The organism is Parviterribacter kavangonensis (assembly GCF_056863335.1).
In genome coordinates this window covers 1-55,979 of record NZ_JBXPJA010000001.1, presented here as the reverse complement: position 1 = coordinate 55,979, position 55,979 = coordinate 1, and the positions used below count along the sequence as shown (strand labels likewise).

Annotated in this window: 53 protein-coding genes (1 of these 53 running past the window's edge); 13 read left to right on the top strand and 40 right to left on the bottom strand. The window is 73.7% G+C overall.

Annotated elements, in window-relative coordinates:
• The 3 genes in view from AC1UE4_RS00265 to AC1UE4_RS00255 are tightly spaced (at most 49 nt apart) and all read right to left on the bottom strand, a layout consistent with a single transcriptional unit that may run on beyond the window.
• Positions 1-784, bottom strand: the 5' portion of a protein-coding gene (locus tag AC1UE4_RS00265) for a transcriptional repressor (protein ID WP_482915212.1). Its footprint begins 212 nt before the window's first position; the window shows 784 of its 996 coding nt (coding positions 1-784); the start codon lies at positions 782-784; its stop codon lies off the left edge, out of view.
• Between the two features lie 49 nt (positions 785-833).
• On the bottom strand, positions 834-1,325 hold the full coding sequence (locus AC1UE4_RS00260) for a PAS domain-containing protein (protein ID WP_482915211.1): 492 nt from the start codon (positions 1,323-1,325) through the stop codon (positions 834-836).
• A complete protein-coding gene (locus AC1UE4_RS00255) occupies positions 1,322-2,233 on the bottom strand; it encodes a MerR family transcriptional regulator (RefSeq protein ID WP_482915210.1) in 912 nt (303 codons plus the stop codon). The genes AC1UE4_RS00260 and AC1UE4_RS00255 overlap by 4 nt, the downstream gene beginning before the upstream one ends.
• A gap of 342 nt (positions 2,234-2,575) precedes the next feature.
• On the opposite strand from AC1UE4_RS00255, the gene AC1UE4_RS00250 reads away from it, so the two are divergent.
• Positions 2,576-3,850: an HD-GYP domain-containing protein gene (locus tag AC1UE4_RS00250; RefSeq protein WP_482915209.1), complete on the top strand. Its 1,275-nt coding sequence runs from the start codon at positions 2,576-2,578 to the stop codon at positions 3,848-3,850.
• A gap of 320 nt (positions 3,851-4,170) precedes the next feature.
• Here the strand turns inward: AC1UE4_RS00250 and AC1UE4_RS00245 are convergent, their stop codons facing one another.
• The 18 genes from AC1UE4_RS00245 to AC1UE4_RS00160 form a co-directional block, all read right to left on the bottom strand.
• Positions 4,171-5,421 (bottom strand): transglycosylase SLT domain-containing protein, encoded by a 1,251-nt coding sequence (locus AC1UE4_RS00245; protein WP_482915208.1) that lies wholly within the window; start codon positions 5,419-5,421, stop codon positions 4,171-4,173.
• Positions 5,422-5,514: 93 nt separating this feature from the next.
• Complete coding sequence (locus tag AC1UE4_RS00240) at positions 5,515-7,239, bottom strand: CocE/NonD family hydrolase (RefSeq protein ID WP_482915207.1); 1,725 nt, start codon at positions 7,237-7,239, stop codon at positions 5,515-5,517.
• Positions 7,239-8,180, bottom strand: coding sequence for an alpha/beta fold hydrolase (locus AC1UE4_RS00235; RefSeq protein ID WP_482915206.1), 942 nt, complete (start codon positions 8,178-8,180; stop codon positions 7,239-7,241). The genes AC1UE4_RS00240 and AC1UE4_RS00235 overlap by 1 nt, the downstream gene beginning before the upstream one ends.
• Positions 8,177-8,710 carry a GNAT family N-acetyltransferase gene (locus AC1UE4_RS00230; RefSeq protein WP_482915205.1) on the bottom strand — a complete coding sequence of 178 codons (534 nt, stop codon included), beginning with the start codon at positions 8,708-8,710 and terminating at the stop codon, positions 8,177-8,179. Before AC1UE4_RS00230 ends, AC1UE4_RS00235 begins: the two co-directional genes overlap by 4 nt.
• A 3-nt stretch (positions 8,711-8,713) precedes the next feature.
• A complete protein-coding gene (locus AC1UE4_RS00225; protein ID WP_482915204.1) occupies positions 8,714-9,781 on the bottom strand; it encodes an alpha/beta fold hydrolase in 1,068 nt (355 codons plus the stop codon).
• The gene (locus AC1UE4_RS00220; RefSeq protein WP_482915203.1) at positions 9,778-10,065 is read right to left on the bottom strand and encodes a hypothetical protein; all 288 of its coding nucleotides are present in this window, start codon (positions 10,063-10,065) and stop codon (positions 9,778-9,780) included. The genes AC1UE4_RS00225 and AC1UE4_RS00220 overlap by 4 nt, the downstream gene beginning before the upstream one ends.
• Positions 10,065-11,771, bottom strand: coding sequence for an AMP-binding protein (locus AC1UE4_RS00215; protein ID WP_482915202.1), 1,707 nt, complete (start codon positions 11,769-11,771; stop codon positions 10,065-10,067). The genes AC1UE4_RS00220 and AC1UE4_RS00215 overlap by 1 nt, the downstream gene beginning before the upstream one ends.
• A gap of 118 nt (positions 11,772-11,889) precedes the next feature.
• Positions 11,890-12,528 carry a hypothetical protein gene (locus tag AC1UE4_RS00210; RefSeq protein WP_482915201.1) on the bottom strand — a complete coding sequence of 213 codons (639 nt, stop codon included), beginning with the start codon at positions 12,526-12,528 and terminating at the stop codon, positions 11,890-11,892.
• A gap of 37 nt (positions 12,529-12,565) precedes the next feature.
• On the bottom strand, positions 12,566-12,985 hold the full coding sequence (locus AC1UE4_RS00205; RefSeq protein ID WP_482915200.1) for a hypothetical protein: 420 nt from the start codon (positions 12,983-12,985) through the stop codon (positions 12,566-12,568).
• A gap of 104 nt (positions 12,986-13,089) precedes the next feature.
• Entirely contained in the window at positions 13,090-13,455 is a 366-nt protein-coding gene (locus AC1UE4_RS00200; RefSeq protein ID WP_482915199.1) for a TadE family type IV pilus minor pilin, read from the bottom strand.
• A 60-nt stretch (positions 13,456-13,515) separates the two neighbouring features.
• The gene (locus tag AC1UE4_RS00195) at positions 13,516-13,875 is read right to left on the bottom strand and encodes a hypothetical protein (RefSeq protein WP_482915198.1); all 360 of its coding nucleotides are present in this window, start codon (positions 13,873-13,875) and stop codon (positions 13,516-13,518) included.
• Positions 13,876-13,944: 69 nt separating this feature from the next.
• Complete coding sequence (locus AC1UE4_RS00190) at positions 13,945-14,772, bottom strand: response regulator transcription factor (protein ID WP_482915197.1); 828 nt, start codon at positions 14,770-14,772, stop codon at positions 13,945-13,947.
• Between the two features lie 90 nt (positions 14,773-14,862).
• On the bottom strand, positions 14,863-15,543 hold the full coding sequence (gene phoU / locus AC1UE4_RS00185; RefSeq protein WP_482915196.1) for a phosphate signaling complex protein PhoU: 681 nt from the start codon (positions 15,541-15,543) through the stop codon (positions 14,863-14,865).
• Positions 15,544-15,572: 29 nt separating this feature from the next.
• Positions 15,573-16,403: a phosphate ABC transporter ATP-binding protein PstB gene (gene pstB / locus AC1UE4_RS00180; RefSeq protein WP_482915195.1), complete on the bottom strand. Its 831-nt coding sequence runs from the start codon at positions 16,401-16,403 to the stop codon at positions 15,573-15,575.
• Between the two features lie 32 nt (positions 16,404-16,435).
• The gene (gene pstA / locus AC1UE4_RS00175) at positions 16,436-17,353 is read right to left on the bottom strand and encodes a phosphate ABC transporter permease PstA (RefSeq protein WP_482915194.1); all 918 of its coding nucleotides are present in this window, start codon (positions 17,351-17,353) and stop codon (positions 16,436-16,438) included.
• Entirely contained in the window at positions 17,350-18,285 is a 936-nt protein-coding gene (gene pstC, locus AC1UE4_RS00170) for a phosphate ABC transporter permease subunit PstC (protein ID WP_482915193.1), read from the bottom strand. Before pstC (AC1UE4_RS00170) ends, pstA begins: the two co-directional genes overlap by 4 nt.
• Before the next feature lie 7 nt (positions 18,286-18,292).
• Positions 18,293-19,273, bottom strand: a complete 981-nt coding sequence (locus AC1UE4_RS00165) for a PstS family phosphate ABC transporter substrate-binding protein (RefSeq protein ID WP_482915192.1) — start codon at positions 19,271-19,273, stop codon at positions 18,293-18,295.
• 26 nt (positions 19,274-19,299) lie between these two features.
• On the bottom strand, positions 19,300-19,668 hold the full coding sequence (locus AC1UE4_RS00160) for a winged helix-turn-helix domain-containing protein (RefSeq protein ID WP_482915191.1): 369 nt from the start codon (positions 19,666-19,668) through the stop codon (positions 19,300-19,302).
• Between the two features lie 112 nt (positions 19,669-19,780).
• Here AC1UE4_RS00160 and AC1UE4_RS00155 point away from each other — a divergent pair, with 112 nt between their 5' ends.
• The gene (locus AC1UE4_RS00155) at positions 19,781-20,407 is read left to right on the top strand and encodes a DUF47 domain-containing protein (RefSeq protein ID WP_482915190.1); all 627 of its coding nucleotides are present in this window, start codon (positions 19,781-19,783) and stop codon (positions 20,405-20,407) included.
• Here the strand turns inward: AC1UE4_RS00155 and AC1UE4_RS00150 are convergent.
• From AC1UE4_RS00150 to AC1UE4_RS00120, 7 genes are read right to left on the bottom strand one after another with little or no spacing between them, the layout of a single operon-like run.
• Positions 20,391-20,801, bottom strand: coding sequence for a hypothetical protein (locus AC1UE4_RS00150; RefSeq protein WP_482915189.1), 411 nt, complete (start codon positions 20,799-20,801; stop codon positions 20,391-20,393). The genes AC1UE4_RS00155 and AC1UE4_RS00150 overlap by 17 nt on opposite strands.
• Positions 20,798-21,469: a hypothetical protein gene (locus tag AC1UE4_RS00145; RefSeq protein WP_482915188.1), complete on the bottom strand. Its 672-nt coding sequence runs from the start codon at positions 21,467-21,469 to the stop codon at positions 20,798-20,800. Before AC1UE4_RS00145 ends, AC1UE4_RS00150 begins: the two co-directional genes overlap by 4 nt.
• Positions 21,470-21,481: 12 nt before the next feature.
• The gene (locus AC1UE4_RS00140; protein WP_482915187.1) at positions 21,482-22,213 is read right to left on the bottom strand and encodes a hypothetical protein; all 732 of its coding nucleotides are present in this window, start codon (positions 22,211-22,213) and stop codon (positions 21,482-21,484) included.
• A complete protein-coding gene (locus AC1UE4_RS00135; protein ID WP_482915186.1) occupies positions 22,210-23,130 on the bottom strand; it encodes a phosphate ABC transporter ATP-binding protein in 921 nt (306 codons plus the stop codon). Before AC1UE4_RS00135 ends, AC1UE4_RS00140 begins: the two co-directional genes overlap by 4 nt.
• A complete protein-coding gene (locus AC1UE4_RS00130) occupies positions 23,127-24,143 on the bottom strand; it encodes a PstA family ABC transporter permease (RefSeq protein WP_482915185.1) in 1,017 nt (338 codons plus the stop codon). The genes AC1UE4_RS00135 and AC1UE4_RS00130 overlap by 4 nt, the downstream gene beginning before the upstream one ends.
• Positions 24,140-25,123: a phosphate ABC transporter permease subunit PstC gene (pstC, locus tag AC1UE4_RS00125; protein WP_482915184.1), complete on the bottom strand. Its 984-nt coding sequence runs from the start codon at positions 25,121-25,123 to the stop codon at positions 24,140-24,142. The genes AC1UE4_RS00130 and pstC (AC1UE4_RS00125) overlap by 4 nt, the downstream gene beginning before the upstream one ends.
• Positions 25,124-25,945: a phosphate ABC transporter substrate-binding protein gene (locus AC1UE4_RS00120; RefSeq protein WP_482915183.1), complete on the bottom strand. Its 822-nt coding sequence runs from the start codon at positions 25,943-25,945 to the stop codon at positions 25,124-25,126.
• A gap of 167 nt (positions 25,946-26,112) precedes the next feature.
• Between AC1UE4_RS00120 and AC1UE4_RS00115 the strand changes: the two genes are divergently transcribed.
• The 3 genes from AC1UE4_RS00115 (at position 26,113) to AC1UE4_RS00105 (ending at position 30,169) form a co-directional block, all read left to right on the top strand.
• Positions 26,113-27,264, top strand: a complete 1,152-nt coding sequence (locus AC1UE4_RS00115) for an alkaline phosphatase family protein (protein ID WP_482915182.1) — start codon at positions 26,113-26,115, stop codon at positions 27,262-27,264.
• Between the two features lie 92 nt (positions 27,265-27,356).
• Positions 27,357-27,974, top strand: a complete 618-nt coding sequence (locus AC1UE4_RS00110; RefSeq protein WP_482915181.1) for a hypothetical protein — start codon at positions 27,357-27,359, stop codon at positions 27,972-27,974.
• A 107-nt stretch (positions 27,975-28,081) separates the two neighbouring features.
• On the top strand, positions 28,082-30,169 hold the full coding sequence (locus tag AC1UE4_RS00105; protein WP_482915180.1) for a lytic murein transglycosylase: 2,088 nt from the start codon (positions 28,082-28,084) through the stop codon (positions 30,167-30,169).
• Positions 30,170-30,172: 3 nt separating this feature from the next.
• Here the strand turns inward: AC1UE4_RS00105 and AC1UE4_RS00100 are convergent, their stop codons facing one another.
• Positions 30,173-30,670 (bottom strand): arsinothricin resistance N-acetyltransferase ArsN1 family A, encoded by a 498-nt coding sequence (locus tag AC1UE4_RS00100; protein WP_482915179.1) that lies wholly within the window; start codon positions 30,668-30,670, stop codon positions 30,173-30,175.
• Positions 30,671-30,743: 73 nt separating this feature from the next.
• Here AC1UE4_RS00100 and AC1UE4_RS00095 point away from each other — a divergent pair, with 73 nt between their 5' ends.
• Positions 30,744-33,242 (top strand): lytic murein transglycosylase, encoded by a 2,499-nt coding sequence (locus tag AC1UE4_RS00095; protein WP_482915178.1) that lies wholly within the window; start codon positions 30,744-30,746, stop codon positions 33,240-33,242.
• Positions 33,243-33,290: 48 nt separating this feature from the next.
• Positions 33,291-34,409, top strand: a complete 1,119-nt coding sequence (locus AC1UE4_RS00090) for an AI-2E family transporter (protein ID WP_482915177.1) — start codon at positions 33,291-33,293, stop codon at positions 34,407-34,409.
• Here AC1UE4_RS00090 and AC1UE4_RS00085 read toward each other — a convergent pair.
• Together AC1UE4_RS00085 and AC1UE4_RS00080 are read right to left on the bottom strand one after the other, a co-directional pair.
• Positions 34,375-36,168, bottom strand: a complete 1,794-nt coding sequence (locus AC1UE4_RS00085) for a potassium/proton antiporter (protein WP_482915176.1) — start codon at positions 36,166-36,168, stop codon at positions 34,375-34,377. The genes AC1UE4_RS00090 and AC1UE4_RS00085 overlap by 35 nt on opposite strands.
• Positions 36,169-36,196: 28 nt before the next feature.
• On the bottom strand, positions 36,197-37,090 hold the full coding sequence (locus tag AC1UE4_RS00080; RefSeq protein WP_482915175.1) for a metal ABC transporter substrate-binding protein: 894 nt from the start codon (positions 37,088-37,090) through the stop codon (positions 36,197-36,199).
• A 116-nt stretch (positions 37,091-37,206) separates the two neighbouring features.
• Here AC1UE4_RS00080 and AC1UE4_RS00075 point away from each other — a divergent pair, with 116 nt between their 5' ends.
• Complete coding sequence (locus AC1UE4_RS00075; RefSeq protein ID WP_482915174.1) at positions 37,207-37,770, top strand: HD domain-containing protein; 564 nt, start codon at positions 37,207-37,209, stop codon at positions 37,768-37,770.
• A 151-nt stretch (positions 37,771-37,921) separates the two neighbouring features.
• Entirely contained in the window at positions 37,922-40,360 is a 2,439-nt protein-coding gene (locus AC1UE4_RS00070; RefSeq protein WP_482915173.1) for a lytic murein transglycosylase, read from the top strand.
• Here the strand turns inward: AC1UE4_RS00070 and AC1UE4_RS00065 are convergent.
• Complete coding sequence (locus tag AC1UE4_RS00065; RefSeq protein WP_482915172.1) at positions 40,357-41,793, bottom strand: aminotransferase class I/II-fold pyridoxal phosphate-dependent enzyme; 1,437 nt, start codon at positions 41,791-41,793, stop codon at positions 40,357-40,359. The two genes, AC1UE4_RS00070 and AC1UE4_RS00065, sit on opposite strands and share 4 nt — an antisense overlap.
• A 120-nt stretch (positions 41,794-41,913) precedes the next feature.
• On the opposite strand from AC1UE4_RS00065, the gene AC1UE4_RS00060 reads away from it, so the two are divergent.
• Positions 41,914-42,312 carry a CBS domain-containing protein gene (locus AC1UE4_RS00060; RefSeq protein ID WP_482918184.1) on the top strand — a complete coding sequence of 133 codons (399 nt, stop codon included), beginning with the start codon at positions 41,914-41,916 and terminating at the stop codon, positions 42,310-42,312.
• A gap of 27 nt (positions 42,313-42,339) precedes the next feature.
• Here AC1UE4_RS00060 and AC1UE4_RS00055 read toward each other — a convergent pair whose 3' ends face one another.
• Together AC1UE4_RS00055 and AC1UE4_RS00050 are read right to left on the bottom strand one after the other, a co-directional pair.
• Positions 42,340-43,002, bottom strand: coding sequence for a response regulator transcription factor (locus tag AC1UE4_RS00055; protein WP_482915171.1), 663 nt, complete (start codon positions 43,000-43,002; stop codon positions 42,340-42,342).
• Positions 42,999-44,102 carry a sensor histidine kinase gene (locus AC1UE4_RS00050; protein ID WP_482915170.1) on the bottom strand — a complete coding sequence of 368 codons (1,104 nt, stop codon included), beginning with the start codon at positions 44,100-44,102 and terminating at the stop codon, positions 42,999-43,001. Before AC1UE4_RS00050 ends, AC1UE4_RS00055 begins: the two co-directional genes overlap by 4 nt.
• Before the next feature lie 125 nt (positions 44,103-44,227).
• On the opposite strand from AC1UE4_RS00050, the gene AC1UE4_RS00045 reads away from it, so the two are divergent.
• Positions 44,228-44,767: a hypothetical protein gene (locus AC1UE4_RS00045; RefSeq protein WP_482915169.1), complete on the top strand. Its 540-nt coding sequence runs from the start codon at positions 44,228-44,230 to the stop codon at positions 44,765-44,767.
• On the opposite strand, the gene AC1UE4_RS00040 is transcribed toward AC1UE4_RS00045, so the two are convergent.
• Positions 44,749-46,314 (bottom strand): acetate--CoA ligase, encoded by a 1,566-nt coding sequence (locus AC1UE4_RS00040; RefSeq protein ID WP_482915168.1) that lies wholly within the window; start codon positions 46,312-46,314, stop codon positions 44,749-44,751. The genes AC1UE4_RS00045 and AC1UE4_RS00040 overlap by 19 nt on opposite strands.
• Positions 46,315-46,453: 139 nt before the next feature.
• Here AC1UE4_RS00040 and AC1UE4_RS00035 point away from each other — a divergent pair, with 139 nt between their 5' ends.
• Positions 46,454-46,939 carry an RNA polymerase sigma factor gene (locus AC1UE4_RS00035; protein WP_482915167.1) on the top strand — a complete coding sequence of 162 codons (486 nt, stop codon included), beginning with the start codon at positions 46,454-46,456 and terminating at the stop codon, positions 46,937-46,939.
• Here AC1UE4_RS00035 and AC1UE4_RS00030 read toward each other — a convergent pair.
• The 5 genes from AC1UE4_RS00030 to AC1UE4_RS00010 all read right to left on the bottom strand — a co-directional run bounded on the left by AC1UE4_RS00030 (position 46,897) and on the right by AC1UE4_RS00010 (position 54,618).
• Positions 46,897-47,838 (bottom strand): hypothetical protein, encoded by a 942-nt coding sequence (locus tag AC1UE4_RS00030; protein WP_482915166.1) that lies wholly within the window; start codon positions 47,836-47,838, stop codon positions 46,897-46,899. The two genes, AC1UE4_RS00035 and AC1UE4_RS00030, sit on opposite strands and share 43 nt — an antisense overlap.
• 74 nt (positions 47,839-47,912) lie before the next feature.
• Positions 47,913-49,406: a S8 family peptidase gene (locus AC1UE4_RS00025; protein ID WP_482915165.1), complete on the bottom strand. Its 1,494-nt coding sequence runs from the start codon at positions 49,404-49,406 to the stop codon at positions 47,913-47,915.
• A gap of 49 nt (positions 49,407-49,455) precedes the next feature.
• Positions 49,456-50,115: a hypothetical protein gene (locus AC1UE4_RS00020; protein ID WP_482915164.1), complete on the bottom strand. Its 660-nt coding sequence runs from the start codon at positions 50,113-50,115 to the stop codon at positions 49,456-49,458.
• A gap of 11 nt (positions 50,116-50,126) precedes the next feature.
• Positions 50,127-51,338 carry a glycosyltransferase family 4 protein gene (locus AC1UE4_RS00015; protein ID WP_482915163.1) on the bottom strand — a complete coding sequence of 404 codons (1,212 nt, stop codon included), beginning with the start codon at positions 51,336-51,338 and terminating at the stop codon, positions 50,127-50,129.
• A 13-nt stretch (positions 51,339-51,351) separates the two neighbouring features.
• A complete protein-coding gene (locus tag AC1UE4_RS00010) occupies positions 51,352-54,618 on the bottom strand; it encodes an ATP-binding protein (RefSeq protein ID WP_482915162.1) in 3,267 nt (1,088 codons plus the stop codon).
• A 106-nt stretch (positions 54,619-54,724) separates the two neighbouring features.
• Between AC1UE4_RS00010 and AC1UE4_RS00005 the strand changes: the two genes are divergently transcribed.
• Complete coding sequence (locus AC1UE4_RS00005) at positions 54,725-55,801, top strand: methyltransferase (RefSeq protein ID WP_482915161.1); 1,077 nt, start codon at positions 54,725-54,727, stop codon at positions 55,799-55,801.
• Positions 55,802-55,979 lie beyond the last annotated feature (178 nt).

Here is a 55,979-nt window from a genome sequence, read left to right as displayed (position 1 = left end):
GCGTCGCCTCGAGGCAGAGCCGCCCGGTGTCGCCCACGCGCCCCCAGTCGACGAGGCCCTCGAGCGGCGCTCGCTGGCCGCCCAGGTAGCCGCGGATCGCTGCCGTCAGCGTCTCCGCGGCGTCGCGGCCCGCGCGGCCGCCGCGGCGCGAGCGGGCGCGCTGCTCGAGGCTCGCGAAGTCGGCGTGGCCGGGGAACGCGACGCGCACGATCCCTTCCGTGGACGCACCGACGACGATCGGGCCGACGTCGCTGTCGAAGCGCACGCAGCTGAGCGCATCAAGCATCGACGCGTCCAGCTGCTCGTCGTCCGTCATCGCCTTCGCGCCGGCGGCGAGGCCGCGCCCGTAGTCGCGGCATTCCGCGCACACGCCCTCGGCGACGACCGCGACCGACTCGACCGCGAAGCCGCGCTTCCGCAGCGCGGCGGCGTCGAGCGCCGGCAGGTCCACGTCGAACAGGCGCAGGCACAGACGGCAGCGGAAGTGGTCGTGCGGGGCGGCGTTCGTCTCGTAGCGGATCGGGTCGTGATCGCCGACGGATCCGAGCAGGCCCGCCTCCGCGAGGTCGGCGAGCGTCGCGTACACGGTGCCGCGGCCGAGGCCCGCGATGCGCGCCGACGCGCGCGCGTGGATCTCCTCGGCCGAGAGGTGCTCGGCGGCGCCGCCGTCGAAGGCGGCGAGGATCGCGCGCCGCTGCGGCGTCGCGCGCAGCCCCTCGCGGCGGAGGTCGGCGACGAAGTCGCGCTCGGGCGGCCCGTCCGCCCCCGGCTGCGGTGAGGTCACGCCGACCCGCTCACGGTTGCGCGGGATCGTACCCCCGCGCGTGCGGCGACTACAGGGCGCCGACGACCAGCAGCGCGGCGGGGCCCGGCTCGCACGGGCCGATGCGGGCGCGGTAGCGGACGCCGAACGAGGCGGCGGGCCGCACGACCGCGGTGGCGGGCTCGTCGGCGACGCGGCGCGCGATGCGCGCGAGCTCTCCCGCGAGGCGGGCGCGTGCGCCGGGCGCGGCGTCGGCGGCGACGAGGAGCGCGTCGACCGGCTGCCCGACGATGCGGGTCTCCTCGACCTCGAAGAGGCGCTCGGCGGCGGCGGACAGCGCGCGGACCGTGAGCGCCGGGTCGATCACCGCGAACGCCTCGTCCGCGGCCGGCGCGAACGCCGCATCCGCGGTGAGCAGCAGGCCGAGACCGCAGCTCGGGCAGACGCGGCTCTCCCTCGGGTCCTCGGCGGGCCGCTTGCCGCAGTAGCCGCAGAAGACGACCGTCTGCGCGGGCGCCTCGCGCGGGACGGCGCGGATGTCGCGTGCGCGCTCCCCGCTCATCCCGCCGCCTTCCCGGAGCGGCTGTGACGCGGCGGCCCCGTGCCGGGCACCTCGCGCAGCGGCGTCGTGCGCGCCCGGCGGCGCTCGGTGTCGAGCACCTCCGCGAGCTGCTCCTCCGCCGCGACGGGCGACGGGTCGAGCATGCGCGCCCGCGCGTTCGGGCCGACGGCGTGGACGTCGCGGTGGAAGAGCGCGAGCGGCACCGACCCCGCCGCCGTCCGCGCCCGGTACGCCCAGCGCGCGAGCGTCTCGTCGTCGACGGCGCCGCCGGCGATGACGATCGCGTCGGGCTCGATCGTCCTGACCGCCTCGGCGATCCCGGCGGGATGCGTCACCGGCAGCGTCACGACGTGAGCACCGCCGCGGAGGCAGAAGAGCTCGAACGCGCGCACGTACGGCGTCGTGGTCTCGAGGTCGCCGCCGGTGGCGTCGCCGACGATCACGGTCAGCCCGCGCTGCGGAGACGACGCGAGCCGGCGTGCACGGCGCAGCCAGTCGCACACCCAGACGGCGGCGAACGCGGCGCGCGCGCTGTCGCCGCCGTCGCGGCGATGGATCTCGCGCAGCGACGGCAGCAGCACGTCCTCGACCGAGCGCTCGACCGACCGCAGCCCGAGCGACGCCTCCATGGCGCGGTCCGCCCGATCCGCATCGAGCGCGCCGAGCGCGCGCAGCAGCGCGTCGACGTCGCTGCTGAGCGCCTCGCGCGCGACGCTGACCGCCGAGGAGATCGAGAGCCCGTCTTGCAAGGCCTCTCGCAGCGCGACGATCTCGGCGTACGTGTACTGGCGGTGGTTGCCCCGCGAGCGCTGCGGGCGCGGGTAGCCGAACCGGCGCTCCCACACCCGAAGCGTGTTCGCCGTGACGTTCAGCATCGCCGCGGCCTCGCTCGTCTTCAACGTCCTCATCGCGGGCGCGTGATTACCGCAGGATCGGCGGCTTCGAAGCGTCTGCGGACGAACATCCGATCAACTTCGTGAACAGAAGCTGCACTGAAGTTGATCGTCTCCGTCCGGCGCGGGATGAAGGATCGCGTTTCGTCGCCCCGTTCGAGAGGAGCCATCGTCATGCGCCGTCTGAAGCTCGCCGTCCTGCCCATCCTCGTTGCCGCCGTGGAGTTCCTCGGCCCGTCGACCGCACAGGGGTACTTCCGCTTCAAGTAGGCGCCGCTCGGTACTTCGACATCCGCGCCGGCGGGGGTATGCTCGGCCGGCGGGATGTCAGAGACGAGTCCTCCCCGGTCGTCCGTCGTGGCCGCCGTGGCGGCGCTCGGCCTCGCGCTGGCCGGGTTCGCCGGCGGCGTCGATGACCGCGTCCTCTCCCCGCTGACCGCGGCGCTCGCGTGCGCCGCCGTCGTCGCGAACCTCATGGCCGTCCGGTACGACGGCTCGATGTGGGTGTCCGCGTCGTTCACCTGCTCCATGATCGCCGTTGCGGCGCTGGGCCCGGCGGCCGCTTTCGCGGTGGCGGCGCTGGGGGAGCTGGGCGCGTGGCTGTTCGAGCGCATCCGGCTGTACGCGCTGGCCGGGAACGTGCTCGCCGCGGGCGTCCCGAACCTGGTGGCGGGCGCGATGTTCGCCGTCGTCGCCCCGGTGCCGTTGCACGCGGTCACCGTGTCGCTGGTGCTGGCGCCGATCGCGGCGCTCGCGCTGGTGCTGAGCTTCGCGATCGCGCGGACGTTGAGCGCGCCGTCGCTGGGCGAAGGGCTGCGGGCGAGCCTGCACCCGCCGAGCCCGCTCGCGCCCGCGCTGCTGTGGGCGGTGATCGCGGCGGCCGGCGTCGCCGACCTGTACGTGCGGATGCCCGCGGCCGGCGCGGCGGGGCTCGCGCTCGTGATCGTCGGCATCACGTACATGCTGCAGCTCGTGGCCGCCTCACGCCAGCGGCGCGTCGAGCAGCAGGGGCTCGCCGGGGACCTGCTGCGGTCGCTGCAGGCGCGGGACGCCGAGAGCGCGCGGCACGCCGCCGCGGTCGCGACGTTCGCGGGGCGCATCGCCGCGGCGATGTCGCTGTCGGCGGACGCTCAGCGCGCGGCGCACACCGCGGGGCTCGTGCACGACCTCGGGCGGCTGAGCCTGTCGGACGTCGCCCTTGGCGCGTCGGGGGACCTGAACGACAGCGAGTGGGCGGCGATCCAGCGCCACCCCGAGGCGGGCGCGGCGATGCTGCGGACGCTCGGGTTCGACGACGACGTCGTGCGGGCCGTGGCGGCGCATCACGAGCGCGTCGACGGGCGCGGCTACCCGCTCGGGCTCGACGACGCGGCGATCCCGGTGCTCGCGAAGATCGTCGCGGTCGCGGAGGTCTACGACACGATCACGTCCGGCTCGTCGTATCGGCCGGGCGAGGGCATGAGCTCCTTCCAGGCGTTGACCGAGCTGCGCCGCGTCAGCGGGAGCCAGCTCGACCCGGAGTGCGTCGAGGCGCTCGCGTCGGTGCTCGCCGACCGGCCCGCCGAGGAGCGGCTCGCGACGAGAGCCGACTTCGACGCCGAGCTCGCGCTGCTCGGCCCCGCCACGCCGTAGCCCGCGGCGACCCACCGCCCACCGAGCCCCACCGCGCCGGGGCGTTCGCCTTCTTGCAGGTTCGGCCCGCAACGTTGAACGCTTCTTGCGCGGACGTCGCGTCCGTCCGGCGCGCCCGCGACCCTGCGCTCTCCGGCAGGGAAGGCCCGGTACGTGCCCAGTGCAACGCCGCTCATTGCTCGTCGTCGCGACTGCCCCCGCGGCGACGGGCCGCGGTGCGGCTCCAAGCTCCAGCGGGGCGGCGTCGAACGCCGGCGACCGGATCTTGTCAACCCCTCTGATCCGCTCGGTCCGGCCGTAGGCGCCGCCCCCTGGATCGTTCAGCGAACCAGGCGCACGGTCAGCGCGCCGGCCGCGACGTCGCCGGCGCCGCCGAGCAGGCCCAGGATCCGGGCGACGTAGCCCTGCGTCTCGGCGAACGGCGGGATGCAGCCGCACCGCTGCACCGGCGCCGGGCCGGCGTTGTACGCCGCGAGCGCGAGCGGCACGCTGCCGAACTGCACGAGCAGGTCATGCATGAGGTGCGCCTGAGCGTCGATCGCCTGCGCGGCGTCGTAGGGATCGCGGAGCCCGTAGGCCGCCGCGGTGCCGGGCATGAACTGCGCGATCCCCTGCGCACCGGCGCCGCTGCGCGCGAACGGGTTGAAGTTCGACTCGGCGTAGAGCTGCGCGGCGAGCAGCGCGGCGCCGACGTTCCACCGCTGGGCGGCACGGCTGATCGGGGCGGCGAACTGCTCGGGCACGAAGCTCGGCAGCGCGCTCTCGCCATCGCCCGGCCCGAAGCCGACACTGCGCGTGCCGGGCGAGCCCGTGAACCCGTAGTGCCAGGCCTCCCACGCGTACCGCTGCGTGAAGCCGAAGCGCTTCGCGTTCGCCGCCAGCCACCCGTAGGCCGACGGCGGCCCGAGATCGAGCTCGGTGCCGAGACGGTGCAGCGACTTGCCCGGCGGCGCGACCCACTTCGGGTCGGGATGCCGGGCGAAGAGCACCGCCTGCTCGGCGTTCGACCGGAACGCGCTCGCGATGACGAGAGCGACGCCGTCCTGCGCCGCGGCCGCGTTCATGCGGTCGAACGCGCGGGCGACGTCCGGTCGCATGCGCTTCCCCTGCCGCTCCTCCAGCGGACCGCGGTACTCGTCGCCACCGAGCCCGCCGCCGGTCAGCGAGGCCGGCGGGACGAGCTCGGCCTCCGCGACCGCTCGAACCTCAGCCGTGTCGTCGCCGACCCTGACGTCGCCGCCGACCTCCACGCGGATCCGGACCGGCGCGAAGCTCCGCGCATCGGGGAACGACGCCGCCGCGCTTGCAGCGCCGTTGCGCCGCGCGGTGTCGACCGCGCTCCTCCGGCCGATCTCCTCGTAGGCGCCGGCGGGAAGATGTCTCGGGTTCGGACGGCCGGCGATGAGCGCCGGTTCGAAGAGGCGCGGGTACGCGTCGCGCATCGCGGCCGCGCCCGCGAGCGCGGCGAGATCCGCCGCACGCTGCCGCTCACCCCCGACCCCGATCCCCCGCGCGATCCCGCCGATGACGAGCGCCGCGACGAGCGCGGCGCACAGCATCGCGAGCAGCACAAGCCCAGCCTGCCCCGCTTCGCTCGATCGGCTCCGCACACCCGGAGCCTTCCGACGGAAGTGCCGCGCGGGACGCGCGAAGTGCGCCGAGAGTCAGACGAGAGGCAGCTCGACGTACGACGCCCGGTCGGCGTCGCAGAACACCCGCTGACGCGCGGGGCGCAGCTCGGTCGCATCGACGCCGTGCGCGCCGGTGTTCGGGTTGCGGTCGTAGCGGGGGAAGTCGCTGGAGGTCACGAGGACGCGCAGCCGGCGGCCGGGCGCCAGCGCGATCGACGTCGCCCACAGGTCGATCTCGTAGCGGAGGACGGCGTCGGGCTCGACCAAGTTCGGACGCGCCCAGTCGCCGTCGCGGTACCGGGCGCGGAGGATCCCGTCGCAGATGTTCAGCGTCCGCCCGTCCGGGAGGACCTCGCAGAGCTTGACGACCCAATCGGTGTCGACGGCGCTCGTCGCGGCATGCAGCACGCAGCGAACGGGGCCGGTGATCTCGAGCCACTCGTCGTGCGGCTGCGACGTCCACACGACGACGTCGGGGCGCGACAGCAGCGGGGTCTGGTCGACGGGCCCGGGGACGTAGGTACGCGGCATGAGCAGCGTCCCGCCGCGGGTCGGGCAGGGATCGGCGGGGTCGTAGACGTACTGCGCGGGCTCGGCGTCGCTCGGCGGGCGCTCCGGCCCGAGGCCGCCCCCCGGCTTCAGGAACCACGGCGTCGGCCGCGCGCGGGCGAGCGGCCAGTCGTCCTCGTCGCGCCATCGGTTGCGGCCCATCACGAAGAGCTTCACCCGCGGCTCGTCCGGCTCCGCCGGCGGGCCGTCCCCCAGCCAGCGGTCGAACCAGCGCAGCTGCATCGCGGTGAGGTCCTCGCGCAGGTCGAGCAGCATCCCGCCGGCGCGCAGGCCGAAGTCGACCTCGCCGACCACCGGCAGGAAGACCCCGTGCGCCCACGGCCCGATGACGAGGCGCGTGTGCTCGCGCGCCTCGGGCGTGGCGGCGGAGCGGCGCATCGCCGTGAAGTGCGCGAGGTCGCCGCCGAGTAGGAGGTCGTGCCAGCCGGCGACGATCAGCGCGGGCACGCGGACGTCGCCGTGACGATCACGCGTCGAGCGCTCGGTGTAGAAGGCGTCGCGCGTCGGGTGGGCGAGGGTGTCGTAGAAGTACGGCAGGAAGGGGTCATCGGGGTCGCCGGCCGGCAGCGCGCTCGGCGGCAGGTGCCGCGCGAGGTCCTCGAACGCGTCGAGGTCGTCGACGAGCGCGCCGAAGTCGGCGGGCAGCGACGGCCGACCGCTCCGCGCGCGGAGGAGCGCGAGCAGCCCGAGGCTCGCCAGGGACCACATCAGGTGCGTGGCCCACAGCAGCGCGCCGCCGCGCCACAGGCCGTCGACGTACTGGTCGTCCGGCGCCTGGACCGGCGCGATCGCGCGCAGCGCCGGCGGCGCCGTCACCGCGGCCTGCCACGTGGTCCCGCCCATGTACGAGACGCCGTACATGCCGACCCGGCCGTTCGCGTAGGGCAGGCCGGCCGCCCACGCGACGGCGTCGTGGCCGTCGGCGAACTCGTCGCGGTACGGCACGAACTCGCCGCCCTCCGACGCGAACCGGCCGCGCGTGTCCTGCAGCACGACGACGTAGCCCGCTGCCGCGGCGCGGACCGGATCCAGCGACAGGTGGGTGAACTGGTGCAGGTGCTTGCCGTACGGCGTGCGCAGCAACAGCACCGGATGGCGTTCGTCGTCGTTCGGGCGGTAGACGTCCGCCTGCAGCACGGTGCCGTCGCGCACGCGGCACGGGACGCCGTGCTCGACGACGACCGACATCAGCGCCGCCGGAGGACGCGGCGGTAGAGCGCGCTGACGGTCCCCCACGGCTCGGCGCCGCGGCCGGCGCGGCGCAGCGCGTCCTCGACGTCGTCCTCGCCGATCTCGAGACCACTCGACCACGCCTCCGACTCGTCGTGCGCCGGCGCCGTGAGGAACTCGTGCACCATCGGCAGGGCGCGCCCGTGCTCGTCGAGCAGCAGGAGATGGCCCTCGTCCTCGAGCACCTGCAGGCGCGCCTCGGGCAGCCGGGCGGCGAGCATGATGCTGTTCACGGGCGGGGTCAGAGGGTCGTCGCCGCCGCACAGCACGAGCGTCGGCGTGCGGACGCTGCCGAGCCAGCGGATGCTCGACCAGCTCGTCATCGTCGCCAGCTGACCCGCGTAGCCGAGCGCGCTGGGCGGGTGCGCCAGGCGCTCCTTGCTGTGGGCGCCGACGAAGCGCGGATCGCGCGCCTGCCCGCCCGCGATGTGCGGGATGGTGCGCGCGTAGAACGTCGGCGACCAGTACCGCAGCGGCGTCATCATCAGCGCCAGCGCGGTGAAGGAGCCGGGGACGCCGCCCCACCCGGGCGTCGTCGCCGCCAGCACGAGCCGCCGCACCCGGTGCGGAGCCTGGCGCGCGAACTGCTGCGCCAACGCGCCCCCGAACGAGTACCCGAGCACGTCGACCTCGTCGTAGTGGCCGAGCCGGTCGAGCAGCTGCTCGAGCATCCCGGCCAGCGACCCCATCGGCAGCAGGCCGGGGGCGAGCGACGACTGCCCGGTCCCCGGGGCGTCGAAGGAGATGACGCGGTGAGCGGTGAGCGCGCGCTCGAGCGGGCGCCACATCGCCGTGTGCGTGCCCAGCCCGTTGACCAGCAGGAGCGGCGGGCCGTCTCCGGTCTCGCGGACGTGCAGCCGCACGCCCTCGATCCACAGCTTGCGCTCCTCGGCGCTCACGAGGCGGCGTCCGCCAGCCCGGCCGTGTACATCTCGGCCCAGCCCTCGTCGGCGATGTGGGCGAGCGAGACGAGGTCGTGCATCCGCCCGTCCGGCTCCTGCAGGTGGTCGCGCAGCAGGGCCTCGGGGCGGAACCCGAGCTCGACGAACATGTCGATCGTCGCCTGGTGCTCGGAGGGCACCTCGATCGTGATCTTCCGCCAGTCGTTGCGCAGCCCCTCGACGAGCGCCGCGCGCGCCATCTGGCGGCCGAGCCCGCGGCGACGGCGGTCGGCGGCCACGATGAGCCGCAGGTCGGCGACGTGCGACGAGCGGCCGACTCCCGGCCACAGCACGGCGAGCGCCTCCAGCCTCCCGTCCTCGTCGTCGAACGATCCGAGGCGGACGCCGCAGCGCTCGTCGAGCCAGCGGTCGCGGAGGTCGGGCTCGGTCACGTCCTCCTTGAGGAAGTTGCGGTCCTCCTCGGGGATGCCGTCGAGGAACCGCTCGAGGGCGACGCGATCGTCGCGGGTCAGGCGTCGCAGGCTCATGGATCAGGCTCCCAGCGGGTCGGAGTGCCGGCCGAGCCAGTCGACGAGGCCGGGGAAGGTCGTCTTGACCGCCTTGCGGCTGCCGGCGAGGCCGGCGTGGCCGGCGTCGAGCTTGAAGAGCTCGAAGTCGTCGGCGCCGACGAGGTCGCCGAGCGGCAGCGCGGCGTCCGGGAGCACGATGTCGTCGCGCATGGCGACCATGCTCATCGTCGGAACGGTGATGCGGCGCAGGTCGACGCGCTCGCCGGCGAGCCGGAACGTGCCGCGCAGCAGCCCGTTCTCGTCGAGCCAGCCGCGCAGCACCTGGCGGAAGGTGGCGCCGGGCAGCGGGACGTGGGAGCTCGCCCACCGGGCCATCGCCTGGTAGCTCGAGAGGAACTCGTCGTTCCACAGGTTCTCCCAGAGCGTCGCGTACTGGACGGCGTCGACGGTCGGCTTGCGGGTGCGGAAGAAGGCGTTGATGGTGCTGGGCGGGACGTTGCCGGTCCAGTCGATGAGCTCCTCCGGGTCGATCTCGCGCTGCCGGAGCGCCTCGACGTAGCCGCCCATCGCGTGGAAGTCGACCGGGGTGGCGACTGCCACCAGGTTGCGCAGCGGCAGCGGCACGCCGGCGCCGAGCGCCGTCACCGCGAAGCAGCCGCCCATGCAGTAGCCGATCATCGTGATGTCGTCCGCGCCGGTCTCGCGCTGCATCGCCCGCACCGCGCGGGGGAGGTAGCGGATGAGGTAGGTCTCGAGCGTGTTGTGGGCGTCGGCTTCGTCGGCGACGCCCCAGTCGAGGATGAAGACGTCGTAGCCCGCGTCGCGCACGAAGCCGGCGAGCGTGCTCTTGGGGTGGAGGTCGAGGATCGCCGCGCCGCTGACGAGGCCGATGAACATGATCACCGGCGGCCCGAACCGCACGTCGTCGTTGCGCAGGCGCCAGAGCTTGGCCTTGCCCTGCGACCAGACGAGGTCGCGCGGGCTGGCCACCTCGGGCGCCCACTCGGCGCCCGCGACGTACTTGATCCCGTTGCGGGTGCGGACGACGTTGCGCTCGAGCTCGCGCCGGACCTCGCTGACGACGCTCATCGCGGTTCCTCCTGTTCGTCGAGCTGCTCGGACAGCTCCTCGACCTTCGCCTCGAGCCGGGCGAGCGACGCGTTCACACGCCGCACGTCGCGCCGGGTCGGCAGGTCCATGAGGTGGATGCCGACCTCCTGCACGCGCGTGATCGCGCGGCGCGTCCGGCGTGTCGCGCCGTTGACGAAGACGAGGGGCCCGATGCCCTGGCCGCGAGCCATCGCCTTCTCGATCGGCTCACCGATCGCGCGCTCGATCTTCCTCACCGTCGGCACGAAGTGCGGCCGGTCCATCACGAGGCCTCCGCGGGCGTCCGCGCGCGCAGCTCGCGTCGCAGGATCTTGCCGGTCGGCGTCTTCGGCAGCTCCTCGAGGACCGTGACCTGGCGCGGGTACTTGTACGCGGCGAGGCGGTCGCGGCAGAACGCCACGAGCTCGTCGGGCTCTGCATGTGCGCCGGGCTTCAGCGACACGAACGCCTTGACGGTCTCCCCGCGGTACGCGTCGGGGACGCCCACGACGGCGGCCTCGCGGACGGCAGGGTGCTCGTACAGCACGTCCTCGACCTCCCGCGGCCAGACCTTGTACCCCGACGCCACGATCATGTCCTTGCTGCGATCGACGACGTAGAACCAGCCGCGCTCGTCCATGAAGCCGATGTCACCGGTCCGCAGCCGCCCGTCGCCCAGCGCGTGGCGGGTCTCCTCCGGCTTGTTCCAGTAGCCGGGCACGACGCCGGGCCCGGAGGTGACGAACTGGCCGAGCTCGCCGGCGGCCACCGGCTCTCCCGCGTCGTCGAGGACCTCCACGAGCGTGTCGAAGATCGGCACGCCGACCGAGAGCGCACCGGACGCCGGGTCGACCGGCGCGTCGGTCCCGAGCGGCACGAGGTGGCTCGGCGAGGCGACCTCCGTGAGCCCGTAGGCGTTGTGGATGTAGACGCCGGTCGCCTTGCGCCACTCCTCGACGATCGCCGGCGCCACCGGCGCGCCGCCGGTCAGCACCTTGGTGAGCGAGGACAGGTCCGTCGTGCCGAAGCCGGGGTGGTTCATGAGCGCCGTGAAGGCCGTGATCGCGGCGATCGTGAACGTCGGGCGGGCGCGATCGATGAGGTCGAGCGTTGACGCGGCGTCGAAGCGATAGCCGACGATCAGCGGGATGCCCGCCGCCAGGGCCACGCCGAGGTGCGCGACCAGGCCCGTGACGTGGAAGAACGGAGCGAGCGCGAGCACCGAGTCGTGTTCGTGAAGGCCGACCCACTCGCGGTACGTCGTCGCCGTGAACGCGATGTTGCGGTGCAGCAGCATCGCGCCCTTGGGCGGGCCGGTCGTGCCGGAGGTGTAGAGCAGCGCCGCGACGTCGTCCGGGTCAGCGTCGAGCTCGGGCGGCCGGTGCCCGCGGTGGCGGCCGAGGAGCTCCAGCAGGTCGAGCGCGCCCGGCGCGTGCGTCCGCTCGAGGCTGTGCAGCAGCGCGGGCGGGCGGTCGCCCGCGAAGTCGAGCGGCGAGGTGGTGACGACGGTGCCGACGCCCGCCCGGGCCGCCGCCTCGCCGGCGGTCTGCGCGTGGAGGTCGTCCTGCGTGATGAGCACCCGCGGTCGGGCGTCGGCGAGCAGGTTCGCCAGTTCGCGCACCTTGAGCATCGGGTTGGCCGGGACCATCACCGCGCCCGCCTTCCAGATGGCCAGCGCGGCGATGACGAACTGCGGGACGTTCTGGAGGAACAGGGCGACGCGGTCGCCGCGCTCGACCCCCATCTCCTCCGTGAACGCGGCGGCGAGCGCGTCCGACGCGCGGTCGAGCTCGGCGCGGGTCATGGTCGCGTCGAAGAAGCGGATCGCGGGCGCGTCGCGGTCGGCGGCCAGATGGCGCCGGGCCATCGCGAGCATGGTCCGGTCCTCGACCGCGATCGTCTGCGGGCGGTCGCCGTAGAGCGCCAGCCAGGGTCGCTCGGCGTAGGGGTTCGCCGCACCACGTCCCTTGCTGTTCGGGGTCTCCGTCATCGCACGATGCCACCGGCCGGGAGGTCGACGGTAATGCGAGCCGGCACGAACGCGCCGGGGGTCGCCAAGCGGTCTTGGAGATCTGCCCGTCGCCGTCGGTTGACGCCCGCGCCATGTGTCACCGGGCGGTCGCCTCGATGACGCGCTGCCGGACCGAGGGCGGAACGGCTGTCCCCGATAGCGCCAGTGCGCGCGCAGCCGCGGAGAGCGTCAGGTCGAGCGGACGGGCCGCGATGCCGGCGAGCGCGAGCGAACGGAGCACGAGCTCCCGAAGCGCTGCATCGTCGGCGCCGGTCGCGACCAGCACCCGGTCGTTCGCTCGCAGGAGGTCGTCGAGGCGCGCGTCCCTGGCACCGGCGAACGCGACGACGATGGGAACGTCACCCGCAGCGGCGGCAACGCGAGCGGCCTCGGCGACGGCGCCCGCCGGGCCGGCCGTCTCCGCCGGCCCGCCCAGCCCGACGACGACGAGCCTCCCGCTCGCGACCACCGCATGACCGCGGCGGCCGAGCCTCTCGCCCAGCTTCCTCGCCGCCGGGGTCGCGGGGGCGCGGATGACGGCGTTCGTCCCACGGTCTTGCACGGCGAGGACGGCGAGAGAAGGCGCTGGCACGAGCGACAGCGCGACAGCCGCGCCCAGCGCGCGCGTCTCCCCCGCGCGGCCCAGAACCGCGACCGCCTTCGGCACGACGATCCCGGGCGACGGCTCGTCCCGCCGGTCGACGGGCGAGACAAACGCCCCGGCCAGTCGAGACATGAGGCTGTCGCCGCCCGGACGCCGCTCCCCCCGGTGATCAGCGCGCATCGCGCGCCGGCGGCCGATCTCCGGCCGGTCTCCCCAGTGGTGACGTCGCCGGTGGGGTCCGGTCGGTCTCAGCGGTGGCCGCGGCGGACGAGGTCGCCGGCGGGGCTGCGGCCGGTCCGGCGTCGGCGGAGGCGGTGGTGGCGAGGAGGTCGGCAACCCCGGGAACGGCGGCGAGCGGCCGAAGCCGGACGCGGACCGCGCGGCCGGCGACCGTCACGTCGACGCGGTCGCGCGACCACTCCGGCAGCGACGCCGCGACCGCTTCCCGCGGATCTCCGCCCCGCAGAACCGCGATCGCCGCCGTCTCGGCCGCATGGCCGGCAAGTTCCCGAGCCGCCTCCGCGGCCAAGAGATGTCCGATCGCGAGCGCGACGGCGATGAGGACCGGCAGCATCGCGACCGTCTCCACCGCCGCCTGCCCGCTCTCTGCCCTCGTCCGCGCCGAGCGGCGATCTCGGCCCGCCCCACCATCTCGGCCCGCGCGCGGCGAAGACGCGGTCTTCCGCCGCGCGGTCATCGCTGGGGTTCGAAGCGGGCGCGGGTGGTGATCGAGGCGAGGGGGACGTCGGCGACGACGCTGCGGATGCGGATGGTGACCGCGACGCCGTCTTCGACCCCGCGGACCCGGAGGCCCTTGCGGACGCTCGCGGGGAGGAGTCGGGCGGCGGCGCGGTGCGGGTCTCCGCCCACGGCCGCTGCTCGCGCCGCCGCCCGGGCCGCCGCGCCGCCGGCCCACAGGGCTTGGCCGGCGATCGCCGCCTGCCACACGGCGAGTGTGAGAACGCCGAGAAGCGGCAGGAGGGCGACCAGCTCGACCGAGGCCTGGCCGCGGTCGTCCGCGGGGCGGCGAGAGGAGCGGCAGTCGATGGTCGAGCGCATGCGCCGGACCCTCGCGCGAGGACCGCTACGGGTGTGTCACGAGGTGTTGCGAGTCTGCGGTCAGACGTACTCGCGGTGGGCTCGCCACACGAAGACAAGCCCGTAGATGCACGCCCCGAGGAGGACGAACCACGCGAGGGTCCCGACGCTCGAGTCCCACCAGTGGCGGGCGCTGGCGCCGCAGAAGAGAAGGCCGGCCGCGGAGCCGTAGAGGATCCCGCGGACCCGATCGTCCATCGACATCAGCGTCACGCGGTGCTCGCGGTATATGCGCATGAAGAAGAACCAGATCGCGATCGAGAACAGGACGCTGATCAGCCCGATCACGATGTCCGCTGCCGTCCCGCCTCCGGGGAGGAGGAAGACGGCGAGCGCCAGGAGGACGATGATCCCGACGTTGCGCAGAGCCGCGTTGCTCACGCCACGAAGAGTACCTGCGGGCGGGCGCCGCCGGAGACGGCGCGCGGGGGCGGAGACGTGCTCTTGCCGCTAGGCGCGGGAGAAGTCCGCGGAGCGGGCGGCGTCGATCGGCGCCGAGTCGGGGGCGTCGAGGACCTCCGGGACGATCGCCGCGGCGGCGACCTCCTCGACGGTGGCCTCGACGAGCTCTGCCGCGAAGCGGTAGCCGACGCCGAAGTGCGTGTGGATGTAGCGCCAGCCGGGCGAGGCCTTCTCGAGCTTCTGCCGCAGCTTGCGCACGAAGACGTCGACGGAGCGGTCGCCGCGGGCCATCGCGTAGCCCCAGACCCGCTGGTAGATCTCCTCGCGCTCGAGCACGCGGCCCTCGGCGTCGGCGAGCAGCTGGATCAGCTCGAACTCGCGGCGCGTCAGCTCGACGCTCTCGCCGCGGACGTACGCCTGGAAGAGGTCGGAGCGGATCTCGACCTCGCCCGCCTGGATCGGATCGAAGATCGCGGGCGTCTCCGCGCGGCGGCGCCGGCGCACGACGGCCTCGACGCGGGCGATGAGCTCCTCGGGGTGGCACGGCTTCGTCACCCAGTCGTCGGCGCCCATGCGCAGCCCGCGGACGCGCTGCGCGACCGACGAGCGACCGGTGCACACGACGATGCCCAACCCGGGCAGCGCGGTGGCGATCTCGTCGAGGTAGTCCCACGCCTGCGGCCCGAGCACCGCGAGGTCGATGACGATCGCGCCCAGCCGCATCGCGACGACGTGATCGACGGGGACGGCACTGCCAAGCACCCTGTGCTCCCAGCCCAAGCGGTCCATCCGCTTGCCGAGCACCTGGAGGAACCCGGAGTCGCCATCGATCACGGCGACCCGGAGGGGTGCGCCCTCTGCGGTCCGTTCGTTCATCTCGAGCAGGAGGTTAGCCCCCCACCACGACGACGACTAGCACCCGGTAACAGCCCGTTCACACGGACTTTGCGGGTATTTGCGGCGTTCTCAGCGCGGAGAGGCGTCCGAGAACTCCCGGAAGAGCCCCGTGACCACGAACGCGACCTGCTCGCCGATGTCGACGGCGTTGTCGCCGATGCGCTCGTACGCGCGCGCAACGAGCGTCATGTGCATCGCCCACTCGCGCAGGTCGAAGTCGTCCCCCGCGGCGACGGCGAGCCGGAAGATCTCCCGGTTGAGCCTGTTGATGTCGCGGTCCTGCGACGCGAGGTTCTCCGCCAGCGCGTCGTCGCGCGCGGCCAGCGCGGCCCGTGCCTGGATGACCTCCGACCGTGCGTAGCGCCCCATCTCGAGCAGCTTCCCCAGGATCTCCGCCTGCCGCGGCGGCTCGTGCCCGCTCAGCGGGATGAGCTTCGCGATGTTCACGCACTGGTCGCCCATGCGTTCGACGTGCTTGATCACGTGCAGCAGCGCGGCGACCAGCCGCAGGTCCTCTGCGACGGGAGCCTGGCGCGCCAGCATCGAGAGGATCCCCTGGTGGACCTCGAGGTACCGCCCGTCGATGCGGTCGTCGTCGGCGATGACGATGCCCGCGAGCTCGACGTCCTGGTGCTCCAGTGCCTCGGTGACGCGGTCCAGCTGCTCCAGCAGGAGGTCGATGCCCCCGAGCACGCGGTCCTCGAGCTCGCGGAGCTCCTGCTGATAGCGGATGCGGTGAGGGCCGGGCACGTGCGGTACCGCGTCTCCGACCGGCGCCATCAACCGAACTTCCCGGTCACGTACTCCTTCGTACGCTCGTCGGCCGGGTTCGTGAAGATGGTCTCGGTCGCGGCGAACTCGACGAGCCTGCCGACGCGTCCCTGCTCGGTCTCGACGACGTTGAAGAACGCCGTACGGTCCGACACGCGCGCCGCCTGCTGCATGTTGTGGGTGACGATCACGATCGAGTACCGCTCGCGCAGATCGACCATGAGGTCCTCGATGGCGGCGGTCGAGATCGGGTCCAGAGCGGACGCCGGCTCGTCCATGAGGATCACGTCCGGCTCGATCGCGAGCGCGCGCGCGATGCAGAGGCGCTGCTGCTGCCCGCCCGACATGCCGAACGCGTTCGTCTTGAGGCGATCCTTGACCTCGTCCCACAGCGCGGCCCGGCGCAGCGCCCGCTCGACGATCTCGTCCATCGAGCCCTTCATGCCGAGCACGCGCGGGCCGAAGGCGATGTTGTCGTAGATCGACTTCGGGAACGGGTTCGGCTTCTGGAAGACCATCCCGATCCGCTTGCGCACCTGCACCGGATCGACGCCCGAGCCGTAGAGGTCCACGTCGTGGTAGAGCACGCTGCCGGTGACGCTCGCGGACGCCACGAGGTCGTTCATGCGGTTGAGGCAGCGGATGAGCGTCGACTTGCCGCAGCCCGAGGGGCCGATGAACGCGGTGATCTCGTTCTTGGCGAGCTCGAACGAGACGTCCTCGATCGCCGGCTTGCCGCCGTACGCGACACCCACGCCATCGAGCTTGAAGACCGCCTCCTTGCGGGGGATCCGGCGATGGGCCGGACCTGTCTCGACGTGGACGCCGACCTCGGGCATGTCAGGGGCTTCGGACACGCGTTCCATTCCGTTCACCACTTGCTCTCGTACTTGTTGCGAAGCCAGATCGCGACGCTGTTCATGAGCAGCAGCACGATCATGAGGACGATGATCCCGGCCGCCGCGAGCTCCGCGAACGCGGCCTGCGGGCGCGAGATCCAGTCGAAGATCTGGATGGGCAGCGCGGTGAACGCCGAGTTCGGCCCGCTCGGGGAGAACGCGACGTAGCCGGCGGTGCCGATCACGATCAGCGGCGCGGTCTCGCCGATGGCGCGCGACAGCGCGAGGATGACGCCCGTCGCGATGCCCGGGACGGCCGCCGGGAGGACCTGCTTCCAGATCGTCTGCCACTGGGTCGCCCCGAGGGCGAGCGAGCCCTCCCGGATCGACGGCGGCACCGCCCGGATCGCTTCGCGCGACGCGATGATCACGACGGGCAGCACGAGCAGGCCCAGCGTCAGCGCTCCCGCGAGCACGACCGGGCCGAGGCTGAGCGGGCCGCGGACGATGAAGGCGAGGCCGAGGATGCCGTAGACGATCGACGGGACCGCCGCGAGGTTCTGGATGTTGATCTCGAGGACGCGGTTCCACCACTTGGTGCCGTCCGCGTACTCCTCGAGGTACACCGCGGTCGCGACGCCCACCGGCACGATGAAGAGCACGCACAGCCCCATCAGCCACAGCGTCCCCATCAGCGCCGGGTAGATGCCCGCGATCTTCGGGTTGAACGACGGCGGGTTGTTGATGAAGTCGTAGCTCAGGCCGCCGATGCCGTCGCGCGCGACTTCCACGAGCAGCGTGACGAGCACGATCGCGGCGAGCAGGACGCAGCAGACGAGCAGCCCGCGGAAGATCGCACCGCGCGCCTTGTCGCCCGCGGCGGCCGGCGGGACGGGCGCGGTCCGCGCCCCGGCGGCGCTCGTGGCGACGTCGCCCGCGGCCGCGCTCATTCGTACACCTGCCGGAAGCGACGCACGAACCGGATCGAGATCGCGTTCATGATCAGCGTCATCACGAAGAGCGTGGTCCCGACGGCGAAGATCGTCTTGTAGCCGATCGACCCGACCGGGTTGTCGCCCTTCGCGGTCGCGGCGATGAAGGTGGTCATCGTCTCGACGGACTGCCGCGGGTCGGCCGTGAGGTTCGGCACCTGACCGGCGGCGACGAGCACGATCATCGTCTCGCCGATGGCCCGGGAGATGCCGAGCACGATCGAGGCGACGATGCCGGAGAGCGCCGCGGGGAAGACGACGCGCGTCGAGACCTGGAGGCGCGTGGCGCCGAGCCCGAACGCTCCCTCGCGCAGGGCGCTCGGGACGGCGGACATCGCGTCCTCCGAGAGCGACGCGATGGTCGGGACGACCATAAAGCCCATGATGATCCCGGCGCTGAGCGCGTTGAAGACCTGGACGTCGGCGTTGAGGACGTCGCGCAGGATCGTGGGCGTGAAGAACGTCAGGGCGAAGTAGCCGAAGACGATCGTGGGAACGCCCGCGAGCGTCTCGAGCACCGGCTTGACGGTCTTGCGGACGCGCGGGCTCGCGTACTCGGCGAGGTACACCGCGCAGCCGAGGCCGACGGGGATGGCGACCAGCAGCGCGATCCCCGTGATGAGGAGCGTGCCGGTGATGAGCGGCAGCACCCCGAACTTCGGGTCCGCGAACAGCGGCGACCACTCCGTGCCGAACAGGAAGTCGCCGACCGGCACCTCGCGGAAGAACTGGATCGTCTCCTCGACCAGCGAGAAGATGATCCCGGTGGTCGTGAGGATCGAGATGAGGGCGGCGAGGACGAGGAGGCCCTTGATGACCTCCTCGCCCCACCGCTTGCGTGAGGCGGTCAGGACGGCGTGCGTCTCGTCGCGTGTCGTCGTGGCCGCCATGGCGTGACTACTGGGCGGACCCCGACTCGATCTTGTCGAGCTCGGCCTTCGACTCGGTGATCTGCGCGTCGGTCAGCGGCACGATCTGCGCGGCCTCGGCGATCGCGGTCGCGTTCTCGTGGACGAAGTCCAGGAACGCCTTGACCTCGGGCCGGGCGACGGACTTCGCCGACGGGTACATGTAGAGCGGGCGCGAGAGCGGCTTGTACGAGCCGTCCTGGATCGACTCGGTGCTCGGCTTGACGCAGCCGGAGCCGGCGTCGACCCCGACGAGGTTCAGCTTGTCCTGGTTCTGCTCGTAGTAGGAGAACCCGAAGTACCCGAGGCCGCCGTCGTCGCCCTCGACGCCCTGGACGAGCACGTTGTCGTCCTCGGACGGCTGGTAGTCCTTGCGCGTCTTGCCTTCCTCGCCGTTGATCTCGTCGGTGAAGAAGTCGAAGGTGCCGGAGTCGGTGCCGGGCCCGAACAGGCTGACCTTGGTGCTCGGGAGCTTCGGATCGATCTCGTTGTAGGCCTTGACCTTGCTGTCGATCCAGAGCGTCTTCAGCTGGTCGGTCGTCATGCAGTCGATCGAGAGGGCCTTGTTCGTGACGACGGCGATGCCGTCGTTCGCGATCTGCAGCGCGCCGTAGGACACGCCGTTCTTCTTGCAGACCGGAGCCTCCTCGTCGTCCTTGATCGGGCGCGACGCGTCGGAGATGTCGGTCTCGCCGGCGCAGAACTTCTCGAAGCCGCCGCCGGTGCCCGACTGGGCGACCGAGATCTTGACGTTCGGGTTCTGCTGCTGGAACTGCTCCGCTGCCGCCTGGGCGAACGGGTAGACGGTCGAGGAGCCGTCGATGCGGATCGAGCCGCTCAGGTCCTGGCCGCCGGAGCTGGAGCCGCCCCCGCTTGAAGCGGTGGAGCTGTTGTCATCGCTCCCGCACGCCGCAGCGCCGAGGGCGAGGGCCCCGCAGGCGGCGAGGGCCGGGATCAGTCGCTTGTTCATGCGGCGAGCGTCGACGGACACCGCCGTCATCGTGTTACGGCCTTGTCGTCGCGATGTGAAAGGGCTGTGAACGCCTCGGGCCAGAGGCGGTAGCCGAAGCCCACATGCGTGTGGATGAAGCGCCATTCCGGCAGCGCGTCGTCGAGCTTCGCCCGCAGCTTGTGCACGTAGACGTCGATGCTCCGATCGCCCGGCCGCAGGTGCGCGTGCCACACGAGCCGGTACAGGTCCTCACGGGAGACGACGCGTCCGGCGCGTGCGGCGAGAGCGCTGAGCAGCCCCAGCTCCCGCACGGACATCGGGACGACCCGTCCACCCGCCAGCACCAGCCCCTCCGTGGGCCGGACTTCGAGCGCTCCCACCCGGACGACGTCCTCTTCGAAGGTCGCTGCCATGGGGGAACCCTCTCCCCTCACGCGCGGAAGGCTGTTGCCCGCCGGTGAACGGCCTGTGAAAGAGCGGTGAACGGCCCGCTCCAACGGGTCCGCCCCGGCCTAGGGTGCCGTCGTGGCGCGCCAGAAGCGAGACGTCGACACCATCGTGCTGGACCTGTTCGAGGAGTCCGGCCGCAACGTGCAGCGGGCCTCGCTGCTCCTGCGCGACGTGCTGCGCGACTACCCCGACCACGCGGACCTCGCCCGCGACCTCTACCTGTGCGAGCAGGAGGGCGACCGCATCACGCACGACGTGATCCACCGCCTCAGCGCCCGCAACGGGCTGCGCCCGCCGGTGGAGCCGTCGGACGGCCACGCGCTCGCGACCGCGCTCGACGACGTCGTCGACTTCGCCGAGCAGGCCGCCGACTGGATGGGGCTCTACCACGTGGAGGCCTCGATGGAGCAGGCCACCCAGATGGCGGCGATCCTCGTGGACGCCGCCGAGCAGGTCGCCCGCGCGCTGCGGGCGCTGCGCACCGGCGATGCCCTCGGCCCGCCGCTCGTCGAGATCAACCGGCTCGAGAACGAGGCCGACCGCCTGCACCGCGACGCCGTCGCGTCCCTCTTCGCGATCGGGATCGACCCGATGGTCGTGATCCGCTGGAAGGACATCTTCGAGAGCATCGAGGGCGCCGTCGACGCGTGCGAGAAGGTCGCCCACGTCCTCGAGGGCATCGACCTCAAGCGCGAGAGCTGATGTCGCCCGCCGGCTGCTCGTCGGTGGCGCGCAGCGCGACGTCGGGCATGAGCGGCTGGCCGCAGCGCCAGCAGTAGACGGCGCCGCGCGAATGCGGCGCGCCGCACGACCGGCAGTCGCCCGTGACGCCGTCGGCGACCGCGGCGAGCAGGCGCTCGACCTCGCCGAGCTGCGCATCGGCGTCCTGCAACGCGGCAGCGCGCCGGACGAGGACGTCGAGGCGGAAGTGGTCGCGGATCGCCATCTCGTACGTCAGGCCGCCGAGGTCCATCGTCAGCTCGGCGACCCGCGCGGCAAGCGCGTCGCGCCGGGCCCGCAGCTCGGCGTGCGGGTCGGGGCCGGTCGTGCTCGCGGTAGGCGCGGTCCGGCCACGCAGGCGGTTGGCGACGCTCATCCGATCTCCTGGAACTCGCTGCCGCCCCCGGCGGCCTTCTTCTTCTCCGACGGGTCGATCGCCTGCGGCTTGCCGCCCGTGCCGACCTGCTTGGGGAGCTTCTGGGACTGCTTCTGGTACTGCTCGGGCGAGAGCTTCTCGAGGTCGGCGAGCTTCTTCGTCGCCGCCCCGCGGTCGCCGGTCGACGCGGTCTTCGCGCTCGACTCGTCGTCCTTGGCCTTCGCCTTCGACGCCTTCGCCTTCTTCGCCGCCCCGGCCGCGGCGCCGCCGTCCGTGGCGCTCGTGCCGGCGCCCGCCGCGCCCCCGGCCGCGCCGGCGACCGTGACGACCTGCAGCGGCGGCGTCTCGGCCCGCGCCCCGTCGCCGCCGGAGCGGCCGATGAGGACGCCGACGCCCAGCGCGAGCAGCAGGCACCCGAGCGCGGCCACGACCTGCGTGACCGTTGCGCGCTCGTGTGCCGGCGTGGCGACCGCGGACTCGAGCACCGGCGGGGAGGAGACGACCGGTGCGGCCGCGGCCGCCATCGCCGTCGGGGGGACGCGCGCCTCCGCACGGCGCGCGCCACAGGCGAGGCAATAGCGCTGATCGGGCGCGAGCGGCGCGCCGCATTCCGCGCACCCCTCCCCCGGCGGTCCGAGTGCAGGGACGTGGAGCTCCTCGGTGGCCATGGACCTCGCCTCCTAGCGCAGGGTGGTGGGCGGCGCGCTCAGCTCGAGCCGCGCCCCCGACGGGTTGCCGATGAAGTAGACGCGCCAGCGGATGGGCTTCTTCTGGACGCCCGGCGGGACGCGATCGATGATCGCCCGGCCGGCCGCGACGATCTTGCCGCCGCGGCGCGCGATGCAGGTGACGACGAGCCGCTTCTGGTCGATCTTCGAGCGGTTGACGATCGTGCCGCCCGCGTAGATGCCCGAGTTGTCGCGCGACAGGCGCGGCTTCGAGAGCTCGATCCGCGGCAGCTCGCCCGGCACGTCGTCCTTCGGCGCGCCGACCTCCACGCGCGCCTCGGCGGGAGGGCGCGCGGCGACGATCTGGTTGTTGACCCAGTACGTCCGCCCGCCGCGCGCGACGTAGGGGACGGAGACGAGCGAGTCGTCGAGGCCTCCGGCGGTGTTCGAGTACACGAGCCGCCCCGCCTTGTCGTCGAGCGTCAGCGCGATCGGCACCGCCGCCTGGGCGGCGCGCGCCCGGCTGCGCAGCTCGACGACCGCGGCCGTGCCGTTCGCGTCGTGCAGCAGCGTCGTGGAGCCGACGCGCACGTCGCGGTTGGCGGCGCCGATGTCGAGCGCCTCCTGCTTGGCGAGCCCCTTCGCCGCCTTGGCCTTCATGCGGCTCGTGTCCTGCGTCGTCTGGCACCCGGCCAGCGCGACGAGGGCGAGCAGCGCCGGCGCGGCGCCCGCGCGCGAGATCACCCGAACGCCCCCTGCACGTAGTCGCGCGTGCGCTCCGCACGCGGCGACTCGAACACCTCGTCGGTCGGGCCGTACTCGACGAGGTCGCCGAGGTACATGAACGCCACGCGGCTGCCGACGCGGTGCGCCTGCTGCAGGTTGTGCGTGACGATCACGATCGCGAGGTCATGCTGCAGCGTGCCGATGAGCTCCTCGATGACCGCGGTCGATCGTGGGTCGAGGGCGGAGCACGGCTCGTCCATCAGCAGCACCTCGGGCCGCGCGGCGATCGCACGCGCGATGCAGAGCCGCTGCTGCTGTCCGCCCGAGAGCCGCAGCGCCGGGCGGTCGAGGTCGTCCTTGACCTCGTCGTAGAGGCCGGCGCGCTGCAGCGCGTCGGCGACGAGCGGCTCGACCGCGGAACGGCTCGGCTTCTTGCGCGACTGCTCGCGCAGCGCGTAGGCGACGTTGTCGAAGATCGACATCGGGAACGGGTTCGGCTGCTGGAACACCATCGAGACCCGCCGGCGCAGCTCGGTGACCTCGAGGTCGTCGACGTCCTCGCCGTCGAGGCGGATCGTCCCCTGGCGGCGTGCGGTCGGCGTGAGCTCGGTGAGGCGGTTGAGCGTGCGCAGCAGCGTCGTCTTGCCGCAGCCCGACGGCCCGATGAGCGCCAGCGCCTCGCCCTCGAGGATCGGCAGCGAGACGTCCTTGACGGCCGCCTTGTCGCCGTAGAAGACGCTGAGCCGGTCGATCGACATCCGCTCTCGCCCCGCCGACACCGGCGGCGGGCGGAACGTCGCGGTCGACGTCGTCGGCGCCGCTCCCGGCGCCCGGACGACCGTCGGCGTCTCGCCGAGCGCGATGCGGCGGATCGGCGGCGGGAGCAGCGGCTCGGCCGGCTGCTTCCCGTTCAGGGCGTCGGTCGCGTCGATCATCGGCTCAACCTCGTGGAGTCCAGGCCCGTCCGTGCGCCTCGGCGGGCGATGAGGTCGACGCCGAAGTTGAGGGCGATGACGATGAGCAGCAGCACGAAGGCCGCCGCGTACGCCTTCTGCGGCGCACCGCCCTCGCCGGCGGGCGAGTTGTTGTAGACGTAGCTCGTGAGCGTGCTGCCCGTCCCGCGCAGCACGTCCATCCCCGGCACCGACCCCTCGGGGTCGATGTGCAGCGTCGCGCCGAGCAGCACGACGACGACCGCGGTGTCCCCCGCGATGCGGCCCATGCCGAGCGCGGCGCCGGTCGAGATGTTCGGCTTGACGGCCGGCAGCAGGACGCGGCGGATCGTCGCGATCCGCGTCTTGCCCAGCGCGTACGACGCCTCGCGCATGTGCTGCGGGATCGACTGCAGCCCCTCGCGCGTCGCGGCGAAGACCATCGGCAGCGCGATGAGCGACATCATCGCCCCGGCGGTCAGGAACGAGCGGCCGAAGACCGCGCCGCCCGCGGCGGTGAACGACAGCGGCGCGAAGAGGCTCTGCTGGAAGAGCGCGAGCCCGAAGATCGCGATGACGATGTCGGGCGTCCCGGCGACGATCTCGATGCCCGACTCGACGGTGCGCGCGAGCCAGGCGGGGCGGCCGTACTCGACGATCCAGAACGCCGTCCCGACGGCGAGCGGGGTCGCGATCGCGATCCCGATGATCGTCAGCAGCACCGAGCCGATGATCGGGTCGAGGAACCCGCCGGTCTTCGACTGGTCGACCTCGGCGAGGGGGCGCGACCAGATGAGCTCCGGCCGCAGGTACTGCAGGCCGCGGTAGCCCATGTACAGCACGATCGCCGCGGCGACCGCGCACAGCAGGAGCCCGGCGCCCCAGCACGCGGCGAACGCGACGCGGTCGCCCCAGCGCCAGTTGCGCAGCGACTCGCGCGGCGGCGGCGCCTGCTTCGGGGCGGGCCGTCCCGGGCGGCCGGGCGCCGGCGACCGCGGCGGCGCGAGCGTGCTCATCCGCGCACCCCGAACTTCTTCATCGGCTGCTTCGCGATGAACGCGCCGGCCGACAGCAGGAGGCTCGAGAACAGCAGCACGGCGGCGAACGCGTAGACCGACGCCTGCAGCGCGGGCGCGTTGAGGCTCTCGGCGTCCTCGACGATCGTCGACGCCAGCGTGCGCAACGGCTCGAAGAGGAACGTCAGGCCGTCCGCCGGGTTCGGGGCGAAGCCCTTCGACCCCGAGACCATCGAGAGCATGATCGCCTCGCCGAGCGCCCGCGCGGCCGCGAGCACGGCGCCGGCCATGATCGCCGGCCGCGCCGCCCGGACGACGACGGTCCACGTCGCGCGCCAGCGGTTGACGCCGAGCGCCAGCGCTCCCTCCCGCCAGCTCCGCGGGACGGCGTACAGGGCGTCGACGTTGATCGCCACCATGATCGGGACGATCATCACCGTGAGGATCGCGACGGAGACGAGCAGCCCCGTTCCCGACAGGTTGATGACGAACTCGACCGACGCCTTGCGGTCCTGCGAGACGACGTGGTCGTTGACGAACGGGACGAGGACGAGGATCCCGATCAGGCCGTAGATGACCGAGGGGACTGCGGCGAGCAGCCGCACGACGGGGACGAGCACGCGCCGCACGCGATCGGGCGCGAACTCGACGATGAAGATCGCGGCGAGCAGCGCCATGACGAGGCCGACGAGCACGGCCAGCCCCGTCGTGAGCGCCGTCGCCCAGAGCAGCGGCCACGCTCCGAGCCGGTAGTCCTCCACCGACGGGTTGGCACCGGTGTTGACCATCCCGTTGAGCTGCTCGTCGACGTCGCCCTGCGCCCCGAACCAGCCGAGGCCGTTGTGCGAGAACGACGGCCACGCCCGTACGACGACGAACACGACCATGAGCACGATGACGACGAGCACGACGCAGGCCAGCGCGCCGAGCACCCGCTCGGCGCGCTGATCCGGCCACGGCTCACGGAGCCGCTCGAGCATCTACTTCAGGGGCACCCAGTGCGTGCCCACGACCTTCTGGGCGCGGGCGCTCTCCTGGACCCAGTGGATGAACTGCTGGATCGGGCTCTTCGCGCTCGGCCGCCCGCGGGTGACCATCCAGAAGTTCCGCACGCCGCCGTACTCGCCGGACTTCGCGTTGCGCAGGTTGCAAGCGACGCCGTTGTAGGCGGCGGGCGACGTCCCGTTGATGAAGTCGAGCGAGACGTAGCCGATCGCGTTCTTGTCGCTCTGGACGGCTTGCTGGATGAGGCCGTTCGACGCCTTCGCCGATGCCGCGCCGGCGACCGAGGACGAGCCCATGAAGATCTTCTGGAACGCGTCCTGCGTGCCGGACGCCGCGGTGCGGACGACGAGGTTGATCGAGCCGGTCGCCGTCGCGCCGGGGACGTCGGACCAGTTGCGGACCGCGCCCGAGAAGATCCCCTGGATCTGCTTCTGCGAGAGGCTCGAGATCGGGTTGCCCGGGTTCGTGACGATGCAGATCGCGTCCTTGGCGACCTTGTTGAACACGAGGCCGGGCGCGTCGCTCGACTTGGGGTCGCGCGAGGAGTTGCCGATCGAGACGCGCCCGTTGGCGACATCCGAGACGCCGACGTCCGAGCCGCCCTGCGCGAGCCGGAACTTCACCCGGCCCGGGTACTGCTTCAGGTAGGCCTTGGCCAGGAGGCTGGCCAGCGGCGCGACGGACGTCGAGCCGCTCATGGTGATGACCGGCGCCGCGGAGGCGGCGCCGGGGACCGCCACCGAGGCGGTCGCGGCGGCGACGGCGCAGGCGCCGAGGAGGCGCAGCCGACGATGCATGGAGGTGGTGCTCCTTGTTCAGAGGGGGCAGGTCGCCGTCCCGTGGTGAGGCGGCGGGAGGAAGATCTCCGGCGTGGCACCGCGCAGATGTGAAGCGCTCGTGCCCGGGGTGTGAAGAAGCTGCGAACGGGATCGCCGCCGGTCCGCGGGGCGTGTCTGATGCGCCCGTGTCCCCGCGTCCGTGGCGGCTCCTGCCCGCCGACCTCCTCGGCGCCTCGGCGCTGTTCGTGCTCGGTGCGAGCGTGCTCGCCGCCGGTCTCACCGAGGCCGGCGCCGACGCCACGCCCATCGCCGCGCGGCGGCTGATCGTCGTGGGCCCGCCCGCCGCCGCAGTGCCCGCGGCGTCGGCTGCGCCGGAGGAAGCCACGGAGGTCGGCGACGTGGCCGCGCCGGAGCCGGGCATCCCAGCGCCGGCGGCGGAGCCCTTCCTCGTCGCGCCCGTCGCCGCGACCCCCGCGCCGGCGACGTCCGAGGAGCCGGCGGACACGGGCGACGACACGGTGGCGGGGTCCGACGCGCCCGAGCTCCCACCCGTCAAGCACGTCTGGGTCGTGCCGCTCGGGATCGGCACGCTCGACGAGATCGCCGCGCCGGACCAGCCGTCGTACCTGCGCGACGAGCTGCGGCCGAAGGCGCTCGCGCTGCCCGGGTACACGACCGGCGGCGCCGCGGCACTGGCCGAGGAGGTCACCCTGCTGTCCGGTCGCCGGCCGACGCCGCCGCAGACCGCGGGCTGCCCGCAGTACACCGACGGCGACTGCGTCCGCCCGGCGTCGGTGACGACGCTCGTCAACCAGCTGACCGAGGCGGGGCGCACGTGGCGCGGCTACGTCGACGCGCCCGCCCCCGAGCCGGGCCGGTCCGCGTGCCGGCCCGACGCGGCTCCCGGCAACCCGTTCCTGTTGTTCCACGCGATCGCCGACTCGCCGGACTGCGGATCGGGGATCGCGACCCCGGACCGCCTCGCCCCCGACGCCGAGGACCCCGACTCGGCGCCGGCGTTCGCGCTCGTCGTCCCCGGCGCGGCGGCGCAGCAGCAGGGCCTCGACGCCTGGCTGCACGACGTGCTCGGCCCGCTGCTCGAGTCGAAGGCCTACGCCGACGGCGGCGCCGTGCTCGTCACGACCAAGCAGGGCGCGCTGGTGCTGTCGCCGCTGGCCGAGGCCGGCGGGCAGCTCGACGGCACGTTCGGCCCAGCGGACGTGCTGCGCACCGTGGACGACCTGCTGGCGCTCGAGCCGCTCGCGACCGCCGCGGACGCCGACGGCTTCCTGCGGAGCGCGTTTTCACTGCAACTTCACGACGAAGCCACGACTTGATCACCAGTGGCTCCGAGCGCGCCGAGGACGATCGGCGCGGCCCGTTCGGATGACGGGCGCCTCACCGATCCCTGCACAACATCGGAGGACCATTGTCCCTCGTCGTCCCGCCGTCGCGCCGCCGATGGCTCGCCATCGCGCTGGTCGCGCTCCTGACGTCCGCCGCCACGGTCGTCCTGCTCTCCCGCGGGACGGCTCCCGCCTCCGCGGACCTCAACCCCAACAACACGATCTGCTACGGCCACCTCGGCAAGGGAGAGCCCGAGGCGGATGATCCCGGCTCGACGCAGGTGCAGTACTCGTTCGCGTGCTCCGGGCCGATCACCGGCTACCAGGTGCAGCCCGACCACGAGGTCCAGAGCATCGAGACCGAGGTCTTCGCGACCGATGCCAAGACCAAGGAGGTCGTCGCCACCGATGCCTTCTCGTGCAACGGCGATCTCCCCGGCTTCGGCGTGAACTGCGTCGGCAAGTACAGCGGCAGCTGGCACGTGGTGTCCGGCCGCTTCTCGATCAACGAGAAGCTGTGCGCGGAGCCGCGCGTCGACGCGCTGCTCACCGTGATGTACGCCTACAAGGACAGCAGCGGCAACGTCCAGCAGGCGATCGCCGGGCCGTTCGGCCTCGGCCGGCCGCAGGGCTGCCCGAAGTCGCGCAGCGCGCGCAAGCCGCGCATCCCGCGCGACGTCGACGTGCCCGCGCCCTACTAGGGGAAGGGACGCAGGATCCCGCCCGGCGCCTGACGGGCGCCGGGCGGCGTTGTAGCCTGGCCCGCTCGCCGTCCCCCGATGGTCCGTTCCCCCGTTCCCCCCAGCTGATGGTCCCCCGCGCCGCAGTCGCGCTCGGCATCGCCGGGCTCGCCACCGCCGGCCTGGGCACGTCCGTGCTCGGGGCGCCGGCCGACGACCCGGTCATCGTGCCGGAGGACATCGCGACGACGCCCACCGAGACGACGCCGGTCGCGCCGCCCGCGACGACGTCGACCACGCCGGCTCCGCCGCCGCCCGCCGCGACGTCGACGACGCCGACCACTCCGGCGCCGCCGACCGCTTCCACCGATGCCGAGCCGAAGCCGCGCGGCAAAGGCGCGAAGCAGCACACGACCGGTGAGAAGCCCGTGACCGAAGCGGTCGATGAGGCGGGCGAGGACGCCGCCAAGGCGACCGGCGACGCGGAGGACGGCGACGGCGCCGTCGCGGGTGCCACCGCGCCGACGGCGGCGGACCCGACGCTGTCGATCGCCACGCCCGGCGCGGCGCCGATCGGCATCCCGAACTTCTTCATCAGCAAGTTCCGGATCCCGCCGTTCCTGCTGCCGATCTACCAGGCGGCGGGCACCGAGTACGGCGTGCGCTGGGAGGTCCTGGCGGCGATCAACGAGATCGAGACGGACTACGGGCGCAACCTCAACGTCTCGAGCGCGGGCGCCGTGGGCTGGATGCAGTTCATGCCCGCGACGTGGAAGCGATACGGCATCGACGCCAACGGCGACGAGCGCAAGGACCCGTACAACCCCGTCGACGCGATCTTCTCCGCGGCCCGCTACCTCAAGGCCGCCGGTGCCGACGAGGACCTGAAGCGCGCCATCTTCGCCTACAACCACGCCGACTGGTACGTGGACTCCGTGCTGATGCGCGCGCGCCTGATCGGCGGCCTGCCGAGCAACCTGATCGGCTCGCTCACGGGGCTGACGCAGGGCCGCTTCCCCGTTGCCGCCCGGGCGCGGTACGCGGACGACCTGTCCCGCCGCGAGGCCGAGCAGCGCGTCGCACGCGGCCGCAACGCCGCCGTGCCGGTCGAGCCGCGCACGAGCCGCCGCGGGATCAACATCTACGCCAAGCGCGGCGCCGCGGTCGTCGCGGTCCAGGACGGCAAGGTGGTCAGGCTCGGCCGCAGCGACCGGCTCGGCAAGTACGTCCAGCTGCGCGACGCGTACGGCAACACCTACACGTACGCCCACCTCGCCTCGATCGCGCGCACGCACGCGGCGCCGCGCACCACGCGCGCGGGGATCCGGGCGACGCCGACGCGCCACGACGCGGCGTGGTCGGGCAAGGAGCGGGTCTTCGCCAACCCCCAGCGCCCGCGCGTGCTCGCGCTGCGCGGAGCGAAGCCGCTCAAGACGGGCTCGCAGGTCACGGGCGGCACGATCCTCGGCCGCGTCGGCGAGCTGCCGGGCGAGGGCGCATCGCACGTCCTCTTCGCGATCCGGCCCGCCGGCCGCGGCGCGCCGCTCATCGACCCCAAGCCGATCCTCGACGGCTGGAAGCTGCTCGAGTCGACGGCGATCTACCGCGCGAAGGGGCGCAACCCGTTCTTCGGCGACGGGGCTGAGCCGTCGATCGGCCAGATCCTGCTCATGAGCAAGGCCTCGCTGGAGCACCGCGTCGTGACGAACCCGCGGATCGGGATCTACGACTGCGGCCGCCGCGACGTCAAGGCGGGGCGGATCGACCGCCGCGTGCTCGCGACGCTCGAGTTCCTCGCCGCCTCCGGCCTGCGCCCCACCGTGACCAGCCTCGAGTGCGGCCACTCGACCTACACGAAGTCGGGGAACGTCTCCGAGCACTCGACCGGCACCGCCGTCGACATCGGCAAGATCAACGGCATCCCGGTCCTCGGCCACCAGGGCGAGGGCTCGATCACCGACGTCACCGTCCGCCGGCTCCTCACCCTCCAGGGCACGATGAAGCCGCACCAGATCATCAGCCTCATGACGTACGAGGGGATGGACAACACGTTCGCGATGGGCGACCACGCCGATCACGTGCACGTCGGCTTCCGCCCGCTCTACGGGTCTAACTCGAAGCTCGGGCGCCAGCTCAGCGCGGTGCTCAAGCCGGGCCAGTGGATCAAGCTCGTCGACCGCCTCGGCGAGCTCGAGAACCCGGTCGTCGACAAGTAGCGCTCAGGGCGCCGCGGGCCCGAGCAGCCGCTCGACGAGCAGCACGTCCCGCCACTCCCCCTCGACCCGGCCGTGACGCCGGTGCACGCCGACGTCGCGGAAGCCGGCGGCGTGGGCGAGTGCGATGCTCGCCGCGTTCGTGGTGAAGACCCGGCCGACCAGCTTCCAGTAGCCCACTGCCTCGGCCGCCGTGGCGAGGGCCTCGAGCAGGGCGCGCCCGGCGCCCGTTCCGCGCGCGGCGCGATCGACGTAGATCGTGTACAGCCCCACGCCGCCGTATGCGCCGCGATCCGAGTACCGCGCGACGCGCGCCCAGCCGCGGACCGCGCCGGCGTCGTCTTCGACCACGAGCAGCGGCTCCCGGCGCACGCCGATCCACCCGTGGAGATCCGCCGGCGTGCGCGGGACGGTGACCACCGTCGCGACGCGTTCCTCGATGCCCTGGTTGTAGATCGAGGTGATCGCGTGGAGGTCGTCGCGTGTCGCGGGCCTGATCACCATGAGCGCGCCATTGTGACGACGGACGATCGTTCGATTCCTACTGTTGGCCCGGATGTGGGACGGTTGCGCGGTCATGCCTTCGGGTCGCCGCCTGCCCACCTCCCGCATCGTCCTCGCCCTCGGCCTCGCCGGGATCGCGAGCGCGGGCCTCGGCACGTCGGTGATCGGCGCGGGCGCGAAGGTGCGCACGTTCGACCTCGCGCTCAAGGACGGCACGCACGTCACGGTCAGCGTCGACGTGGCGGAGGACGCCGATCCGTGGACGATCGAGTACCCCGGCGTCGCCCTCGACCAGATCGACGCGATCACCGAGACCGACACCCCGGCGCCCGTCGTCATCCCGCCGCCGGCCGAGACGTCGACCACGTCGGCGCCCGCCCCGTCGGGCGACGCGACCAGCTCGACCGGGACCCCGACCGCGCAGGACGACCCCGCGCCCGCGGCCGAGGAGGCGCCCGCCACGCCGGCGGAGCCCGCCTCCCCCGCCGCGCAGGACAACGCGGGGGGCGACCAGGGCGCCGGCCGGCCGGACGCGGCGCCGCAGGACGACCCGCCGGCCGCCGGCGGCGACGAGCCCGGCTACGAGCCGGCCGCGCGCGGCAAGGGCGCCAAGCAGCGCACGACCGGCAAGAAGCCCGCGAAGGACGCGACGGCGAAGGACGACGAGGCGGCCGACGACACGGGCAACGCGAAGCGCACCAAGCGCAAGCGGGACCGCGACGCCGACGCGACGGGCGGCGAGCAGGCCCCGCCGCCGATCACGGACCCGACGATCTCGATCTCGACGCCCGGCGCCGCGCCGATCGGCGTTCCCAACTTCTTCATCGACAAGTTCCGCATCCCGCCGTTCCTGCTGCCGATCTACCAGGCCGCCGGCATCGAGTACGGCGTCCGCTGGGAGGTCCTGGCGGCGATCAACGAGATCGAGACCGACTACGGGCGCAACCTGAACGTCTCGAGCGCCGGCGCAGTGGGCTGGATGCAGTTCATGCCCGCGACGTGGAAGCGGTACGGCATCGACGCCAACGGCGACAGCCGCCGCGACCCGTACAACCCCGTCGACGCGATCTTCTCCGCTGCGCGGTACTTGAAAGCCGCCGGCGCCGACACCGACCTCGAGCGCGCCGTCTTCGCCTACAACCACGCCGACTGGTACGTGGACTCCGTGCTGATGCGCGCGCGCCTGATCGGCGGCCTCCCCAGCAACCTCATCGGGTCGCTGACCGGCCTCACCGACGGGCAGTTCCCGGTCGACGCGCCGGCGCGCTACGCCGACGAGCTGTCGGCGCGGGCCGCCTCGACGCGCGTCGCGAAGGGTCGCAACGCGGCCGTGCCGGTCGAGCCGCGCACGAGCCGCCGCGGCATCAACATCTACGCGAAGGCGGGATCCCCCGTCATCGCCGTGCAGGACGGCAAGGTCGTGAAGATGGGCCGCAGCGACCGGCTCGGCAAGTACGTCCAGCTGCGCGACGCGTACGGCAACACCTACACGTACGCCCACCTCTCCTCGCTCTCCAAGTCGCACCTCCAGGCGCGCGGCCGCTGGTCGACCAAGACGCGCGCCGAGGTCCACGCCTTCACCCCGACCAACTCGACGGTCACGAAGGAGCGCCTGTTCGCGAACCCGGACCGGCCCGCGGCGCTGAAGTCCGGCAGCCGCCTCCAGGCCGTCAAGCTCGCGACGGCGGCGGACCTCAGGGCGCTCGACCTCCCGGCCGGCGACCTCGTCGCGCGCAAGCTGCGCACCGGCTCGCGCGTCATCGGCGGCACGGTGCTGGGCCGCGTGGGCGGCACGACGCCGCATGTCCGGTTCGCGATCCGGCCCGCCGGCCGCGGCGCGCCGCTCATCGATCCCAAGCCGATCCTCGACGGCTGGAAGCTGCTCGAGTCGACCGCCACCTACCGTGCGCTCGGCCGCAACCCCTTCGTCGGCGGCAACGCCGGCCCGACCATCGGCCAGATCCTCCTGATGGGCAAGGCCGAGCTCGAGGGCCGCGTGCTGCGCAACCCGCGCGTCGAGCTGTACTCCTGCGGGCGCGAGGACGTCAAGGCGGGCCGGATCGACCGCCGCGTCCTCGCGACGCTCGAGTTCCTCGCCGCGTCCGGCCTGCGCCCGAGCGTCACGAGCCTCGAGTGCGGCCACTCCACCTACACGAAGTCCGGCAACGTCTCCGAGCACTCGACCGGCACCGCCGTCGACATCGGCAAGATCAACGGCATCCCGGTCCTCGGCCACCAGGGCGAGGGCTCGATCACCGACGTCACCGTCCGCCGCCTGCTCACCCTCCAGGGCACGATGAAGCCGCACCAGATCATCACGCTCATGACGTACGAGGGCACCGACAACACGCTCGCGATGGGCGACCACGACGACCACGTCCACGTGGGCTTCCAGCCGATGTACGGCGCGAACTCGGCGACCGGCCGCCAGCTCAGCGCGGTGCTCAAGCCGGGCCAGTGGATCAAGCTGATCGACCGCCTCGGCGAGCTGAGCGAGCCGTCGGTCCCCGCCTCGCCGCAGACCGCGTGGGTCGCGCCGGCGCGCTCGAGCGCGCGCCACAAGGGCGACTGAAGCTGACGACCGGCATCGTCTCGCCCGCTCAGCGGGTAAGGCGGGTGCGTGGGCAACGAACGCCTGGTCTCCTTCCGTCCGCGCACGATCCTCACGAGCGCCGGCGTGCTCGTCGGGCTCGGCGTCGTCATCCTCGTGCTGTGGATCGCCCGGCAGGCGATCACCTGGGTGCTCATCTCGCTCTTCCTGGCGCTCGCGCTGAACCCGGCGGTCGAGTGGCTGCAGCGCCACGGGCTGCGGCGGCGCGGCTCCGCCACTGCGGCCGTCTACGTCGTCGCCCTGCTCGTCGTCGTGGGGCTCGCCGCGCTGCTCGCGCCGCCGCTGGTGCGGCAGGTGAGCGACCTCGTCGACGCGGCGCCGGGCTACATCAGCGACTTCACGAAGGGTCGCGGGCCGCTCGGCGACCTCGAGCAGCGCTGGCACATCAGCGATCACGTGCGCGACGCGTTCGGCCAGGGCGAAGGCGGGCAGGGCACCGACACCGTGCTCTCGGTCGGCCGCGGGATCGTCACCGGCATCACCGGCCTCGTGACGATCGTGTTCATGACGCTCTTCATGCTGCTCGAGGGCCCGACGTGGGTCGAGCGGGTCTACTCGCTGATCCCCCTCGAGTCGCAGCCGCGCTGGCGGAAGGTCGGCAGCGGCATCTACCGCACGATCGGCGGCTACATCAGCGGCAACCTGCTCATCAGCGTCATCGCCGGCCTGTCGGCGTCGATCGTGCTGCTGATCCTCGGTGTGCCGTTCGCGCTGGCGCTGGGCCTCGTGGTGGCGGTGCTCGACTTGATCCCTCTGGCGGGCGCGACGCTCGCGGCGATCGTCGTCACGCTCGTGGCGTTCCTCGACTCGACGACGGCGGGGATCATCGTCCTCGCGTTCTTCATCGTCTACCAGCAGGCCGAGAACCACATCCTGCAGCCGGTCGTCTACGGCCGCACGGTGCAGCTGTCGCCGCTCATCGTGCTGATCTCGATCCTCATCGGCGTCGAGCTGGCGGGCATCCTCGGCGCCCTCGGCGCGATCCCGATCGCCGGCTCGCTGCAGGTGATCATCAAGGACTGGATCGAGCACCGCCAGAAGCGCGTCGAGCAGGAGAGCCTCGAGCACCTCGGCATCGATCGCGACGAGCGAACTACTCCGGCACATCCGCAGCCAGCGCCGCGATGACGGTCTGCAGCCACGCGCGCTCGTCGCTCTCGGCGCGCGACATGCGGATGCGCGCCCAGCGCGACACCTGGTTGCGGCCGCCGATCGCGGCCACCCGGCCCGTCACCGCGTAGCGCCCGTCGTCGAGCGCCCACAGCCCGCCGGGCTCGTCGCGGCGGATGCGCAGCTGATCGAGCACTTCGGCGCCGCGGATCTCGCGCAGGTGCGCCGGGTCGCCGTCCTGCTCCTCCTTCCAGTGCCACGTGCTGAACACCGGCGTGCGCGCGGACGGCTTGCGCGGCGGGCGCTGCTGCGGGCCGATCGGGCCGGTGCGCCAGCGCGCGAGCAGATCGGGCACGCGCCGTGCCGCCTCCTCGCTGAACAGCAGGTGCACCTCGTCGCCGACCTGCAGGCGCGTCGAGCCGCGCGGCGGGATCGCGAGCTCGCCGCGCACGATGACGTTGGCGACGGCGTCGCGTGGCAGCCCGAGGTCGCGCACGCGCGCGCCGACCACGGCGTCGTGCGGGCCGACCGGGTACTCGACGATCTCCGCGCCGAGGCGGCGGATCGTCCCCAGCTCGGCGACCGGCCGCGGCAGCGCCGGCTCGCGCGTCGTCATGCCGAGCCAGCGCGCGAACGGCTCGAACGTCGCGCCCTGCACGAGCGTCGAGAGCAGGACGGCGAAGAAGACGATGTTGAAGATGGCGACGGAGCCCTCGAGGCCCTCGATGACGGGGAACGTCGCGAGCACCACCGGCACCGCGCCGCGCAGGCCGGCCCACCCGAGGACGAGCTCCTCGCGCAGGGAGAAGCCGAAGGGCCAGAGCGCGAGGATCGTCGTCAGAGGACGGGCGATCACGACGGCGACGATCGCGAGCACGGTGCCCTCGACCACGACGTCGCCGAGGTCGGACGGGAACACGAGCAGGCCGAGCGTGAAGAACATGCCGAGCTGGGCGACCCATCCCACCCCCTCGTGGAAGGCGGTCACCGTGCGCTTGGCCGGGATCTCGGCGCTGCCGAGCGCGAGACCGGCGAGGTAGACGGCGAGGAAGCCGGAGCCGCCGAGCGTGTCCGCCATGCCGAACGCGAGGCCGGCCGTGGCGAGCGAGGCCACCGGGTAGAGGCCGCTCGTCGCCAGGCGGACGCGCCGCGAGGCCTGGACCGCGAGCCAGCCGATGACGACGCCGACGACGAGGCCGATCCCGAGCTCCTCCACCAGCAGCAGCGCCACGTCGTCGAGGCGGAACGTCGGGTCCTCGATCCACTCGATCAGGCCGACGACGAGCAGGACGGCGACGGGGTCGTTCAGGCCCGACTCGCCCTCGAGCGTGCGCGCCAGGCGCCGCTGCAGCGTCGACTCGCGCAGGATCGCGAAGATCGCCGCGCCATCGGTCGACGAGAGGACCGCGCCGAGCAGCAGGCCGTCGACGGTCGGCAGGTCGAAGAGCGCCGCCGCGGCCAGGCCGGCGAGGATCGCGGTGCCGGTGGTCGAGATCGTCGCCAGCGCGACGGCCGGCGCGAGCACCGGGCGGATCTCGGGCAGTCCCGCCGAGAGGCCGCCCTCGAAGAGGATCAGGGCGAGCGCGATGATGCCGACGGTGCGCGCGAGCTCGTAGTCGTTGAACGCGATCCAGCCCAGGCCGTCGGACCCGACGAGCATGCCGACGCCGAGGAAGAGCAGCAGCCCCGGGATCTTCAGACGCCCGGCGACGAGCGAGGCCGTGAGGCCCGCCGCGAGCAGCACGGAGGTCACCAGGATCAGCTGGCCGTCGGTCACGCCCGCTGCACCTTCTCATGGGGAGCGGTCAGGGGGATCTGCGGAGGCAGCGCGCGCCGAAGCCCTCCGCGATCGCGGCGGCGTCGTGCCGCAGCGCTCCGAGGTACGTCGCGCCGTCGCTGCCGGGCTCGCCGAGCGTGTCGGCGTAGAGGGCCGGCCCGACCTTCGCGCCGGCGTCGCGGGCCACCGCGACCTCGAGGCGCCGGTTGAGCGCGGCCTCGGGGAAGATCGTCCGGACACCCGCGGCGCGGATCTTCGCCACGAGGTCGCGCACCTGGCCGGCCGACGGCTGCGCGGCGGTCGACCGGCTCGGGACGATCGAGCCGAGCACCTCGACGCCGTAGCGCCGCGCGAACCACCCGAACGCGTCGTGGTTCGTCACGAGCTTGCGCCGGTCGCGCGGGATCGTCGCGAAGCACCGCGCGATCTCGCCGTCGAGCGCGCGGAGCCGCCGCAGGTACCGGTTCGCGTTCGCCTCGTACGTGGCGCGTCCCGCCGGGTCGAGCTCGACCAGCTCCCGTTCGATCGCCCCCACCGCGCGTTCGGCGTTGCGCGGGTCCTGCCACCAGTGCGGGTCGTCGCCGCCCGCGCCGATCGCCTCGCCCACGTCGACGCGCTTGGCGTCGCCGCCCGACTCGCTGACGAGGTCCGTCAACCACTCGTCGACCTCGCCACCCGACTGCAGCACGAGCTTCGCGTCGAAGATCGCCGACGCGTCGCTCGGCCGCGGCTCGTAGTCGTGCGGGTCGGCGTTCGGCTTGAGGACGGTGCGCACATCGACCCGCCCGTCCCCCACCTCGCGGGCGAAGTCGCCGAGCTGCGTCGTGGTCGCGACCACCCGGACGCCGTCGCCGCCGTCGCCCCCGCACGCTGTCGCGACGAGGGCGATGAGGAGGAGGAAGGTGGCGGCGGTCCGGCGCATCGGCCGGGAGACCCTACCATCAGATGAGAACGGTTCTCATTTGACCTCGGACGCGCGTGAACACGGTGTGAACGACTGCCCACCCCGGGCGCCGGGTCCGCGAAGATGACGGCGCCGTGGACTGCCCCGACTTCGTCGCCGACCTCCCGCTCACCTCGAAGGCGTTCCGCTACGCGGAGGACCACCACCGCCTGCAGCGGCGCGACAGCGACCTCGCGCCGTTCATCCTCCACCCGCTCGAGGTCGCCGTCCTGCTGCGCAACCGCGGCTTCGACGACGAGGTCGTCGCCGCCGGCCTGCTCCACGACGCCATCGAGGACTCGGACGCGACGGAGGAGGAGCTGCGCGAGCGCTTCGGCGACCACGTCGCGCGGCTCGTGTCGGCGCTGAGCGACGACCCGGCCATCGACGGCTACGGGGAGCGCAAGGAGGCGCTGCGCGAGCGGGTGCGGCGCGCAGGGCCGGAGGCGCAGGCGATCTACGCCGCCGACAAGGTCGCGAAGGCCCGTGAGCTGCGGTCCAAGGCCGTCCGGGACCGGCTCCCGCTGGACGAGGAGAAGCTCCACCACTACGAGGAGAGCCTCGCGATGCTGGAGGCCGCAGTGCCAGATCTGCCGCTCGTGCGCCAGCTCCGGTTCGAGCTCTGGGCGCTGCGCGCGCTCCCGCCCGCGCTGTCCTAGCTGCGGCCACCGTGAGCGGCGATCGGTCAAGGAACCGATTGCCGTGCCGAAGAACGCGGGGGAGTCCATGGCGTCTGATTCCCGCCCCCCTGCTCCCGAGCGGCCCGTCTCCGGCCGTCTTCGGCTCGCTGCCGCCCTCGGAGGCGCCGGCGTGCTCGCGGTCGGCCTCGGCGCCGGCGTCCTGCAGTCCCACGCGGACGGCACCGCGCCCGAGGCTGCGCCCGGCGAGGCCGCCCTCGGCACCCAGCAGCCCGAGACGATCGCTCCCGCCGCCGACGCGGCGAGCGAGACGCCGAGCACCGTCACCGCGACCGACACCTCGACCACGGCGGCCACCACGACGGGCACCGGCACGCCCGCCGCCCCCGCCACGCCCGATCCCGCCACGCAGCCTGACCCCGCTGCCGCTGCGGCCGCAGAGGCCCCGGCCGAACAGCCTGCCGCCCCGGCCGAGCAGGCCGCAGCGCCCGCCGAGCAGGCCCCGGCTCCGGCCGACGCGGCCGCGCCCGCCGAGCCCGTGCAGGAGGACCCCGCGGCCGCCGCCGAGCCGAAGGTCCGCGACGCCAAGGGCAGCAAGCAGGACGACCCGGCTGCGGACGACAAGAAGAAGGACGCGCCGGCGAAGAAGAAGGCCAAGCGCAAGGGCGCTTCGACGAAGACGAAGAAGCTGCCGGTCGTCCACATCGACCGCACCCCCGTCACGCCGCCGCTGCGCACGCCGGGCGGCGTCCCCACGCTCGCCAACCCGTCGACCTCGATCGCCACGCCGGGCCCGGCCGCGATCGGCGTCCCGAACTTCTTCATCGAGAAGTTCCGGATCCCCCCGTTCCTCCTCCCGATCTACCAGGCCGCCGGCACGCAGTACGGCATCCGCTGGGAGGTCCTGGCCGGCATCAACGAGATCGAGACCGACTACGGCCGCAACCTCAACGTCTCGAGCGCGGGCGCCGTCGGCTGGATGCAGTTCATGCCCGCGACGTGGAAGCAGTACGGCGTCGACGCCAACGGTGACGGCCGCAAGGACCCGTACAACCCCGTCGACGCGATCTTCGCCGCCGCGCGCTACCTCAAGGCCGCGGGTGCCGACGAGGACCTGCGCCGCGCGATCTTCGCCTACAACCACGCCGACTGGTACGTCGACTCCGTCCTCATGCGGGCGCGGATCGTCGGCGGCATGCCGGCCGATCTCGTCGGCTCGCTCACCGGCCTGACCGAGGGCCGCTTCCCTGTCGCCGCCAAGGCGCGCTACGCCGACGACCTCGACGAGAAGCGCGCGACCAAGCGGGTCGCCGCCGGCGAGAACGCCGCCGTCCCGGTCGAGGGCGACGAGCAGCGCACCGGCGTCCTCATCTTCTCCAAGCCCGGCGCCGCCGTCGTCGCGACGCACGACGGCAAGGTCGTCAGCCGCGGCGTCAGCGACCGCCTCGGCCGCTACATCCGCGTCCGCGACACGTACGGCAACACGTACACCTACGCGCGCCTCGCGACGCTCGAGCAGACGTACCCGGTCGCCAAGCGCGGCGTCAAGCCGACGCTGCCGGCCACCACGCCGACGACCGAGGCCGCGAGCCCGGAGGGCGCGCCCGGCAAGGAGCGGCTCTTCGCCCATCCCCGTCGCCCGGAGGCCTTCCAGTCCGGCGGCGAGCACCAGGTCGACGCGCCGGCGCCCACGGGCAAGGCCGACTACGTCCGCACGCTGCTGCACGTCAAGCCCGACCAGGTCACCTGGAAGCGCCTCAAGCCCGGCTCGACCATCGTCGGCGGGACGGTCCTCGGCCACATCGGCGACACGAGCTCGACCCGCGCGCCGCACATGCTCTTCGAGATCCGCCCGGCCGGCCGCGGCGCCCCGCGCGTCGACCCCAAGCCGATCCTCGACGGCTGGAAGCTGCTCGAGTCGACGGCGATCTACCGCTCGGCGCGCAAGAACCCCTTCTTCGGCGACGACGCGAAGGCGCCGACCGTCGGCCAGATCCTGCTCATGAGCAAGACGGCGCTGCAGCGCCGCGTGCTGAAGAACCCGAACATCTCGATCTACTCGTGCGGCCGCCGCGACGTCATGACCGGCGTCATCGACCGCCGCGTGCTCGCGCTGCTCGAGTTCCTCGCCGCGAACGGCCTGCGCCCGACGGTGTCGAGCCTCCAGTGCGGTCACGGCTACCTCACCGCGTCGGGCAACGTCTCGGAGCACTCGACCGGCACCGCGCTCGACATCGCGGCGATCAACGGGATCCCGATCATCGGCCACCAGGGCTCGGGCTCGATCACCGACATCACGATCCGCCGGCTGCTGACTCTGCAGGGGGCGATGAAGCCCCACCAGATCATCAGCCTCATGACGTACCCGAACAGCGACAACACGCTGTCGATGGCCGATCACGCGGACCACATCCACGTCGGCTACCGCCCCGTCGGCGGCCAGTCCGGCAAGTTCACGACGGTCCTCAAGCCCGGCCAGTGGCTGAAGGTGATCGACCGGCTGAACGACATCAAGAACCCGGTCGTCCGCACGACGCCGTCGAAGGCGTCGATCAAGGTCACGCCGAAGAAGTACGGCAACGCCGGCCGGCGCGCCTCCTCGCACGACTAGCGCGCGACGACGCGCACCTCCTGCAGCAGCGGGTCGGTCGCGTAGGCGATCCGCGTGCCCGCCGCCGCCTCCGCCCGCAGCGCGTCGAGCAGCTCGGCCGTGACGACCTCCCCCGGCGCGAGCGCGGGGATGCCCGGCGGGTAGGGCGCCGCGAGCTCGGCGGCCACGCGGCCGATCGCGTCGCGGGCGCCGACGAGCTCGGACGGCGCGAAGAACGCGTCGCGGGGCGAGAGCGCCGTCTGCGGCGCGATGCGCCATGCGGCCGAGGCCGCGGCGGCGCGGGGCGGGCCGCGGTGGGCCTCGATCGCCTCGGCCAGCGCCGCGATGAGGCGGTCGACGCTCGCCGCGTCGTCGGCGAGCGTGAGGATCGGGACGAGCGTGTCGCGGTCGGCCATCTCGAGCCGGATGCCGGCGCGCTCGAGGTCGCGCTCGACCGCGAAGCCGTCGGCGCCGGTTCCCGCGAGCGAGACGACGAGCTTGAGCGGGTCGACCGCCGCGGCGGCGGGCAGGCGGGCCGGCACCGACCCGTCGACGAGCCGCACGCCGTCGATCGCGCCGATGGCCTGCCGGAAGCGCCGCGCGTGCCCGAGCGCGCGGTCGAGCAGCGCCGGCCCCTCGGTCGCGGCGAGCAGGCGGGCACGGTCGATCGAGGCGAAGATCGCGGCGCTCGGGCTCGTCGTGTGCAGCGCGTCGAACGCGTCCTCGACGCGCCGCGTGTCCAGCGGGCCCTCGCGCCAGAGGACGAGCGCGCCCTGCGTGAACGCCGTCAGCGTCTTGTGGACCGACGTGACCATCGCGTCGGCGCCGGCCTGCAGCGCGTTCGGCGGCAGCGAGGGCGCGAACCCGAAGTGCGCGCCCCACGCCTCGTCGACGACGAGCGGCACGCCCGCCTCCCGCGTCAGGCGCGCGATCGCGGGCAGGTCGCTGAGCACGCCGGTGTACGCCGGCTCGACCAGCACGACCGCCCTCACGCCGCGCTGCAGCGCCGCCGCCACCTCCGCGGTGGAGACGCCCGCCGTCAGCCCGGTCTGCGGATCGACGTCGGGCCGCAGCCACACCGGCGTCAGCCCGCTCAGGACGAGGCCCGCGAACGACGAGCGATGCAGCGTCCGCGTGATCGCCACCTCGTCGCCCGGCGCCCCGAGCGCCAGCAGCAGCGCCTGGTTGGCCATCGTCGACCCGGCGACCGAGAAGCGGCAGCGGTCCGCTCCCCAGGCCTGCGCCGCGAGCCGCTCCGCCCGCCCGAGCACGTCATGCGACAGCCGCGCGTCGTCAACGCCGGGGATGAGCGCCACGTCGCGCTCGAGCAGCGGATCGCCCAGCCACGGCGCGCGCTTGTGCCCCGGCAGCCCGAAGTGGTCCCCCGGCGCGGACAGGAACGCCTCGAGCGCATCGGCCAGCGGCGCCCGGTCCATGTCGTCAACCCCGCTCACCGCCGCGCGAGCGTACCTGCGGTCGGAGGTGTCTACGTCCGCGCGACGCGGGTACGCCACTAGCGACCCCGGAGAACGACCAGAAGGAGGGCACCCGTGGCGAAGAAGGCCCGCGAGATCATGTCCGACGACTGCACCTGCATCGGTGAGAACGACTCCGTGCTCGATGCGGCGAACCTGCTCGCCAAGCTGGACGTCGGCTCTCTGCCGATCTGCGGCGAGGACAACCGCCTCAAGGGCATGCTGACCGACCGCGACATCGTCGTGAAGGTGCTGGCGAAGGGCAAGGACCCCGCGTCGACCAAGGCGGGCGAGCTCGGCGTCGGCGACGGCAAGACCGTCACCATCGGCGCCGACGACTCGATCGACGAGGCGCTGCGCACGATGTCGGACCACCAGGTCCGGCGCCTGCCCGTGATCGACGGGCACGACCTCGTCGGCATCATCAGCCAGGCGGACATCGCCCGCAACATCGACGAGGAGAAGGTCGGCGACCTCGTGGAGGCGATCTCCCGCTAGGTCCGTTGGTCCGTTCCCCGGGCGCCGTCAGGCGGCGCCCGGGCGGACGAGGCCGCTCTCGTAGGCGAGGACCACGACCTGGGTGCGATCGCGCAGGCCGAGCTTGCGCAGGATCGAGGTGAGGTGCGTCTTCACCGTCGCCTCGGAGAGGAAGAGCCGCTCGCCGACCTCGAGGTTCGACAGGCCGCGGGCGACGCACTGGACGACCTCGAGCTCGCGCGCCGTCAGCTCGGCGAACGGGTCGGCGCCGCCGGTCCCGCCGGGCGGCGGCAGCTCGACGTAGCGCTCGATGACGCGCTTGGTGATGTCGGGGGCGAGCAGCGCCTCGCCGGCCGCGACGGTCCGGACGGCCTCGGCGAGCCGGGCCGGCGGCGCGTCCTTGAGGATGAACCCGCTCGCGCCGGCGCGCAGCGCCGCGTAGACGTACTCGTCGAGGTCGAACGTCGTGAGGATGAGCACCCGCGCGGGCACCTCGCGCTCGACGAGCCGGCGCGTCGCCTCGATGCCGTCGACGCGCGGCATCCGGATGTCCATGACGACGACGTCCGGCTGCAGCGACAGCGTCTTGACGATCGCCTCGTCGCCGTCCTCGGCCTCGCCGATGACCTCGATGTCGTCGTTGGCGCCGAGGATCGCCTGCAGGCCGCCGCGCACGAGCGCCTGGTCGTCGGCGATGAGCACCCGGATCACGAGCGCGACTCCACCGGCAGCCGGGCGTGGACGCGGAAGCCGCCGTCGCGCGCGATGCCGCTCTCGAGCGTGCCGCCGAAGAGCCGCGCGCGCTCGGCCATGCCGGCCAACCCGCGCCCGCTGCCGTTGCGGCCCGACAGCGCGGACCCGCGGTCGTTCAGCACCTCGACGTCGACGGCCTCGTCCTCGTAGCGGATCGTCACGCGCGTGCGGACGTTCCCGGCGTGCTTGCGCGCGTTCGTCAGCGATTCCTGCACGATCCGGTAGGCAGCGAGATCGACGCCCGGCGGCAGCTCCGGCCGCTCCCCGACCTCGACGACCTCGACGTCAAGCCCCGCCGCGCGGGCCTGGCCGACGAGCGCCTCGAGCGTCCCGAGGCCGGGCTGCGGCGCGTACTGCGCCTCGTCCTCGCGGAGCACGCCCATCAGGCGGCGCATCTCGGCGAGCGCCTCGCGCGTCGTGCGCTGGACCGCCTGCAGGTGCGTGGCCGCCTTGTCCGGATCGGACCGCAGCAGCGTCTCCGCCGCCCCTGCCTGCAACGCGATCGCCGACATCGAGTGCCCGATGATGTCGTGCAGCTCGCGCGCGATGCGCGCCCGCTCTGCGTCGACCGCCTCCCGCGCCTGGACCTCGCCGCTCTCGGCGCGGCGGCGCACGAAGTACCCGGCCGTCCACGCGGCCGCGGCGAAGAAGGACAGGACGGCGAAGTCCGACGGCTCGGGATCGCCCGTGAAGTAGGTGAGCGCGATGACCGTGACGAGGGCCGCGTAGACGGCGAGCCCCGCGATCACCGCGAGGCGCAGCGTGCGCGCGTACACGGCGGCCGAGAACAGCGCGACGAGCAGCGCCGGGAACGGCATGGCGCCCTCCTCGGCCGTGTCGCCCTGCGCGACGACGACGCGCAGGATGACGAGCGCCGCGAGCGCGATCGGGACGCCGACCGGGGCGCGCCGGCGGAACGCGATGGGCACCGTCACTTGGATCGCCCAGCCGATGCGCTCCGGCGTCGGCCCCGCGCCCTCGAGCAGGATCGCCTCGAGCAGCCCCCACACGAGGAGGACGGCGGCGATGAGGACGTCGACGGGGCGGATCCGGCGCATGCGAGCGGCGAGCGTAAACGGTCGTCACTACGACTTGAGTCGGGTTCGGGACCGGCGATGAGTCGGGGTCAAGATCGCCCGCGTGGCCGACGACGGCGCACCGGGCCGGACGTAGCGTCCCGGCCATGCTCAAGTCCACTCGCTCCATCGCCCTCTCCACCGCCGCGGCCGGCGCCGCCTTCGCCTTCATGGGGGCCCTCGAGGCCACTCATGACTTCCCGGCCGAGACGCACCACACGATCGACTCGACTGCGGAGTACCTCGTGACGGGCGGGCTGCCGATCGCGCTCGTCCTCCTCGCGCCGATGTACCGGCTGCTCGGGCAGCTCGCCGGCAGGGCACGCGCCGGCCTCGCCGCCGCCGCAGCGATGCTGGTGCTCGCCGCGCTGTCGGCCTCCTCGGTCGTCAACGGCGAGGACCTGGCGATCTTCGACGTCGTCGCGCCGCTCTGCCTGCTCACGTGGCTCGTGTCGTCGGTGCTCCTGACGATCGGCCTGCGCCGCACGAACGCCGTCCCGAAGGCGGTCGCGTTCGCGCTGCCGGGGCTGCTGATCATCACGTTCCCGCTCGCGACGGTCGGCGGCCCGCTCGTGACCGGCGCGTTCTGGATCGCGATCGCCGCCCGGATGGTGCGCGAGCCCGCGCTTCAGCCGGCGGTGGCCTGAGCCTCCCGCTCGCGCTCGCGCAGCTCGATCCGCCGGATCTTCCCCGTCAGCGTCTTGGGGAGGTCGTCGACGAACTCGATCCGGCGGGGGTAGGCGTACGCCGACAGGCGCTCGCGGACGAACTTCTTGATCTCGTCCGCGAGCGCGTCGCTCGGCTCGTGACCCTCCGCGACCACGACGAACGCCTTCACGACGTGGCCCTTCACCTCGTCGGGCGACGCCACCGCCGCCGCCTCGCGCACCGCCGGGTGCTCGAGGCACGCGGACTCCACCTCGAAGGGCCCGATGCGGTAGCCGGCCGCGATGATCACGTCGTCCGCGCGGCCCGCGTACCAGATGTAGCCGTCCTCGTCCTGCGTCGCGGCGTCCTTCGTGTGGAACCAGCCGCCGCCGAACGTCTCCTCGCTCGCCTCCGGCTGGCGCCAGTAGCCGAGCGGGTAGTGCGGGTTCGACCGGGCGCGCAGGCAGATCTCGCCGCGCTCGCCCTGCGGCACCGGCTGCTCGTCCTCGTCGAGGATCTGCACGTCCCAGCCCGGCATCGGGCGGCCCATCGAGCCCTCGCGGACCTCCATCCACGGGAAGTTCGAGCACAGCGGATAGGACTCCGTGAGCCCGTAGTAGTCGAGCACGGTGATGCCGTACTGCTCGCGGAACCAGCGGATCGCCTCGGGGTTCAGCGGCTCGCCCGCGCTGCACACGCGACGGAACTTCTGCGGGTAGCGCGAGCCCGCGTCCTCGATCGCCATCATCGCCCGCATCGCGGTCGGGGTCGTGAAGACGTTCGTGACCTCGTTGCGGCTGAGGAAGTCGAGCTGCTTGTGCGGGTCGAACCCGCCCTCGCGCTGGAAGACGACCTGGACGGCGCCGAGCCGCCACGGCCCGAGCAGCGGCGCGATCCCCGCGGCCCACGCCCACTCCCCCATGCCGTGGAAGCGCTCACCGTCCTGCACCTCGTGGCTGAGCTCGAACTCGTTGTGGGCGAGCAGATAGCGGTGGGCGTGGATGATGCCCTTCGCGAGACCGGTCGTCCCGGACGTGTAGTACAGCTGCGCCGGGTCCTCGGCCGCCGTGTCGGTCGAGAAGGGATCGGTCGGCGCGCCGTCGAGCAGGCCGTCGTCGACGATGAGGAGGTCGACGCCGCTGCTCTCGAACCGCGGCGCGTTCGCCCGGTCGGTGACGAGCACCCGCGGCTCGGAGTCGTTGAGCCGGTGGCGGATCCCGTCGTCGCCGTAGAGGACGGACATCGACAGCAGGAGCGCGCCGAGCTTCCAGGTGCCGAAGAAGATCGCCGCCGTCTCGGCCGTCGGCGGCAGGACCACGGCCACGCGGTCGCCGCGCTCGACGCCCGCTTCGCGCAGGACGTGCGCCGCCTGGTTGGCGAGGTCCTGGAGCTCGCCCCAGACGAGCTCGCGCCGCGCCCCGTCGAACCGCTCCCAGACCATCGCGAGCTTGTCGCGCGGGTGCTTGTCGCAGACGTCCGCGGCGATGTTGTAGCGCTCCGGGACGCGCCACTCCCAGGTGGACCGGACCTCGTCGTAGCTCCGCATGCCCGGCATCCTCCGCCCCTCCCGGGGGATCCGCAAGGGTGGGCTCCTCCCCGGGGCCCTGGCCTCCAGCGGTCCGATGGGGGAAGCGCGGGCGAAGACCTGCGGACCCCGGCCGCGACTTCTGCGAACCTCCTTGGCGATGCGTCGTCGCGCCCTCGACCCCGCGGCCCTCGACCCGTACCTGGACTCGCTCTGGCGGGTCGCGCGGGCGTTGACGGGCGAGGCGTCGTCGGCCCACGACCTCGTCCAGGCCACGTGCCTGCTCGCCCTGCGCGACCCGCAGCGGGTGCGCGGCGACGTCCTCGTGCACCTGCTCTCGACGCTGCACGGGCTCTTCCTCGACCCCGCACGGGGCAAGCGGCGGCGGCTGGTGAACGTCGCGGCGCCGGAGCCGGACGACGTCCCCGCCATCATCAGCCGCCTGCCGCAGGAGCAGCGCGACGCGGTGGCGTTCGTCGACGTCGGCGGGCTGTCGCACGGCGACGCGGCGCAGGTGCTCGGTGTGCGCGAGGGCGACCTCGCGAGCCGCCTGTACCGCGGGCGCGACCGGATCGCGCGCGTGCTGGCGGACGCCGCCGAGGATCAGGAGCGCGACGCCCGCGAGGGCCGCGCGCCCCTGGCGTAGGCCCCGAGCGTCACCAGCGCCGACCGCGGCACGTCCGCGCTCGTGAGCATGTGCGTGCGCCCGTCGCTGGCCCACATGGCGACCTCGCGGTCGCCGACCTTCGTCACCCGGAAGCCGAACCGGCCGCGGGCGACGCGCTCCGTGTCGTCCGGCGCCTTGACCGACGGGCGCTCCAGCACCGTGTACGCGACCTGCTTCCCGCCGCGGCTGTAGAAGACCGTCGCGCTCTTGTGACCGCCAACCTGGTCGCGCCGCGCGCCGACCGCGCGCCAGCCGGGCGTCCGGTGCCAGTCGGGGAAGCCGACGCCGTCGATCGAGAGCCGGCGGACCGCGCCGTTGAGCGGCTGCAGGCGGGCGTCGGCCGTGTCCGGCTCCTTGCCGCCGAGCGCGGCGGCCTGCTCGAAGGCCGGCGGCTCGTCCTCGCGGCCGGAGACGATCACGGCGGCGCCGATCGCGCACGCGAGCACGACGAACCCGAGCGCGATGAGCCCGGGCCGCGCGCGCCGGCGGCGGCGCATCGGCAGCGCGCGGCTGCCGGCGGACGCCGCGGACCCGGCGCGCCACGGCGGCGGAGCGAACGCGCCGCTCTCCGGCGGGTCGATGCGGCCCTTGATGCGGATCGTCTCGCGGCCCTCGCGCTCCTCCCGCTCCTCGTCCGCGGGCGCGCGCTCCGGGCGCCCCTCCCCCGTCGCGGGACCGAGGGCCTGCAGCCACGACCGCAGCCGGTCGGGCGCGTGGTGCTCGTCCGTCCGGATCGCCTCGAGCGCCGCGCGCTGCCGGTCCAGCGCCGCCTGCAGCTCCGGCGACCGTGCGACGCGCGCCTCGGCATCCGTCCGGCGGCCGGGCGGCAGCGAGCCGTCGGCCAGGCCGGCGACGTCGGCATGAGGGTCCTGGCTCACCGGGCGACTCCTCGCATCGCGTCCGCGACCCTACCCGACCCGTCCGCCCGCGGCCGGGCGTTCCCGCCCACGCGCTACCGACTCAGGCGAACGCTGCGGCGGGTGGTCGCGGAGCGGCCGTCCTGGCCCGTCGCGCGGACGACGAGGCGTGCGTTGAGGGTGCGGAGCTTTGCGAGCGCCCGGCGCCGGCCGCCGGCGAGCCGCACGCGCAGCGTGACGCCGGCGCGGTAGAAGCGCTCGCCTCCGCCGCCCGAGGCGAGCGTGACGTCGCGCCCCCGCCGCCGGGCCAGCAGGGTGACGTCGAGGCGGCACGCCCTCGAGCACGTGATCTGCGCGCGCAGGCCCGAGCGCAGCAGCTTCGCGAGCGACCTGGCGGGCGCCATCCGCGTCACGGCGACGTCGAGTCGCGTGCGGCTGGCGCGGCCGCTCGTCGAGCGCTCGGTCCTCCCCACGCCGATCGCCGCGACGGCCGCGGCGGCGTCGAGGCGCCCGCCGGTGGCCACGCGATCGTGCAGGGCCGGCACCTCGGCGGCCGTCGAGAGGAGCGCCTGACGGACCTCCGCGACGCTCGCCTGCGGGCTGCGGGACAGCATGAGCGCGGCGGTGCCGGAGACGAGCGGCGCCGCCATCGAGGTGCCGCTCTGCAGCGCCCAGCCGCCGCCGCGCCGCGTCGTCGCGATGCCGACGCCGGGCGCCGCCAGGTCGACGCCGCGCGCGCCGTGGTTGGAGAACGGGGCGAGCGCGTCGTCGCGGTCGCTCGCCGCGACGCAGACGACGTTCGGGAGGTCGTACGTGCACGGGTACTCGGGCCGGGCGTCGACGTCGCGGCTCTCGTTGCCGGCGGAGGACACGAAGAGCACGCCGGGGTGCTCGGCGATCATCTCGCGCTCGGCGCGCGACGGCTGCGACCCGCCCCAGGAGACGTTCACGACCCGCGCGCCGGACCGGATCGCCCAGCCGTACGCCCGGATGGCGTCGGCGACGTCGCCCTCGCCGTGGCCGTCGAGCACGCGCAGCGGCAGCAGCCGCCCGCGCCAGGTGACGCCCGCGATGCCCGCCCCGTTCTCGGCGGCGGCGCCGGCGATGCCCGCGACCTGCGTCCCGTGGCCGTCGGTGTCCGCCGGCGTGCCGTCGCCGTCGACGAAGTCGTGTCCCTCGACGAGGTTCGGGGCGAGGTCGGGGTGGTCGAGGTCCACGCCGGAGTCGACGAGCGCGAGCTCCACGTCCGCCGATCCCGTCGTCATGTCCCACGCCTCGGGCGCGCGGATGACGGGCAGCGCCCACTGCTCGCCGAAGAGCGGGTCGGCCGGCACGGCGTGCGCGAACCGCTGCTCGTCGGCCTCGGCGTAGAGCACGCCCGGCAGCGCCTGCAGCTGCTGCACGAAGACGTCGACGGGGACGCCGTCGGGCACCGGGACCTCGAACGCGCCCGGCAGCGGCAGCGGCTCGGCGAGCCGGCCGAGGACCGTGTCGTCTTCGACGCGCACGATGACCGAGTCGGCGCTCGCCGTGCCGGTGGAGAGCGCGAGGGCGAGCAGGGTCAGCGACGCGACGAGGAGACGGCGCACGGGAACGGGCGTACCCGCGTTCCGCGAGTGCGGACGCGCCAGAAGCGCCTCAGACGATCTCGAGCAGCGTGTCGAAGGCGTCGAACGTGTGGGCGAGAAGGGGATCGAAGACGGTCTCCCCCATGAACATGCGCGCGTCGCGCGGGCGGACCCCGAGCTGCACGAGCCGGTGCCCGGCGGCAAGCATCCAGCGCCCGACGACGGCTCCGCCTCCGATGGCGTCGGCGCGGCGCAGCGCCGGCTCGAGATCGGGCGGCTCCGCGGCGTCGCGCCAGCCCGTCGCCTGCCAGCGCTCGAGCACGCCGCACGCGTCGTCGACGCGCGGCAGCGCGGCGATCGACTGCAGCACGCGGCGCCAGCCCATCCGCCCGGCGCGCAGGGCGCGGTCGCGGACGGGGATCGCCTCGAGCCGGGCGACCACCCGGCCCACCGCGTTCTCCGCCGGCGTGATCAGGCCGGTCACGAACGCGGTCAGCGCGAACGTCTCGGCGCGGTCGCGGGCGTGCTCCGGCGCGTCGAACGACAGCTTCAGGCACCGCTGCATCGCCTCCGAGGCCGCCGCGACAGAGGGCTCCAGCGCCGCGACCTCGACCTTCAGCTCCGCGACCGCGTCCACGAAGCGCCGCGCGTCCTGCCGCACCGTCCCCTCCGCGGCCCCCGGAAGCGCCACGACCACCAGCACGATGAGCGGAACGAGGAAGCGGCCCATCGCCGCCGACGCTACAGGCTGGAAGAAGCGCCTGCACCCGTCCGCGTGCCGCTCAGCAGCTCCGCGTAGAGGGCGGCGGTGCGGTCCGCGACGTCGGCCCAGTCGAACCGCAGGACGTGCTCGCGCCCCTCGGCGACGAGCCGGTCGTGCAGCTCCTGATCGGTGAGCACCCGCTCCATCGTCGTCGCCAGCGCCGCGGCGTCGCGGGTGCGGAAGCGCAGCCCCACGTCGCGCGGCACGACCTCGCGCAGCCCGCCGGTGTCGGCCGCCACGCAGGGGCAGCCGGACGCCATCGCCTCGAGCGCGACGAGGCCGAACGGCTCGTACAGCGACGGGATCACGCAGAGGTCGGCGATCCGGTAGAGCCCGTGCAGCGTGTCGTCGCCCAGCCAGCCGGCGAACGTCCCGTGCCAGTTCAGCCCGAGCCGGAGCGCCTGCGCGCGCAGCTCCGCCTCGTGCGTGCCGGTGCCCGCGACGAGGAACCGGACGTCGCCGACGCGGCGGATCACCTGCGGCAGCGCGTCGAGCGCGACCTGGAAGCCCTTCTCGTACACCAGCCGGCCGGCGAGCAGGATGAGCTTCTGATGCGGCTCGGCGTACCGCAGCCGCAGCGCGTCGAGGTCGCCGGGCGCGTGCAGGTCCTCGGGATCGATCCCGTTCGGGATCGTCGTGACCCGGCCGGGGGCGACCTCGAAGACGTCGGCGATGTGGCCCTGCATGAACGTCGAGCAGGCGATCACGCGGTCGGCGCGGTGGACCATCCGCCGCTCGACGCCGTGGATGAACGACTGCGGGTGCTTGTCGACCCAGCCCTGGTGGCGGCCGTGCTCCGTCGCGTGGACGGTCACGACCCAGGGCACGTCCATCCGCTGCGCCAGCCGCTCGGCCGCGCGGGCGACGAGCCAGTCGTGCGAGTGCAGGAGGTCGAACCCGAACCGCTCCATCAGCGAGGCGCCCGCCGCGAGCATGTCGGCGTTCATCTGGTGCACCCAGGCGAGGAACGCATCGAGGTCGTTGCGGGGGAAGCTCGGCTCGCGGACGCGGTGCACGATGACCCCGTGGCGGTCCTCCTCGGCGGGCGCGTGGTCACCGCCCCGCGTCAGGACGTGCACCTCGACACCGGAGGCGACGAGGTTCTCGGACAGCTTGCGGACCGCTCGGGCCAGCCCGCCCTCGACGATCGGCGGGTACTCCCAGGACAGGACCAGGACGCGGGCCGTCACGACGCGCCAGAACCTACCGAACGACCCGCCAGGTCACGTCACCGCCGGGCGCCGGCGCGTACCGGCAGTGGGCGCCCGTGCGGACGGCGGCCTCGAGGTGCTCGCCGAGCGCCGGATGCTGCTCGGCGACCGCCGCGATGGCCGATCGCAGCGCCCGCGTGACGCTGACGCGGGCCCGCTCGGAGGCCGACGCTGCGCGCCGGCTGCGCCCGCCGAGCCCGACCGCCCGCGACAGCTCGGCCGACAGCAGCTCGAGCTCCTCCGAGGCGCGTTCGGCGCGGAGCGGGTCGTTGAAGCGCCGCGCCTCCTCGAGCTCGTCGCGCAGCTCCGCCACGCGGGCGCGGTAGGCGCGCGTCGCCTCGGCGTCGAGCAGCTCGCCCGCGTCGCTGTCCGGCAGCGCCTCGCCGGCGGAGGCGAGGTCGAGCGCCGCCACCTCCTGGTGCGGGCGCTCGAGCAGCGTCGCGAGGTAGCCGATGCCCTTGCGGTCCCGGACGCGCACGGTGGCGCCGCGGTGGGCGACGACCCACACCTCGCCCTCGCGCGCCAGCCGCGCCTCCTCGGCGGCCGCGGACGCCGGGACCGCCGTCGCGGCGAGGCGGTCGGCGAGCGGCCGCATCCCGAGCGCGCGGGCGACGCCGAGCGCATGGTCGGTCAGCGCGGCGGCCTCGTCGCGCTCCCCGGCCGCCCGCAAAGCGTCGGCGAGGTCGGCCTCGCTCAGCGCCGCCAGCGGCGCGGCGCCCGCGGCGCGATGGGCCTCGACGGCGCGTCGCAGATGGTCGACGGCCTCGCCGGTCCGGCCCAGCAGCAGGTCCATCGGCCCGAGCCGCGCGTGGACGATGCCGGTGCACAGGCCGCCGCCCGCGGCGTTCCAGCGCTCCGCGTACGGCAGCAGGCGGCCGTGGAGCTTCGCGACGCTCTCGCGGTCGCCGAGCTTCACGGCGATGTCGCCGCAGCGCCCGAGCAGCGAGAGCGACGCCATGTCGTCGACCGGCCCGCCGAAGTCCTCCGCGACGATGCCCGCGAACTGCGCCCGCGCCTCCTCGAGCCGTCCCGTCTGCGCGAGGAGGTACGTGAGCATCTCGCGCCAGACGATCGTCGCCCGCGAGGTCATCGCCCGCATGTCCGGCTCCAGCTCCTCAAGGCCGCCGCGCAGCTCGCGCAGGTACGACTCCTGCAGCAGCCGGTAGCGCCAGGCGCCGTCGCCGCGGGCGCGGCCGCCGACCAGCTCCGCCTCGGCGATCAGCCGCTCGGCGTCGTCGAAGCGCCCGGCGAGCAGCGCGATCGTCGTGCGCACGAGCAGCACGCGCCAGGTGAGCGCGGGCTGCCGGAGGCCGGCGGCGAGCAGGTCGGCGGCGTCGAGCTCGTCGGAGGCGTCGGACGGCCGGCCGAGCTCGATCGCGTCGATCGCGCGCGCGACGTGCGCCTCCAGCTGCAGCTCGGCGTCGCCGGCCTCGCGGGCGAACGCGATCGCGCGGGCCGCGGCCGCGAAGCGTTCCTCGACCGTGTCGGGGACGTTGACCGAGACGTGCCAGGCGATGAGCGCGAACGCGCGGACGGCCGGGTCGCCGTCGCGTTCGGCGAGCGCGACGGCCTCCTCGGCCAGCGCGCGCGGGCGCTCCGAGCCGGGGCCGAAGTGCAGCTCGCGCGCCAGGCGGGCGAGCAGGCGCGACCGCAGCGCGGGCTCGTCGTCGCCGACGACCGCGATCGCCTGCTCGAGCAGCGCGACGAGCGTGTGGTCGACCTCCCCCGGGCGCACGACGACGCGGCCGAAGCCGAGCGCGGCGTGGGCGAGCTGGTGCGCCAGACCGCCGGTCCGCGCGAGGTTGGCGGCGCGGACGAACGCATCGCGGGCTGCCTCGGCGTCGCCGGCGCGGCTGTGGGCGTCGCCGAGCGCGAGCAGCAGGAGCGCGCGGCGCTGCGGCTCGAGCGGCTCGAGCGCGTGGTCGGCGATCGCCAGCGCGCGGGCGTACTGCGCGGCGGCGTCCTCGAACGCCAGCCCCGCGAGCGCGTGCTGCCCGGCCCGCTCGCACGCGGCGACCGCGGGCGCGGCGCCGGTGACGGGAGCGGCCGCGGCGCGGTGGTAGGCCAGCTCCTGCAGCAGCTCCGGGTCCGCGCGCGCCCGCGTCTCGAGCGCGTCGGCCTCGCGCCGGTGCAGCTCGGCGCGCTCGCCCGGCTCGAGCTCGGCGTAGAGCCAGTCGCGGATGAGCATGTGCGCGAACCGCAGCTCGCCCGCGTCGCCGAGCGTCACCAGCCCGGCGCGGACCGCCGGCTCGACGAGCGCGAGCGCCTCGTCGGGCTTGACGTCGCGGAGGAGGGCGACGCGCGCGACCGAGAAGTCGCGCCCGACGACCGCGCCGGCCGCCAGCGTGGCGCGCGTGCCCGCCGGCAGCGGCTCGAGTCGCCGCCCGATCGCCTCCTGCACCCCGCCCGGCAGCGCGTCGCCCGCCGCGGACGCGAGCGCCTGCAGGAAGAAGGGGTTGCCCTCCGCCCGCCGCAGGACCCGCTCGAGCGTCGCCGGCGACATCGCGGCGGTCGCGCTCGCCGCCGCGAGCAGCTCGGCGGCCTCGCGGTCGAGCCCGGAGAGGACGAGCTGCTCCCCGCGGCGCCCCAGCCCGGTGAGCAGCCGCTCGATCGCCGCATCCGTCCCCGGATCGGCGACCCGGAACGTCCCGACGAGCAGCAGCCGAGACGACGCAAGCCGCGGCGCGAGGAGCTCGATCAACCGCAGAGACGCGGGATCCGCCGCGTGCAGATCGTCGAGCACGACGACGAGAGGCTCGGCCGCCGCCGCCGCGAGCAGCACCTGCGCGACCCCGTCGAAGAGAGCGAACCGCGCCGCCGCGTCTGGAGCCCCGTCTCCGGGCGCCGCCGGAGACCCCTCCGCCGCAGCCCCTTCGCGGGCCGCCGCCGAGGCCCCTTCGCCGGGCCTCCCGGAAGACCCCTCCGGCGCCGCGGCCGCGAGCTCGGGGACGAGTCTCGCGACCTCTCGCGCCGCGGCCTCCACCCTCGATCTCAACGCGGCCGCGCCGCGGCGGGCGGTGAGGGTTCGGAGGACCTCGATCCACGGCCAGAAGGCGGGTGCTCCGCCGGCCTCCCAGCAGCGGCCCCAGACGGGATCGGCGTCTTCGGTGGCCGCTTCGACGAGGCGGGTCTTGCCGATGCCCGCGTCGCCGGTGACGGTCACGAGGCCTCCGCGGCCGCCGCGGGCCGACGCGATCGCTTCACGGAGCCGGGAGAGCTCGCGGTCGCGGCCGACGAACGAGCGCTCGAGGGTGGCCATCGCCGCCGACTCTACGGGCGCCGGCGCCGACCGTACAGATCGTTCCGTCGCGCGTTACGCCCATGGGATGAACACCCGCTCCCCACCCGCTCACCACGGAGGTCCCATGGCCGTTGCTCCCGACATCCACATCGACGAGGCCCGCGTCGAGGCGTTCACCTTCCAGGCGATCGCCGACGCCGCCGGCGCGTACGTGACCGTCCTCACCTCGATCGGCTCGCGCGTCGGCCTGTGGCGTGCCCTCGCCGAGGGCGGCCCCGCCACGAGCGAGGAGCTCGCCGCCCGCACCGGCACCGCCGAGCGCTACGTCCGCGAGTGGGCCGCCTGCATGGCCAGCGCGGGCTACGTCGACTACGACGCGGCCGCCAAGCGCTTCTCGCTGCCGTTCGAGCACGCGCTCGTCCTCGCCCACGAGCACGCCCCGACGTACCTCGGCGGCGCCGCCGGCCTCGCCCGCGGCGTGCTGAGCGCGGCGGACGGCGTCGAGGCGGCGTTCCGCACCGGCGGCGGCGTCCCGATCGCCGAGTACGGCGACCACTTCTGGGCCGGCCTCGAGCAGATCACCGGCGTCGCGTTCGACCACCTGCTCGTCCAGGAGTGGGTGCCGGCGGTCGACGGGCTGCAGGAGGCCCTCGAGCGCGGCATCGACGTCGCGGACGTCGGCTGCGGCACCGGCCGCGCGCTCATCCGGCTCGCCGAGGCGTTCCCGCAGTCGCGCTTCCACGGCTACGACGTCTCGGAGGACGCCGTCGCGCGCGCCCGCCGCGCCGTCGAGGAGGCCGGCGTCGTAGACCGCGTCGACATCCGCATCGCCGACGGCAGCGGCGGGCTGCCGCAGCAGTACGACCTCGTCACGACGTTCGACGTCGTGCACGACTCGGCCGACCCGCTCGGACTGCTGCGCTCGATCCGCGGCGCGGTGAAGCCCGGCGGCGTCTACGTCTGCCTCGACATCTCCAGCGAGCCGAAGCTCGAGGACAACGTCGGGCCGCTCGCCACGCTCAAGTACGGCATCAGCGTGCTGCACTGCATGACGACGTCGCTCGCGAAGGACGGCGCAGGCCTCGGCACCTGCGGCGTCCACGAGGACCGCCTGCGCGAGCTGAGCATCGAGGCCGGCTTCAGCAGCGTCGCCCGCATCGCGGAGACCCCGTTCGACTGCGTGTACGAGGTCCGTCCCTGATGGCCGTCGACGTCCTCGTGCACTTCTCGCTCGAGGCCGTCGGCGCCGCCGGCCTGGGGGGGGGGGGGGGGGGGGGGGGGGGGGGGAGGGGGAGGGGGGGGGGGGGGGGGGGGGGGGGGGGGGGGGGGGGGGGGGGGGGGGGGAGGGGGGGGGGGGGGGGGGGGGTGGGGGTGGTTAT

Bases quoted from the DNA above. Each gene is read 5' to 3' on its own strand.
- AC1UE4_RS00260 (WP_482915211.1), bottom strand. From the start codon at position 1,325: ATGAGCGGGGAGCGCGCACGCGACATCCGCGCCGTCCCGCGCGAGGCG.
- AC1UE4_RS00255 (WP_482915210.1), bottom strand. From the start codon at position 2,233: ATGAGGACGTTGAAGACGAGCGAGGCCGCGGCGATGCTGAACGTCACG.
- AC1UE4_RS00240 (WP_482915207.1), bottom strand. From the start codon at position 7,239: ATGTCGGTCGTCGTCGAGCACGGCGTCCCGTGCCGCGTGCGCGACGGC.
- AC1UE4_RS00230 (WP_482915205.1), bottom strand. From the start codon at position 8,710: ATGAGCCTGCGACGCCTGACCCGCGACGATCGCGTCGCCCTCGAGCGG.
- AC1UE4_RS00225 (WP_482915204.1), bottom strand. From the start codon at position 9,781: ATGAGCGTCGTCAGCGAGGTCCGGCGCGAGCTCGAGCGCAACGTCGTC.
- AC1UE4_RS00220 (WP_482915203.1), bottom strand. From the start codon at position 10,065: ATGGACCGGCCGCACTTCGTGCCGACGGTGAGGAAGATCGAGCGCGCG.
- AC1UE4_RS00215 (WP_482915202.1), bottom strand. From the start codon at position 11,771: ATGACGGAGACCCCGAACAGCAAGGGACGTGGTGCGGCGAACCCCTAC.
- AC1UE4_RS00210 (WP_482915201.1), bottom strand. From the start codon at position 12,528: ATGTCTCGACTGGCCGGGGCGTTTGTCTCGCCCGTCGACCGGCGGGAC.
- AC1UE4_RS00200 (WP_482915199.1), bottom strand. From the start codon at position 13,455: ATGCGCTCGACCATCGACTGCCGCTCCTCTCGCCGCCCCGCGGACGAC.
- AC1UE4_RS00190 (WP_482915197.1), bottom strand. From the start codon at position 14,772: ATGAACGAACGGACCGCAGAGGGCGCACCCCTCCGGGTCGCCGTGATC.
- pstB (WP_482915195.1), bottom strand. From the start codon at position 16,403: ATGCCCGAGGTCGGCGTCCACGTCGAGACAGGTCCGGCCCATCGCCGG.
- pstA (WP_482915194.1), bottom strand. From the start codon at position 17,353: ATGAGCGCGGCCGCGGGCGACGTCGCCACGAGCGCCGCCGGGGCGCGG.
- pstC (WP_482915193.1), bottom strand. From the start codon at position 18,285: ATGGCGGCCACGACGACACGCGACGAGACGCACGCCGTCCTGACCGCC.
- AC1UE4_RS00165 (WP_482915192.1), bottom strand. From the start codon at position 19,273: ATGAACAAGCGACTGATCCCGGCCCTCGCCGCCTGCGGGGCCCTCGCC.
- AC1UE4_RS00160 (WP_482915191.1), bottom strand. From the start codon at position 19,668: ATGGCAGCGACCTTCGAAGAGGACGTCGTCCGGGTGGGAGCGCTCGAA.
- AC1UE4_RS00150 (WP_482915189.1), bottom strand. From the start codon at position 20,801: ATGAGCGTCGCCAACCGCCTGCGTGGCCGGACCGCGCCTACCGCGAGC.
- AC1UE4_RS00145 (WP_482915188.1), bottom strand. From the start codon at position 21,469: ATGGCCACCGAGGAGCTCCACGTCCCTGCACTCGGACCGCCGGGGGAG.
- AC1UE4_RS00135 (WP_482915186.1), bottom strand. From the start codon at position 23,130: ATGATCGACGCGACCGACGCCCTGAACGGGAAGCAGCCGGCCGAGCCG.
- AC1UE4_RS00130 (WP_482915185.1), bottom strand. From the start codon at position 24,143: ATGAGCACGCTCGCGCCGCCGCGGTCGCCGGCGCCCGGCCGCCCGGGA.
- pstC (WP_482915184.1), bottom strand. From the start codon at position 25,123: ATGCTCGAGCGGCTCCGTGAGCCGTGGCCGGATCAGCGCGCCGAGCGG.
- AC1UE4_RS00120 (WP_482915183.1), bottom strand. From the start codon at position 25,945: ATGCATCGTCGGCTGCGCCTCCTCGGCGCCTGCGCCGTCGCCGCCGCG.
- AC1UE4_RS00105 (WP_482915180.1), top strand. From the start codon at position 28,082: ATGGTCCCCCGCGCCGCAGTCGCGCTCGGCATCGCCGGGCTCGCCACC.
- AC1UE4_RS00100 (WP_482915179.1), bottom strand. From the start codon at position 30,670: ATGGTGATCAGGCCCGCGACACGCGACGACCTCCACGCGATCACCTCG.
- AC1UE4_RS00095 (WP_482915178.1), top strand. From the start codon at position 30,744: ATGCCTTCGGGTCGCCGCCTGCCCACCTCCCGCATCGTCCTCGCCCTC.
- AC1UE4_RS00080 (WP_482915175.1), bottom strand. From the start codon at position 37,090: ATGCGCCGGACCGCCGCCACCTTCCTCCTCCTCATCGCCCTCGTCGCG.
- AC1UE4_RS00060 (WP_482918184.1), top strand. From the start codon at position 41,914: ATGTCCGACGACTGCACCTGCATCGGTGAGAACGACTCCGTGCTCGAT.
- AC1UE4_RS00050 (WP_482915170.1), bottom strand. From the start codon at position 44,102: ATGCGCCGGATCCGCCCCGTCGACGTCCTCATCGCCGCCGTCCTCCTC.
- AC1UE4_RS00045 (WP_482915169.1), top strand. From the start codon at position 44,228: ATGCTCAAGTCCACTCGCTCCATCGCCCTCTCCACCGCCGCGGCCGGC.
- AC1UE4_RS00040 (WP_482915168.1), bottom strand. From the start codon at position 46,314: ATGCGGAGCTACGACGAGGTCCGGTCCACCTGGGAGTGGCGCGTCCCG.
- AC1UE4_RS00035 (WP_482915167.1), top strand. From the start codon at position 46,454: ATGCGTCGTCGCGCCCTCGACCCCGCGGCCCTCGACCCGTACCTGGAC.
- AC1UE4_RS00020 (WP_482915164.1), bottom strand. From the start codon at position 50,115: ATGGGCCGCTTCCTCGTTCCGCTCATCGTGCTGGTGGTCGTGGCGCTT.
- AC1UE4_RS00010 (WP_482915162.1), bottom strand. From the start codon at position 54,618: ATGGCCACCCTCGAGCGCTCGTTCGTCGGCCGCGACCGCGAGCTCTCC.
- AC1UE4_RS00005 (WP_482915161.1), top strand. From the start codon at position 54,725: ATGGCCGTTGCTCCCGACATCCACATCGACGAGGCCCGCGTCGAGGCG.